At 69.0% G+C, this 55,510-nt stretch carries 58 protein-coding genes (2 of these 58 running past the window's edge); 25 read left to right on the top strand and 33 right to left on the bottom strand.

Features of this window, described 5'->3' with window-relative positions; all coding sequences use genetic code 11:
* The 10 genes from sucD to F572_RS0105010 form a co-directional block, all read right to left on the bottom strand.
* Window positions 1-139, bottom strand: the 5' portion of a protein-coding gene (gene sucD / locus F572_RS0105055; protein WP_017940412.1) for a succinate--CoA ligase subunit alpha. The gene continues 737 nt to the left of window position 1, outside the view; 139 of the gene's 876 nt are visible here — the first part of the coding sequence; the start codon lies at window positions 137-139; its stop codon lies beyond the left edge, outside the window.
* Complete coding sequence (sucC, locus tag F572_RS0105050) at window positions 136-1,296, bottom strand: ADP-forming succinate--CoA ligase subunit beta (RefSeq protein WP_017940411.1); 1,161 nt, start codon at window positions 1,294-1,296, stop codon at window positions 136-138. The genes sucD and sucC overlap by 4 nt, the downstream gene beginning before the upstream one ends.
* 70 nt (window positions 1,297-1,366) lie before the next feature.
* A complete protein-coding gene (gene panD / locus F572_RS0105045) occupies window positions 1,367-1,747 on the bottom strand; it encodes an aspartate 1-decarboxylase (protein WP_017940410.1) in 381 nt (126 codons plus the stop codon).
* A gap of 287 nt (window positions 1,748-2,034) precedes the next feature.
* Window positions 2,035-2,913, bottom strand: a complete 879-nt coding sequence (gene panC, locus F572_RS0105040) for a pantoate--beta-alanine ligase (protein ID WP_017940409.1) — start codon at window positions 2,911-2,913, stop codon at window positions 2,035-2,037.
* A gap of 30 nt (window positions 2,914-2,943) precedes the next feature.
* Window positions 2,944-3,738 (bottom strand): 3-methyl-2-oxobutanoate hydroxymethyltransferase, encoded by a 795-nt coding sequence (gene panB, locus F572_RS0105035; protein WP_017940408.1) that lies wholly within the window; start codon window positions 3,736-3,738, stop codon window positions 2,944-2,946.
* A gap of 35 nt (window positions 3,739-3,773) precedes the next feature.
* Window positions 3,774-4,424 carry a deoxynucleoside kinase gene (locus F572_RS0105030; protein WP_017940407.1) on the bottom strand — a complete coding sequence of 217 codons (651 nt, stop codon included), beginning with the start codon at window positions 4,422-4,424 and terminating at the stop codon, window positions 3,774-3,776.
* Entirely contained in the window at window positions 4,421-4,963 is a 543-nt protein-coding gene (gene folK, locus F572_RS0105025) for a 2-amino-4-hydroxy-6-hydroxymethyldihydropteridine diphosphokinase (protein WP_017940406.1), read from the bottom strand. The genes F572_RS0105030 and folK overlap by 4 nt, the downstream gene beginning before the upstream one ends.
* The gene (pcnB, locus tag F572_RS0105020) at window positions 4,960-6,393 is read right to left on the bottom strand and encodes a polynucleotide adenylyltransferase PcnB (protein WP_026142861.1); all 1,434 of its coding nucleotides are present in this window, start codon (window positions 6,391-6,393) and stop codon (window positions 4,960-4,962) included. The genes folK and pcnB overlap by 4 nt, the downstream gene beginning before the upstream one ends.
* A 52-nt stretch (window positions 6,394-6,445) precedes the next feature.
* Window positions 6,446-6,913: an NUDIX hydrolase gene (locus tag F572_RS0105015; protein WP_017940404.1), complete on the bottom strand. Its 468-nt coding sequence runs from the start codon at window positions 6,911-6,913 to the stop codon at window positions 6,446-6,448.
* On the bottom strand, window positions 6,910-7,350 hold the full coding sequence (locus F572_RS0105010; protein ID WP_017940403.1) for an RNA-binding S4 domain-containing protein: 441 nt from the start codon (window positions 7,348-7,350) through the stop codon (window positions 6,910-6,912). The genes F572_RS0105015 and F572_RS0105010 overlap by 4 nt, the downstream gene beginning before the upstream one ends.
* Before the next feature lie 115 nt (window positions 7,351-7,465).
* Between F572_RS0105010 and F572_RS0105005 the strand changes: the two genes are divergently transcribed.
* Window positions 7,466-8,155, top strand: coding sequence for a glutathione S-transferase family protein (locus tag F572_RS0105005; RefSeq protein WP_017940402.1), 690 nt, complete (start codon window positions 7,466-7,468; stop codon window positions 8,153-8,155).
* Between the two features lie 441 nt (window positions 8,156-8,596).
* A complete protein-coding gene (locus tag F572_RS15910) occupies window positions 8,597-8,782 on the top strand; it encodes a hypothetical protein (RefSeq protein WP_081611945.1) in 186 nt (61 codons plus the stop codon).
* Window positions 8,783-9,135: 353 nt separating this feature from the next.
* Here F572_RS15910 and fur read toward each other — a convergent pair whose 3' ends face one another.
* Window positions 9,136-9,561, bottom strand: a complete 426-nt coding sequence (fur, locus tag F572_RS0105000; RefSeq protein WP_017940353.1) for a ferric iron uptake transcriptional regulator — start codon at window positions 9,559-9,561, stop codon at window positions 9,136-9,138.
* Window positions 9,562-9,659: 98 nt separating this feature from the next.
* Between fur and F572_RS0104995 the strand changes: the two genes are divergently transcribed.
* Window positions 9,660-10,022, top strand: a complete 363-nt coding sequence (locus F572_RS0104995) for an outer membrane protein assembly factor BamE (RefSeq protein WP_017940352.1) — start codon at window positions 9,660-9,662, stop codon at window positions 10,020-10,022.
* 45 nt (window positions 10,023-10,067) lie between these two features.
* On the opposite strand, the gene F572_RS0104990 is transcribed toward F572_RS0104995, so the two are convergent.
* From F572_RS0104990 to F572_RS0104980, 3 genes are read right to left on the bottom strand one after another with little or no spacing between them, the layout of a single operon-like run.
* Complete coding sequence (locus F572_RS0104990) at window positions 10,068-10,421, bottom strand: RnfH family protein (protein ID WP_051045133.1); 354 nt, start codon at window positions 10,419-10,421, stop codon at window positions 10,068-10,070.
* Window positions 10,422-10,449: 28 nt separating this feature from the next.
* On the bottom strand, window positions 10,450-10,890 hold the full coding sequence (locus tag F572_RS0104985) for a type II toxin-antitoxin system RatA family toxin (protein WP_017940350.1): 441 nt from the start codon (window positions 10,888-10,890) through the stop codon (window positions 10,450-10,452).
* The gene (locus F572_RS0104980) at window positions 10,890-12,248 is read right to left on the bottom strand and encodes a sodium-dependent transporter (RefSeq protein ID WP_017940349.1); all 1,359 of its coding nucleotides are present in this window, start codon (window positions 12,246-12,248) and stop codon (window positions 10,890-10,892) included. Before F572_RS0104980 ends, F572_RS0104985 begins: the two co-directional genes overlap by 1 nt.
* Window positions 12,249-12,445: 197 nt before the next feature.
* On the opposite strand from F572_RS0104980, the gene smpB reads away from it, so the two are divergent.
* Window positions 12,446-12,925 carry an SsrA-binding protein SmpB gene (gene smpB, locus F572_RS0104975; protein ID WP_017940348.1) on the top strand — a complete coding sequence of 160 codons (480 nt, stop codon included), beginning with the start codon at window positions 12,446-12,448 and terminating at the stop codon, window positions 12,923-12,925.
* Window positions 12,926-13,892: 967 nt separating this feature from the next.
* Here smpB and dnaQ read toward each other — a convergent pair.
* From dnaQ to F572_RS0104955, 3 genes are read right to left on the bottom strand one after another with little or no spacing between them, the layout of a single operon-like run.
* The gene (gene dnaQ / locus F572_RS0104965; protein WP_017940581.1) at window positions 13,893-14,603 is read right to left on the bottom strand and encodes a DNA polymerase III subunit epsilon; all 711 of its coding nucleotides are present in this window, start codon (window positions 14,601-14,603) and stop codon (window positions 13,893-13,895) included.
* A gap of 11 nt (window positions 14,604-14,614) precedes the next feature.
* A complete protein-coding gene (gene rnhA, locus F572_RS0104960) occupies window positions 14,615-15,076 on the bottom strand; it encodes a ribonuclease HI (RefSeq protein WP_017940580.1) in 462 nt (153 codons plus the stop codon).
* A complete protein-coding gene (locus tag F572_RS0104955; protein WP_038034077.1) occupies window positions 15,069-15,830 on the bottom strand; it encodes a hypothetical protein in 762 nt (253 codons plus the stop codon). Before F572_RS0104955 ends, rnhA begins: the two co-directional genes overlap by 8 nt.
* Here F572_RS0104955 and F572_RS0104950 point away from each other — a divergent pair.
* The gene (locus F572_RS0104950) at window positions 15,829-17,409 is read left to right on the top strand and encodes a LysM peptidoglycan-binding domain-containing protein (RefSeq protein ID WP_026142878.1); all 1,581 of its coding nucleotides are present in this window, start codon (window positions 15,829-15,831) and stop codon (window positions 17,407-17,409) included. The genes F572_RS0104955 and F572_RS0104950 overlap by 2 nt on opposite strands.
* A 97-nt stretch (window positions 17,410-17,506) precedes the next feature.
* Here F572_RS0104950 and F572_RS0104945 read toward each other — a convergent pair whose 3' ends face one another.
* From F572_RS0104945 to F572_RS0104910, 8 genes are all read right to left on the bottom strand, one after another.
* Complete coding sequence (locus tag F572_RS0104945) at window positions 17,507-18,931, bottom strand: rhodanese-like domain-containing protein (protein ID WP_017940577.1); 1,425 nt, start codon at window positions 18,929-18,931, stop codon at window positions 17,507-17,509.
* A 371-nt stretch (window positions 18,932-19,302) separates the two neighbouring features.
* Window positions 19,303-20,634: a ribosome rescue GTPase HflX gene (gene hflX / locus F572_RS0104940; protein WP_017940576.1), complete on the bottom strand. Its 1,332-nt coding sequence runs from the start codon at window positions 20,632-20,634 to the stop codon at window positions 19,303-19,305.
* An 18-nt stretch (window positions 20,635-20,652) separates the two neighbouring features.
* Window positions 20,653-20,907, bottom strand: a complete 255-nt coding sequence (gene hfq / locus F572_RS0104935; protein WP_018141991.1) for an RNA chaperone Hfq — start codon at window positions 20,905-20,907, stop codon at window positions 20,653-20,655.
* A gap of 127 nt (window positions 20,908-21,034) precedes the next feature.
* Window positions 21,035-22,003, bottom strand: coding sequence for a tRNA (adenosine(37)-N6)-dimethylallyltransferase MiaA (gene miaA / locus F572_RS0104930; RefSeq protein WP_017940574.1), 969 nt, complete (start codon window positions 22,001-22,003; stop codon window positions 21,035-21,037).
* Window positions 22,003-23,886, bottom strand: coding sequence for a DNA mismatch repair endonuclease MutL (mutL, locus tag F572_RS0104925; RefSeq protein WP_017940573.1), 1,884 nt, complete (start codon window positions 23,884-23,886; stop codon window positions 22,003-22,005). The genes miaA and mutL overlap by 1 nt, the downstream gene beginning before the upstream one ends.
* A gap of 167 nt (window positions 23,887-24,053) precedes the next feature.
* On the bottom strand, window positions 24,054-25,358 hold the full coding sequence (locus F572_RS0104920; RefSeq protein WP_051045136.1) for an N-acetylmuramoyl-L-alanine amidase: 1,305 nt from the start codon (window positions 25,356-25,358) through the stop codon (window positions 24,054-24,056).
* A gap of 189 nt (window positions 25,359-25,547) precedes the next feature.
* Window positions 25,548-26,027 (bottom strand): tRNA (adenosine(37)-N6)-threonylcarbamoyltransferase complex ATPase subunit type 1 TsaE, encoded by a 480-nt coding sequence (tsaE, locus tag F572_RS0104915; RefSeq protein WP_017940571.1) that lies wholly within the window; start codon window positions 26,025-26,027, stop codon window positions 25,548-25,550.
* Complete coding sequence (locus tag F572_RS0104910) at window positions 26,024-27,508, bottom strand: bifunctional ADP-dependent NAD(P)H-hydrate dehydratase/NAD(P)H-hydrate epimerase (protein ID WP_017940570.1); 1,485 nt, start codon at window positions 27,506-27,508, stop codon at window positions 26,024-26,026. Before F572_RS0104910 ends, tsaE begins: the two co-directional genes overlap by 4 nt.
* Before the next feature lie 56 nt (window positions 27,509-27,564).
* On the opposite strand from F572_RS0104910, the gene queG reads away from it, so the two are divergent.
* The 3 genes from queG (at window position 27,565) to F572_RS0104895 (ending at window position 32,138) form a co-directional block, all read left to right on the top strand.
* Window positions 27,565-28,695 carry a tRNA epoxyqueuosine(34) reductase QueG gene (queG, locus tag F572_RS0104905; RefSeq protein WP_017940569.1) on the top strand — a complete coding sequence of 377 codons (1,131 nt, stop codon included), beginning with the start codon at window positions 27,565-27,567 and terminating at the stop codon, window positions 28,693-28,695.
* Window positions 28,696-28,795: 100 nt separating this feature from the next.
* Window positions 28,796-31,237: an EAL domain-containing protein gene (locus F572_RS0104900; protein ID WP_017940568.1), complete on the top strand. Its 2,442-nt coding sequence runs from the start codon at window positions 28,796-28,798 to the stop codon at window positions 31,235-31,237.
* A gap of 109 nt (window positions 31,238-31,346) precedes the next feature.
* Window positions 31,347-32,138, top strand: coding sequence for a ferredoxin--NADP reductase (locus tag F572_RS0104895; protein WP_017940567.1), 792 nt, complete (start codon window positions 31,347-31,349; stop codon window positions 32,136-32,138).
* Window positions 32,139-32,144: 6 nt separating this feature from the next.
* On the opposite strand, the gene F572_RS0104890 is transcribed toward F572_RS0104895, so the two are convergent.
* Together F572_RS0104890 and F572_RS14735 are read right to left on the bottom strand one after the other, a co-directional pair.
* Complete coding sequence (locus tag F572_RS0104890) at window positions 32,145-32,765, bottom strand: DNA-J related domain-containing protein (RefSeq protein WP_017940566.1); 621 nt, start codon at window positions 32,763-32,765, stop codon at window positions 32,145-32,147.
* Window positions 32,762-33,169, bottom strand: coding sequence for a YchJ family protein (locus F572_RS14735; RefSeq protein ID WP_017940565.1), 408 nt, complete (start codon window positions 33,167-33,169; stop codon window positions 32,762-32,764). Before F572_RS14735 ends, F572_RS0104890 begins: the two co-directional genes overlap by 4 nt.
* Before the next feature lie 128 nt (window positions 33,170-33,297).
* On the opposite strand from F572_RS14735, the gene F572_RS0104880 reads away from it, so the two are divergent.
* Window positions 33,298-34,143 (top strand): SDR family oxidoreductase, encoded by an 846-nt coding sequence (locus F572_RS0104880; RefSeq protein ID WP_017940564.1) that lies wholly within the window; start codon window positions 33,298-33,300, stop codon window positions 34,141-34,143.
* Between the two features lie 281 nt (window positions 34,144-34,424).
* Here the strand turns inward: F572_RS0104880 and F572_RS15905 are convergent, their stop codons facing one another.
* Window positions 34,425-34,646 carry a hypothetical protein gene (locus tag F572_RS15905; RefSeq protein ID WP_081601978.1) on the bottom strand — a complete coding sequence of 74 codons (222 nt, stop codon included), beginning with the start codon at window positions 34,644-34,646 and terminating at the stop codon, window positions 34,425-34,427.
* 491 nt (window positions 34,647-35,137) lie between these two features.
* Between F572_RS15905 and F572_RS0104875 the strand changes: the two genes are divergently transcribed.
* Window positions 35,138-37,915 carry a valine--tRNA ligase gene (locus F572_RS0104875; RefSeq protein ID WP_017940629.1) on the top strand — a complete coding sequence of 926 codons (2,778 nt, stop codon included), beginning with the start codon at window positions 35,138-35,140 and terminating at the stop codon, window positions 37,913-37,915.
* Between the two features lie 223 nt (window positions 37,916-38,138).
* Here F572_RS0104875 and F572_RS0104870 read toward each other — a convergent pair whose 3' ends face one another.
* Window positions 38,139-38,810, bottom strand: coding sequence for a YdcF family protein (locus F572_RS0104870; RefSeq protein ID WP_017940630.1), 672 nt, complete (start codon window positions 38,808-38,810; stop codon window positions 38,139-38,141).
* A gap of 10 nt (window positions 38,811-38,820) precedes the next feature.
* Window positions 38,821-40,134, bottom strand: a complete 1,314-nt coding sequence (locus F572_RS0104865; protein ID WP_018175835.1) for an NAD(P)/FAD-dependent oxidoreductase — start codon at window positions 40,132-40,134, stop codon at window positions 38,821-38,823.
* Window positions 40,135-40,353: 219 nt separating this feature from the next.
* Between F572_RS0104865 and F572_RS0104860 the strand changes: the two genes are divergently transcribed.
* The 13 genes from F572_RS0104860 (at window position 40,354) to F572_RS0104800 (ending at window position 51,463) form a co-directional block, all read left to right on the top strand.
* Window positions 40,354-40,626, top strand: coding sequence for a phosphopantetheine-binding protein (locus F572_RS0104860; RefSeq protein ID WP_017940632.1), 273 nt, complete (start codon window positions 40,354-40,356; stop codon window positions 40,624-40,626).
* Window positions 40,623-41,237 (top strand): hypothetical protein, encoded by a 615-nt coding sequence (locus F572_RS0104855; protein WP_017940633.1) that lies wholly within the window; start codon window positions 40,623-40,625, stop codon window positions 41,235-41,237. The genes F572_RS0104860 and F572_RS0104855 overlap by 4 nt, the downstream gene beginning before the upstream one ends.
* A complete protein-coding gene (locus F572_RS0104850; protein ID WP_017940634.1) occupies window positions 41,234-42,583 on the top strand; it encodes an AMP-binding protein in 1,350 nt (449 codons plus the stop codon). Before F572_RS0104855 ends, F572_RS0104850 begins: the two co-directional genes overlap by 4 nt.
* A 13-nt stretch (window positions 42,584-42,596) precedes the next feature.
* Window positions 42,597-42,932 carry a hypothetical protein gene (locus F572_RS0104845; protein WP_017940635.1) on the top strand — a complete coding sequence of 112 codons (336 nt, stop codon included), beginning with the start codon at window positions 42,597-42,599 and terminating at the stop codon, window positions 42,930-42,932.
* Complete coding sequence (locus F572_RS0104840; RefSeq protein WP_017940636.1) at window positions 42,929-43,828, top strand: lipid A biosynthesis acyltransferase; 900 nt, start codon at window positions 42,929-42,931, stop codon at window positions 43,826-43,828. Before F572_RS0104845 ends, F572_RS0104840 begins: the two co-directional genes overlap by 4 nt.
* Complete coding sequence (locus F572_RS0104835; protein WP_304412301.1) at window positions 43,815-44,447, top strand: LolA-related protein; 633 nt, start codon at window positions 43,815-43,817, stop codon at window positions 44,445-44,447. The genes F572_RS0104840 and F572_RS0104835 overlap by 14 nt, the downstream gene beginning before the upstream one ends.
* Window positions 44,448-44,631: 184 nt before the next feature.
* A complete protein-coding gene (locus tag F572_RS0104830) occupies window positions 44,632-47,022 on the top strand; it encodes an MMPL family transporter (protein WP_017940638.1) in 2,391 nt (796 codons plus the stop codon).
* Window positions 47,023-47,069: 47 nt separating this feature from the next.
* Entirely contained in the window at window positions 47,070-48,257 is a 1,188-nt protein-coding gene (locus F572_RS0104825; protein WP_017940639.1) for a beta-ketoacyl-[acyl-carrier-protein] synthase family protein, read from the top strand.
* Complete coding sequence (locus F572_RS0104820) at window positions 48,254-49,033, top strand: beta-ketoacyl synthase chain length factor (RefSeq protein WP_017940640.1); 780 nt, start codon at window positions 48,254-48,256, stop codon at window positions 49,031-49,033. The genes F572_RS0104825 and F572_RS0104820 overlap by 4 nt, the downstream gene beginning before the upstream one ends.
* Window positions 49,034-49,064: 31 nt before the next feature.
* Window positions 49,065-49,526: a hypothetical protein gene (locus F572_RS0104815; RefSeq protein WP_017940641.1), complete on the top strand. Its 462-nt coding sequence runs from the start codon at window positions 49,065-49,067 to the stop codon at window positions 49,524-49,526.
* Complete coding sequence (fabG, locus tag F572_RS0104810; protein ID WP_017940642.1) at window positions 49,523-50,245, top strand: 3-oxoacyl-ACP reductase FabG; 723 nt, start codon at window positions 49,523-49,525, stop codon at window positions 50,243-50,245. Before F572_RS0104815 ends, fabG begins: the two co-directional genes overlap by 4 nt.
* Window positions 50,246-50,251: 6 nt before the next feature.
* Entirely contained in the window at window positions 50,252-50,974 is a 723-nt protein-coding gene (locus tag F572_RS0104805; RefSeq protein WP_017940643.1) for a glycosyltransferase family 2 protein, read from the top strand.
* A 93-nt stretch (window positions 50,975-51,067) separates the two neighbouring features.
* Entirely contained in the window at window positions 51,068-51,463 is a 396-nt protein-coding gene (locus tag F572_RS0104800) for a hypothetical protein (RefSeq protein ID WP_017940644.1), read from the top strand.
* 197 nt (window positions 51,464-51,660) lie between these two features.
* On the opposite strand, the gene F572_RS0104795 is transcribed toward F572_RS0104800, so the two are convergent.
* Window positions 51,661-52,134, bottom strand: coding sequence for a YhcB family protein (locus F572_RS0104795; RefSeq protein ID WP_026142886.1), 474 nt, complete (start codon window positions 52,132-52,134; stop codon window positions 51,661-51,663).
* Between the two features lie 106 nt (window positions 52,135-52,240).
* On the opposite strand from F572_RS0104795, the gene F572_RS0104790 reads away from it, so the two are divergent.
* Both F572_RS0104790 and F572_RS0104785 read left to right on the top strand, forming a co-directional pair.
* Window positions 52,241-52,792, top strand: a complete 552-nt coding sequence (locus F572_RS0104790) for a hypothetical protein (RefSeq protein ID WP_017940646.1) — start codon at window positions 52,241-52,243, stop codon at window positions 52,790-52,792.
* Window positions 52,793-52,798: 6 nt separating this feature from the next.
* A complete protein-coding gene (locus F572_RS0104785; protein ID WP_017940647.1) occupies window positions 52,799-53,428 on the top strand; it encodes a hypothetical protein in 630 nt (209 codons plus the stop codon).
* A gap of 223 nt (window positions 53,429-53,651) precedes the next feature.
* On the opposite strand, the gene dacB is transcribed toward F572_RS0104785, so the two are convergent.
* Both dacB and epmA read right to left on the bottom strand, forming a co-directional pair.
* Window positions 53,652-55,052, bottom strand: a complete 1,401-nt coding sequence (dacB, locus tag F572_RS0104780) for a D-alanyl-D-alanine carboxypeptidase/D-alanyl-D-alanine-endopeptidase (protein ID WP_026142887.1) — start codon at window positions 55,050-55,052, stop codon at window positions 53,652-53,654.
* Between the two features lie 174 nt (window positions 55,053-55,226).
* Window positions 55,227-55,510, bottom strand: the 3' end of a protein-coding gene (gene epmA, locus F572_RS0104775; RefSeq protein WP_017940649.1) for an EF-P lysine aminoacylase EpmA. It continues 682 nt past the right edge of the window; 284 of the gene's 966 nt are visible here — the last part of the coding sequence; the start codon falls outside the window, past its right edge — the gene reads right to left on this strand; the stop codon is at window positions 55,227-55,229.

The following is a 55,510-nucleotide window of genomic DNA, read 5'->3' as shown; positions in this document are numbered from 1 at the left end:
TCTGCCCGCCCTTGCCCGGGGTCACGCCCCCGACCAGGCGGGTGCCATAGGCGATGGCCTGTTCCGAGTGAAAGCTGCCCTGCTTGCCGGTGAAGCCCTGGCAGATCACCTTGGTGTCGCGGTCGACGAGGATACTCATGCCACGGACTCCACCACGGCGCGCGCCGCCGCGTCGAGATCGGCGGCCGGGATCACATCCAGGCCGGAGTTGGCCAGCGCATTGCGGCCCTGTTCGGCGTTGGTGCCCTCCAGGCGCACCACCACCGGCACCTGGACCTGGATCTCGCGGATCGCGGCGATAATGCCCTCGGCGATCAGGTCGCAGCGCACGATGCCGCCAAAGATATTCACCAGCACCGCCTTCACCGATGGGTCCGACAGGATCAGCTTGAACGCCGCGGTGACCCGCTCCACCGTGGTACCGCCGCCGACATCGAGGAAGTTGGCCGGCGAGCCGCCGTGGTGCTGGATCAGATCCATGGTCGCCATTGCCAGCCCGGCGCCGTTGACCATGCAGCCGATGGAGCCGTCCAGGCGGATGTAGTTGAGGTCATGCTCGTGCGCCTGCTCCTCGGCCGGGTCGCGCTGACGCGCGTCGCGCTCCGCGAACAGTGCCTTCTGGCGGTAGGCCGCGGAGTCGTCAATCGTCAGCTTGGCGTCGATCGCCAGCAGCCGGTCATCCCCGGTCAGCACCAGCGGGTTGATCTCGAGCAGCTGGGCATCGAGCTGCTGGAACAGGGCGTGGGCATTGGTCACCAGTTGCGCCATGGCCTTGGCCGCGTCGCCGGAGAGGCCCAGGGTCGAGGCGACCCGGCGGCCATGAAACGGCATCACGCCCGTGGCCGGGTGGATCGGCAGGGTCACCACGGCCTCGGGGCGCTCCGCCGCCAGGGTCTCGATGTCCATGCCGCCCTCGGCCGAGACCACCAGCGCCAGGCGCTCGCGCGAGCGGTCCACCAGCATGGCGAAGTAGAACTCGCGGGCGATATCGGCCGCCGGCTCCAGCAGCAGCTGGTCCACCGGCAGGCCCTCGGGGCCACTCTGACCCGTCACCAGGCGCGATCCCAGCAGCTTGTCCACCGCCTCGCGCGCGGCATCGAAGGAGTCTGCCATCACCACGCCACCAGCCTTGCCGCGGCCACCCGAGTGGACCTGGGCCTTGACCAGCACGCGCTCGGCGTCCAGGGCCTGCCAGGCGGCCGCGAGCTCATCCGGCGACGTGATCACCTGGCCATCGGGGACCGGGATGCCCGCGTCGCGAAAACGCGCCTTGGCCTGAAATTCGTGGAGATTCATGGGCGTCGAGGATAGCGGCGCACCCCCGGCCCGACAACTGCGGGCGGGGCGTGCGCGGAGGAGAGGGAAATCAGGCGGCCTGGACCGGGATGCCGTGGCCGGTGCGGATGATCCGGTTGTCCGCGTCGAGATAGACCAGATCGGGGGTGAATTCGCGGGCCTCGGCGGCCTCCATCTGGCCGTAGGCGCAGATGATCACGCGATGCCCCACCGCCGCCTTGTGCGCGGCCGCGCCGTTGACCGAGATGATGCCGGAACCGGCCTCGCCCTCGATCGCATAGGTGGTGAAGCGCTCGCCATTGTCGACGTTGTAGATCTGGATCTGCTCGAACGGAAGGATGCCGGCCGCCTCCAGCAGGCGGGTATCGATCGCGCAGGAGCCTTCATACTCCAGCTCGCAATGCGTGACCCGGCCCTGATGCAGTTTGCCTTTCAGCATAGTGACGACCATACGGCGTATTCCCAGCTTGTACCTCGGAAGGGCGGGAAATTATCCGCGATCCCGGCGACCACGGCAAACCCGCCTGTTCGGATCGATGGTTTTTTCACCACAAAGCGAACGAAGACACGAAGGTAAAGAGCGTTTACAGGAAGACGCGAAGATCGGAAGGGGCCGGATGGACCCCGATCGTCAACGCACTGCCAATCGAGAGTTCCTTCCTGTCTTCCAGCCTTCCTGTGAATGGCCCTTGAACTTCTTCGTGTCTTCGTGCGCTTCGTGGCCACAAAAAAACGGGGTCAGTCCGTGCGGGTGCGGACGTTGTCGATCAGGCGGACGTCTTCCAGCCAGGCGGCGGACAGGACCACGAGGTCCTGCTCGGCCAGCGGCGCGCCGGTTTGCGGTTCCATCAGGTCCTCGGCGCGGCGGATCGACAGGTATTCCGGGTCGAACCCGGCCTCGCGCAGCCGGTCGCAGGCACGCCCCTCCACCTCGGGGATGCGGTCGGCATCGAACACGGTGGCCGTGCGGCAAACGGTCGCCACCTCGTCCAGCACCCGCTTGAGTTCGGGGGCGGTGGCGCGCGCCTCTTCGGACAGCTGCTGGTTGCGCGAACTGAAGGCCAGCCCGTCCGGCTCGCGCACCGTGGGGATGGCCTCCACCCGGGTCGGGATGTCCAGCCCCTGCACCATGCGCTCGATCAGCTTGAACTGCTGGAAGTCCTTCTCGCCGAACAGGGCCAGGTCCGGGCGCACCAGGTTGAACAGCTTGGTCACCACGGTCGCCACGCCGTCAAAATGCCCGGGGCGGTAGTCGCCCTCCAGGATCTCCGACAGCACCGGGACGACCACGCGCACCGGGGGCACCCCGTCGTCGGGATACATGTCCTCGTTGCTGGGACAGAACAGTGCATCCACGCCGGCATCGGTCGCCAGACGGGCATCCTCCTCCAGGCTGCGCGGATACCGTTCCAGATCCTCGGCACGGTCGAACTGCAGAGGATTCACGAAGATCGACACCACCACCCGCTGGGCGCGCGCCCGCGCATGCCGGATCAGCGTCAGGTGGCCTTCGTGCAGGTTGCCCATGGTGGGCACCAGGGCCACGGTACCGCGCCCCTTGCGCGACCACTCTCGATGCATGGCCACCAGTTGCGGCCGATCACGCAGGATTCTCATGGGTCAGGGTCCGTCCTTCGGGAAACGCAGTTAACTGAAGGTATGCACGCCGGATTCGGGGAAGGCCCGGGTCCGCACGGCTTCGCAGTAGGCGCGCACCGCGCCCTCCAGGGAGCCCCCCTCGGCGAGGAAGTCGCGCGCGAAACGCGGCGGCTCGGGCGTCAGGCCAAGCACGTCCGACAGCACCAGCACCTGGCCGTCACAATGCGGGCTCGCCCCGATGCCGATCACCGGCACACCGGCGCTGCGCACGATGGCGTCCGCGAGACTCTCGGGGATGCCTTCCAGCAGCAGGGCCTGCGCCCCGGCGCTCTCCAGGCGTGCGGCCAGGCATTCCATCTCCGCCGCGGCCTTCGGGTCGCGGCCCTGCACCCGGTGACCGCCGAAGCGGTGGACCGCCTGCGGGGTCAGGCCCAGGTGGGCGCAGACCGGGATACCGGCGGCCACCAGGCGCTCGACCACCGGGACCTCGTACGCACCGCACTCGACCTTGACCATGTGGGCCCCGGCGCGCAGCAGTGCACCGGACTGGGCCAGCGCGGTGGAGGCGTCGACATCGCCGAGAAACGGGATATCCGCCATGATCAGGGCGTTCTCGCTGCCACGCGCGACGCAGGCGACGTGATAGACCATGTCGTCGAGGGTCACCGGCAGGGTAGTCGAATGACCCTGCACCACCATGCCGAGCGAATCGCCGACCAGGATCACGTCGACGCCGCAGCGGTCCAGCAGCCCGGCGAAGGCCGCGTCATAGGCGGTGAGACAGGCGATCGGCTCGCCGGCCTGCTTGCGCCGGGCCAGGGTATTCACGGTAATCGGCCGCATGCTCATGCCTCCCGGACAGTCCGGATTGCCACCCTCTAGAGCGAGATCGGCAACGGGTTGAAGTAGTGTCGCCCGCCCTGGATCGGTTCCAGAAACTGCACCAGCTGGTCAAAGTCGGCCGGGTTGTTCACCCAGTCGATCTCGGTGGCGTTCACAATCACGAGCGCCGGTCCTTCGAAATGATAGAAGAATTCCGCGTAGGCGGCGTTCAATCGTTCCAGGTAACCGGCCTCGATGTGACGTTCGTACGGTCGCGCCCGACGGCGGATGCGTTCCTGCAGCACATCCACGGGCGCCTGCAGGTAAACCACCAGGTCCGGGCGCGGCAGGCCCCCGCGCAGGTGCCGGAACATCTCGCGATAGATCTCCAGCTCGTCCGGGTGCAGGTTCAGCTCGGCGAACAGCGGATCCTTGTCCATCAGGTAGTCGGAGACATGGCGCTGCTCGAACAGCCCCTTCTGGGCCACCGGCGTCAGCTGGCGCACGCGCTGCACCAGAAAATGCAGCTGGGTCGCCAGGGCGTGCTTGTCCGGCTCCTGATAGAACCGGTCGAGGAACGGGTTCTCGTCCGGGGCCTCGAAGATGCCCTCGGCCTGCAGGTGCTCGGCCAGGCGTTTCGCCAGGCTGGACTTGCCGACCCCGATCGGTCCCTCTACCGCGATGAAATCGAAATCGGCAAGGCTCATCCGCGCCCCTCCGCCGCCGCGACGCTCGCCTCCGGTTCCGTGATCGGGGTCAGGCTCGCGCCGTCGAAGCGCTGCGCCAGCCGCTCCAGCGGACCCAGACCGGGGATCTGCAGCCCCGGGGCCAGCTCCAGCAGCGGCAGGATCACGAAGTCGCGTTCGGCGATGCCGGCGTGCGGCACCTTCAGCCCCGGCAGATCCAGCGACTGCTCGCCGAACAGCAACAGATCCAGATCCAGCAGGCGCGGCCCCCAGCGGGCACCGTCCCGCTCGCGCCCGCAGGCGCACTCGATCGCCTGCAGCCCCGCCAGCAGATCCAGCGGCTCCAGCCGGGTGTGCAATCGGGCCACCGCGTTCACGTAGTCGGGTTGATCCTGGGGGCCCATCGGCGGGTTACGGAACAGCCGCGAGCGGCCGGTCAGGCGCGTTTGCGGCAGCCCCTGTGCCAGGCGGACGAAGGACTCGCGCACCTGGGCCTCGGGATCGCCCAGATTGGCGCCGATCCCGATGAAGGCCTGCACGCCGTGGTCAGCCGCGCTCATTCGCCACCTCCGGAATCCGGGTTAGCGGCCGATCCGGTGTTCTCGCCACCCCCGCCCTTGCGCCCCCGGCGCCGACGCCGGCCACCGCGCCGGGACTTGCCCTTGGCGCCGGACTTGCCGTCGCCCTTGGGTCCCTTGCCCTGGGTACCCGCCATGGCCTTTTGCCCGTCCTCGTCCTGTTCCTGGATCTCGGTCCACCAGCGGCACAACTCGGGGTCGGCATCGCCGGCGCGGGCCCGCAGGCAGAGGAAATCATAGCCGGCGCGAAAACGCGGATGCGTCAGCAGACGCAGCGCACGCCCCCCACGATGGCGCTCCAGGCGCGCCTGCAACTCCCAGATCTCGCGCACGATCAGGCTGAAGCGCTTGGGGATGGATACCGTCTTCACCTGGCGATCCAGCACCTCGGCCATGGCCTGCTGCCAGGCGGGGATCTCCTGCTCGCCATCGTCGATGCGCTCGGCGGCGACCACTTGCACCGGGGCCCAGAGGACCGCGGCATAGAGAAAGGCCGGGTTCACCCCCAGCCCCTCGTTGATGCGCTTGTCGGTGTTCAGCAGTGACTCGACCAGGAACTGACGACGCTCGGCGCCAAGGTCCGGATCGGCAAAGCAGTCCGCCGCCTCGGGGAACATCGCCTCGAACAGGCCAAAGCGCTCGAGTTCATCCAGACAGGTCACCGCCGCGCCGCTGTGGAACAGCTTGATCACCTCGTCGAACAGCCGCGCGGGCGCCACCGTCTGCATCAGCGAGGCCAGATCGTGGATGCCGGCCTCGACCTCCGGCGCGATGGTCAGCCCCAGCTTGGCGGAGAAGCGCACCGCCCGCAGCATGCGCACCGGGTCCTCGCGCAACCGGGTATCGACATCGTCGCCGATCAGGCGCAACACGCCCGCGCGCAGGTCCTCGACCCCGCCGGTGTAATCCAGCACCGAGAAATCCTCGATGTCGTAGTACAGGGCGTTGACGCTGAAGTCGCGACGGATCGCGTCCTGCTCGATGGTGCCGTAGCGATTGTCGCGCAGGATACGGCCTTCTTCGCTGAGCGCGACCTGGCCTTCGTCCTCGGCCTCGTCGTCATGCGGCGCGCGGAAGGTCGCCACCTCGATCATCTCGCGCCCGAACAGCACATGCGCCAGGCGAAAGCGGCGCCCGATCAGGCGGCAGTTGCGGAACAGGCCACGCACCTGCTCGGGGGTGGCGTCCGTGGCGACATCGAAGTCCTTGGGTTCGCGCCCCAGCAGCAGGTCGCGCACGCCGCCGCCGACCAGGCAGGCCCGGTAGCCGGCTTCGCGCAGGCGATAAAGCACCTTCAGCGCGTTGTCGTCGATCGCCGCGCGCGAGATGCCATGCTCCGCGCGCTCGTACACACGGGGTTCCGGAACCTCGCGGTCGGGTCGGGTCGGGGTTGCGGAGTCAGCCTTTGTCACGCGATACCGTAGCGGTGGTCGAAAGCGCCGTATGGTAACAGCTTGGCCGCATTCATCCCGCTTTTCGTACCGGGCGCGGCGCGGCGGTTTCGCCGGTCAGGCGCCAGCGCCGGTAGTCGTCGAGGATGCGCCGGTGATCGAACACCAGGACAGGATCCGGATCCTCCGGGTCCAGCCAGGCGCAGTCGGTGGCATCGTCGGCGGCCTTCGCCTCGCCCCGGCCACGGGCGATATAGACCGCGCTGACGGTATGCCCGCGCGGATCGCGCTCCGGGTCGGAATAAACGCCCAGCAACACCTCCAGCTCGACCTCCAGCCCGGTCTCCTCGCGCGCCTCGCGCACCGCGGCATGCTCGGCGGACTCGCCAACGTCGACGAAGCCCCCGGGGAGCGCCCAGCCATGCGGGGGGTTGCGCCGCTCGATCACTAGCACCCGACCGGGCTGGGCCGGATGACGGATCACCAGATCCACCGCCACACGCGGGGTCACCGGAGGGCCACTGCCTTCGAGGGATGTCACTCGGATTCGCTCCTGTCGCTGTCATCCTGGCGAATAAAACGGCGAATCTTGCGCCGCTCGCGCTTGTCCGGCCGGCGGCTGGGCGCACTGTCCGCCACCGCGCGCTCGGCCCGGCGGCGCTCGCTTTCCGCCTCGCGCCGGGCCTGGCTCTCCGGGGTCTCCTCGTACAGAGCCTGCGCCTCGCGGGCCGGCCGGCGCTGCTCGTTCAGCCCCACCACGTCCAGCTCCCAGACCTGCGGACCCCGATGGATGGTCAGACGATCGCCGGGATGCACGCGCCGCGCCGGCTTGCAGCGCTCGCCGTTCACGTGGACCTTGCCGCCGCCAACCGCCTCGCTGGCCAGCCCGCGCGTCTTGTAAAAACGCGCGGCCCACAGCCACTTGTCGATCCGCAGCCCGGCGCTGGGCGCCTCGTGATGGCCGCTACCCCTGGCCAAGGCTTCCCCGGGCCTGCGCGAGGGGGGACAATGCGCAACCTTTCCAGGCCAAGCACCGACGTTCCGCGGTCATCCGGACCGTGACCTGCCCCGACCCAGGACGCCGAGGACCCTCATGAATCTGCCGCATCTGCACCTGATCAGTTTCGCCATCTGTCCGTTTGTCCAGCGTAGCGTGATCACGCTGAAATACAAGCAGGCCCCGTTCGAACTGAGCCTGATCGATCTGGCCAACCCGCCGGAGTGGTTCCGCGCGCGCTCGCCGCTCGGGAAGGTGCCGGTGCTGATCGTCGACGACGACACCGTGCTGTTCGAGTCGGCGGTGATCGACGAGTATATCGATGCCATCACCCCGCCCGCCCTGATGCCGGCGGACCCGCTGGAACAGGCCCGCACCCGGGCGTGGATCGAGTACCTCTCGGAACAGACCTTTGCCCAGTATCACTGGATGACGGCCGCCACCGAGGACGCCTTCGAGCTCGCGCGGCATACGGCCGCGCGCGGGCTGGAGCGCCTGGAACAGCAGATGACGCGGGATGATCGCCTGGCCACCTCGGATTTCTCGCTGATCGACGCGACCCTGGCACCGATCCTGATGCGCTATGCGCTGCTTGCGGACCCGGACAGCCCCTGGGAGGCGGAGGCGTTTCCACGGCTGGCGCAGCGCTGGGAACGGCTGCGCGAGGTGCCGGCCGTGCGGGACTCGGTCCCGGCCGACTTTGCGGCGCAGCTGGCCGACTATCTGCGCAAGCAGGAAGGCTACGCGCCGGCGCATTTCGCGGCGCAGCTCGACGCCTCCGCCTGACCCGGGCTTTTCCCGACCACCCACCCCTTGGGTTGCGCCCGGTTCGGCATCGGGTGTTTGCACTGCCTCCGGCCCGCTTCCTGCCTGGTGGTGGCTGGGCCTGGTTCGGCATCCGGTGTTTACGGTGGCTCCGGTCCACATACTGCCTTGCGCTGACTCGCCAGCGCGCCCCGAGTGACTTCTTTGCTCGTACAAAGAAGTCACCAAGAAACACGCCCGACTGCCGCGACCCCGGCCCGCTGCGCGGGCCGGGGTTTCCCTCGCTCCGAGGCTTTTCGCGGGCGGCGCTGAACTCGCTGCGCCTGCGGCTCCGCTCAGACATCCAGCGCCTCTAATCCCGCGAAAACCCTCTCCGCTCGGCGCGACGACAACGGGGGTTCAAGGTCAAGACAACAGCCGTCCCGACGGTCGTGCCAGTGGAGGGTGGCTAGGTCTTCGGACATGTTGGGCACGCTCGGCCTTCGGCCGTTGCGTGCCGCGCCCGCGGCGCGGGCGCCGGGGGCTTTCGGACGGCGTTGCCTATGGTTAGGCGCAAACGTGGGGACACGTTCGGTTTTGACCTTCCCCTCCCGTATGGAGCCCCTCGCGGAGGGCGTGGTGGGCCGGAAGAAGGCGCTGGATGTCTGAGCGGAGCCGAAGGCGCAGCGAGTTCAGCGCCGCCGGCCCAGCGCGTCCGGAGCGAGGTTCCCGGGCGGAATCCGGGTGCCCTTCTTTGGGTCCTTTCTTGGGCAAGCAAGAAAGGACCTCGCGGCGCGCTGGCGAGTCAGCGCCGGGCAGTGTGCGGACCGAAGGCACGTAAACACCGGATGCAGAACCAGGACCAGCCACCACAGGGCAGGCGGCCGGACGAAGGCACCTTAAACTCCGGAGGCCGAACCAGGGCCAGCCACAAAAAGGCAAGCAGCCGAATCGGAAGCTACTGCACACCCGCGGCGGAACCGGTGCCAGCCGGTCCGCGGTGAGTAAAACCCCGATAGCGGTCAGGCCGGGCGGTGGGGACAGGCGTGGTCGTTACAGTCGCCGTACAGGACCAGGGCATGATCCTTGATGGAAAAACCGTGGTGCTGGGCCACCTCGCGCTGGCGCCGCTCGATCGTCTCGTCGAAAAACTCCTCGACCCGCCCGCACTGGTTGCAGACGATATGGTCATGGTGGCCACCACGCTCCAGCTCGAACACCGCCTGATTGCCCTCCAGGTGCAGACGACAGACCAGCCCGGCCGCCTCGAACTGGGTCAGCACGCGATACACCGTGGCCAGGCCGATCTCCTCGCCGGATTCGAGCAGCTCCCGATAGATCGCCTCGGCCGTCAGATGCCGGGTCTCCGAGGTCTCGAGGATCTCGAGGATCTTCATCCGCGGCAGCGTGACCTTGAGTCCCGCCTTCTTGAGATTACTGGTTTCCATTGCCTGTTTTCCCGGTCCGATCCGCTTGAGAGCGGCGGGACGCTTTGGTGTACCATGCGCGTTCACGGCCCACCAGACGCCGAGGACCGCCCGCTCAGATGATCAAGATTCTCATTTCTATCGCCGTGGCCGCAAGCCTGCTGAGCGCCTGCGGCGGCCTCAACCAGTTCCGTCTGGATGTACAACAGGGCAACGTGATCGACCCCGTCCAGGTGGCGCAAATCCAGCCCGGCATGACGCCGCAGCAGGTCCGCTTCCTGATGGGGTCGCCCCAGCTGGAGCCCGCCTTCCGCGCCGATGAGCGCTGGGACTACGTCTACTACCGCCGCCCGGGCTTCGGGGCGACCGAGCGCCAGCGGGTCACAGTGCATTTTGCGAACGGCGTGGTCAGCCACGTGGATGCCGACATCCCGCAGCCGGTCGCGCTGGACGAGCACCCGGTGGACATGGACAACGACTGACGCTCGCCCGCATCCCCGAAGTGCCGCGGGCTCACAGGGCTCTCGCTATTCCTCCGCGTTCTCCGGCCCTGCGTCCTTCTTCGATTCGCCCCCGGCTTCCGCATCGCCCTTGCCCGGCTTCTTCTTGCGCCCCTTTCCGGCGCGCTGGCGGCGCACCTCCTTCGGGTCCGCGATCAGCGGACGGTAGATCTCGATGCGGTCACGCGGCCGCAGCACGGTGTCGCGCCGGGTGATCTTGCCGAAGATCCCGACCTTCACATTCTCCAGATCAATCTCCGGAAACTGCAGCTCGATCTCGGACTGACGCAGCGCGGTATCCACAGTGGTGCCCTCGGGCACCACCAGCGGCAGGATCACCTGGCGGTCGGGCCGCGCATAGGCCACCTCCACGCGGATCATGCCGTCCGCGGCGGCCGGGGCCACGGGACTATCCGGCACCGTGGACCTCGCGCGCGCGCTGGACAAAGGCATCGACCAGCGAATTGGCAATCTGGTTGAACACCGGCCCGATCGCGAAGGCCATGATGCGGTTGGCGAACTCGAATTCCAGCTCCAGGGCGATACGGGTCTTGCCGCCCTCCACCTGGCTGAAGGTCCAGGTCCCGTGCAGTCGCCGGAATGGTCCGGAGACCAGGCGCATGTCGATGCTCTCCGGGCGTTTCAGGGTATTGCGGGTAGTAAACGACTTGTGCAACGCGCCCTTGGCCAGTTCGATCGTGCCTTCCACCTCGTGCTCGCCGCGCGGGCGCGCCGACGCACTGCGACAACCCGGCAGGAATTCCGGATAGGCATCGACGTCGTTCACGAGATTGAACATCTGCTCCTGGGTGTAGGGCACATCCGCGTAGCGGCGAATCTTCGAGGCCATCAAATCAACTCCACCGCACGCAGGAAGACAAACAGGATCGCGACCGGAGCAACGAAGCGCACCAGGAAGTACCAGACCTGATACAGCGCCGGGTGCTTCATACGCAGCTCGGACTGCACCGAGCGCTCGGTCATCCGCCAGCCCACGAAGATCGCGATCAGGAAGCCGCCCAGCGGCAGCAGGATGTTGGCCGTCACGTAGTCCAGCAGGTCCAGGATGCCCATGTCGAACAGGGTGTAGTCGGACCAGACGTTCAGCGACAGCAGCGCGCCAATCCCCAGGAACCAGGCCCCGATGGCGATCATCGCGGTCGCCATCACCCGGGTCAGACCCATGTTCTCGACCAGGAAGGCGACCGCCGGCTCGATGATGGAGATCGCCGAGGTCCAGGCCGCAAACACCAGCAGCACGAAGAACATGGTGCCGAAGTACAGGCCACCCGGCATGTCGGCGAACGCCAGCGGCAGAGTCACGAAGATCAGCCCCGGCCCCTGCTCCGCCGACAGTCCGGCCCCGAGCACGATGGGGAAGATCGCCAGCCCGGCCATGATCGCCACCAGGGTATCCGCCCCGACCACCGCCGCCGAGGTGCGCGCGATGGACGCCTCACTCTGCAGGTAGCTGCCGTAGATCATGATCGCGCCCATCCCGAGACTGAGCGTGAAGAAGGCCTGGCCCATCGCCAGCAGCACCGCGTTCGCCGACAGCGCGGAGAAATCGGGATACAGCAGGAACTGCAGACCGGCGAAGAACTGCCCCTCGACCATTGCATAGCCGACCATCACCACCAGCATCACGAACAGCAGTGGCATCAGGATCGTCACCGCCTTCTCCAGGCCCGACTGCACCCCGCGCGCGACCACCATCGCCGTCATCACCATGAAGATGGTGTGCCAGGCCAGCAGCGCCTCCGGGTCCGCCAGCATGTTGCCGAACATCGATTCGGAACCGTCCGCGTCCAGCCCGAGGAAGCCGCCCGTGCCCGATTTGAAGACGTACGACAGCGACCAGCCGGCCACCACGCTGTAGAAGGACAGGATCAGGAACCCGGCGAGGACCCCGATCCAGCCGATCATCCCCCAGGCGCGCGTGAGCCCCTCCTCGCGCGCCAGGGCGGACATCGTGTTGATCGGGCTCTGGCGCCCGCGCCGCCCCAGCAGGATCTCCGCCATCATCACCGGCAGGCCGATCAGCAGGATGCAGCCCAGATACACCAGCACGAAGGCCCCGCCGCCGTTCTCGCCGGCGATATAGGGGAAGCGCCAGATATTGCCGAGGCCGACGGCCGAACCGGTGGCCGCCAGGATGAAGGCCAGGCGGGTCGTCCATTGCCCGTGGATCGAGGTCGTGGCAGGCATCAGTGGCTCCTTTGTGAGCGGAGACGGAACGCGCGTGCGCGGCCATCGCGCCCGGCATCACCCGGGCCGGGTCGCAGCAACACGCCGCCGAGTCCGCCGGAATTGTGGGGCAGCGGGTCCTCAGGCTCAACTTTCACCACGGGCGAAAGCCCATCCGCACTGCTTCGACGGGCCGGCTGCAGTACACTGCGCGGGTTATGGGAAAGAAGAAGAAACAAGGCGGCGACAACTCCAGCACCATCGCGCTCAACCGCAAGGCGCGCCACGATTTCTTTATCGAGGACCGTCTGGAGGCGGGGCTGGAACTGGAAGGCTGGGAGGTCAAGTCCATGCGTGCCGGGCGCGCGCAGCTGAGCGAGGCCTACGTCCTGCTGCGCAACGGCGAGGCCTTCCTGTTCGGCGCGCACATCACCCCACTGCCGACCGCCTCCACCCATATCAACCCGGACCCGAGCCGCACCCGCAAGCTGCTGCTCCATCGCTCCGAGATCAACCGCCTGGTCGGCGCGGTGGAACGCAAGGGCTACACCCTCGTTCCGCTGGCCCTGTACTGGAAGCGCGGACGCGCCAAGCTCGAGATCGGGCTAGCCAAGGGCAAGAAGGAATACGACAAGCGCGCCGACAAGAAGGACAAGGACTGGGAACGCGAGCGGGCGCGGATCATGAAGCACAACTAACGCCGCAGCGCCCCGCCCACCATCCCCATTCCGGCTTGCGCCGGACGTCTCTGCCTCGTCTCTCGTCGTTTACGGTGGCCTCGTCCGGCCACCTGCCTGGTGGTGGCTGGCCCTGGTTCGGCATCCGGTGTTTACGTGCCTTCGGTCCGGCGCCTGCCATGTGGTGGCTGGTCCTGGTTCGCCGCTCGGTGTTTACGGTGGCTTCGGTCCACATACTGCCTGGCGCTGACTCGCCAGCGCGCCGCGAGGTACTTCTTTGCTCGTGCAAAGAAGTACCCAAGAAACACGCCCGACTGCCGCGACCCCGGCCCGCTGTGCGGGCCGGGGTTTCCCTCGCTCCGAGGCTTTTCGCGGGCGGCGCTGAACTCGCTGCGCCTACGGCTCCGCTCAGACATCCAGCGCCTTTTTCCCCGCGAAAACCCTCTCCGCTCGGCGCGACGACAACGGGGGGATCAAGGTCAAGACAACGACCATCCCGACGTTTTTGCCAGTGGAGGATGGCTAGGTCTTCGGACATCTGGGCACGCTCGGCCTTGGGCCGTTGCGTGCCGCGCCCGCAGCGCGGGCGCCGGGGGCTTTCGGACAGCCATACGCAAGCTTAGGCAGGGATGTTGGGATGCCTCCTGTTTTGACCTTCCTCCCCCGTATGGAGCCCCTCGCGGAGGGCGTGATGGGCCGGGAGAAGGCGCTGGATGTCTGAGCGAAGCCGAAGGCGTAGCGAGTTCAGCGCCGCCGGCCCAGCGCGTCCGGAGCGAGGTTCCCGGGCGGAATCCGGGTGCCCTTCTTTGGGCACTTTCTTGGGCAAGCAAGAAAGTGCCTCGGGGCGCGCTGGCGAGTCAGCGCCGGGCAGGCGGCGGACCGAAGGCACCGTAAACACCAGGCGATGAACCAGGGCCAGCCAAAGCAAGGCAGACGGCCGGACGAAGGCACTTGAGCGCCGAAGCGACGCCGGCGCCGGAAGACGACCTCAGGCGCTGGTGCGCCAGCGGCAGGCGCCGCCGGCTGCGTCGTCGAGGGTCTGCAGGAGCGCCTCGTGCGCCGCCTGCTCCTCTGGCGTCGGCTCGATCACCGGAAGCGGCTTGCCCGAACGCCGCGCCTGGACGGGCCCGGCCGCGGCGTCGCCGTCACCCACGGCATCCAGCGTCAGCGCCACCTGCCCGCCGGTCATCGCCAGGTAGACATCCGCCAGCAACTCGGCGTCGAGGAGGGCCCCGTGCAGGGTACGACCGGAGCCGTCCACCTCGTAGCGCTTGCACAGCGCATCCAGCGAGTTGCGCGCCCCGGGGTGCATGCGTCGCGCCATCACCAGCGAATCCAGCACGGCGCAGACCTCGGCGACCTCGGTCGCCGGGGCCGCATCACCCAGCAGGCGCAGCTCATGGTTGATGAAGCCGACATCGAACGGCGCGTTGTGGATGATCAGCTCCGCACCCCGGATGAAATCGACGAACTCACCGGCCACGTCGGCAAAGCGCCGCTTGTCGGCGAGAAATTCGTTGGTGATCCCGTGCACCTCGATCGCACCGGCGTCGATCTCGCGATCCGGCTGCAAGTATTCGTGCAGCTTGCGCCCGGTGGGCCGGCGGTTGTCCAGCTCCAGGCAGCCGATCTCGATGATTCGATGGCCGTCGGCGGGCTCCAGGCCCGTGGTCTCGGTATCCAGGACAATCTGGCGCATCGCGTTGCCTCTCAGTTCTCGATCGGTTCGCCGGCCAGCAGGGCGTCGATGCCCGCATTGGCCAGCTCGTCGGCGCGTTCGTTTTCCGGATGGCCGCTGTGGCCGCGCACCCAGTACCACTCGATATCGTGGCGCTGGGCCTGCGCATCCAGGGCTTCCCACAGGTCGCGGTTCTTGACCGGGGAACCGCTGGCGGACTTCCAGTTGCGCCGCTTCCAGCCTGGCATCCACTCGGTCACGCCCTGCTTGACGTACTTGGAGTCGGTGACCAGTTCCACCTTGCAGGAACGCTTCAGGGTCTCCAGCGCGCGGATGGCGGCGGTCAGTTCCATGCGGTTGTTGGTGGTCTCGGCCTCGGCGCCGTAGAGCTCGCGCTCGCGCCCGCCGAAGCGCAGGATCGCGCCCCAGCCGCCGGGTCCGGGATTGCCACGGCAGGCCCCGTCGGTATAGATGTACACACGTTCGTCAGCCATGCGTTCGGCGGGCTCCGGAATGATCGGTGCGCGAGGATACCAGCCCCGGGCGCATCGCGGGATTGGGCATCGAAAAGCGGAACCGCTGTGCCGGGCGCAGCGGCATATCCACCCGTTTGTGCGCCACAGTCAGGATCATGCTGGCCAGCGGCGGCAGGCCGCGCAGGGTCCAGGCATCCATGGTCGCCAGACGCTTTTGCCAGGCGGCCGGCAAACCCGGCGGGAGCAGGCTGAGGCTCCACTGATCGAGGACCTCCAGATCCGCGGCCTCCAGCAGTTCGCGGTACTGGCGCCGGCGCAGGCCCTCGGGGAGCGGCGAGGGCCGCACGCCGTTGCGCCCGGCGTGCTGCAGGCGATTGCCCTCCAGCAGGAACACGCGCCCCTCGGGCTCCAGCACCCGGGCCGCCTCGGCCACCACCGCGTCCAGCCGGGCGCTCTGGGCACCGGGGTGAGCGAGCACGATGCGCCGGGCGCATTCGGATTCCAGCGGCCAGGACGCCGGATCCATGCGCAGGACCGGATGCGGGGAAGCAATGCGAATCAGGGGTGCCTGGAGGGCGTCGCTCTCCTCCAGGATCGGAACCGGGGCCAGCTCCACTGCCAGGTCCCCGGGGCCCGGGTCGCCGTAGCGTCGAATGCGTTCCAGAAAGCGCTCGCGGACCCGGCGGCCCTGCGGCTGGGCGTACCAGTGCGCCAACCAGTTCAGGAACGGGTCTTGGTGATCCCCCATCTCTGGTTTATCCTCCAGCGCCATGAAACCACGCCTCCACTCGCGGCTGACCACCGCCATGACCCTGGGCCTGACGGCGATCTTCGCCTCTGCCTGTAGCCTACACGACTCCGGGCGCACGCTGGATACCTCGGCGGCGGATCAGCCCATCGTGGAACCGCGCACCACCGAGGACGTGCAGGCCGCGATGGAACGCCAGCAGCGCGACGCCGCGCAACGTGCCGCCGAGACCGACGACCTGTGGGAACGTGCGCGCCTGGGCTTCGGCTTCAACGATGCGCTGGACCACGAACGCGTGGAGCGCTACATCCAGCACTACCGCGACCACCCGCGCATTATCGAACACAGCACTCGGCGGGCGGAGCCCTTCGCCTACTTCATCCTGTCGGAGATCGAGGCGCGCGACATGCCTGCCGAGCTCCTGCTGTTACCGATCGTCGAGAGCGGCTTCGTCGCTCAGGCGACCTCGCGCAGCCGCGCGGCCGGGATCTGGCAGTTCATGCCGGCCACCGGCGACTACTTCGACCTCGCGCGCGACCACTGGTACGACGGGCGCCGCGATGTCTACAAGTCCACGCTGGCCGCGCTGGACTACCTCCAGGCCCTGCACCGCCGGTTCGACGACTGGTACCTGGCGCTGGCCGCCTACAACTACGGCCAGGGCAACATCCAGCGCGCGATCGACCGCAACGCCGCACGCGGCGAGCCCACCGACTACTGGAGCCTGGACCTGCCCGCCGAGCCCACCGCCTACATCCCGCGGCTGCTGGCCCTGCGCCACCTGTTCCTGGACCCGGACAGCCACGACATCGCCATCACGCCCATTGCCAACGAGCCGGCCCTGGAGATGATCGAACCCGGTCGCCAGGCGGACTTCTCGCTGATCGCGGAACTCGCCGACCTGGACACCGAGACCCTGAAGCAGCTCAACCCGGGCTATCACCGGCACGCCACCCACCCCGGCGGCGCGCAGCACCTGTTCGTCCCGCGCGAGGCCCTTCCGGTCCTCGAGACGGCGCTGGAGACACGCGATGACGAACCCCTGATCCGCTTCCGGGAGTACACCGTGCGGGCCGGCGACAACCTGGGCCGGATTGCCGAACGCACCGGCACCCGGGTGGCGGTGCTGCGCGACATGAACAACCTGAACGGCGACCTGATCCGCGCCGGGCAGACGCTGCGCCTGCCAGCCGGCGCCTCCAGCGAGGACACCCCCGTACAAGTCGCCGGCGACAACGGCCAGCCCGCCGAGGATTACGAAGTCCAGCCGGGTGACAGCCTGTGGCACATCAGCCAGCGCACCGGCATGTCCATCGGGGCCCTGCGCTCCGCCAACGACCTGGAGCCGGATGCCATCCTGCGACCCGGCGATACCCTGAAGGTGGTCCGCGCCGATCCCGATCGCGGCCCGGATGGCCAGCGCATCGAGTACGAGGTCCGTCCCGGCGACTCCCTGTCGACCATCGCGCGCCGCCACCAGGTCAGCATCGGCGACCTGCGCCGCTGGAACGGGCTGAACGGCGACGGCATCCGCGCCGGCGAGACCCTGACGCTGTACCTGGCCAGCGCCGAACGGGAGACGATCGCCCACGGCGACGCCTGACGCACGGCCCGCCTTCTCACGAAAAAGGCCCCGGTTCCACCCGGGGCCTTTTTCGTGAGAAGGCGGGCGGCTCATGCCACCCGCCCGTCGGCGCGGATCAGGCGGCGCGCCGACCCCCCTCGCCCGTGTCGATCACACGGTTCCAGGCCTGCATGCCGCCCACCACGTTGTACACCTCGTGGTAGCCCAGGCGCTGGAGGATGGATCCCGCTACGGTGGAGCGGTAGCCACTCCCGCAGACCACGGCGACCGGTTCGGCCTTGTCGATCCCGGGGATACCCGTGCGGGTGTCGGCCACCGGCCGGCGGACCGCGGCCTCGGCATGGCCGGCCTCGAACTCGGAGAAGGCCCGCACATCCACCAGACGCAGCCGCCCGTCCGCGACCGCGGTCTGCGCCGCCGGGGCATCCAGCTGCGCCAGAGTGGCCAGCGGCAGGCCGGCACCGGCATAGGCAGCCATGCCGCCGCGGACATACCCCTCGATATAGTCACGACCCGTGCGTACCAGGTGGCGGACCGCCTGCTCGATCACCGCCGGGTCGCCGCTGCGATCGACCAGGATGATCGGGGTGTCATCCGGCGTCACCCAGCCGGCCCAGGTGGCGAAGCCACCGTCGATACCGATCCCCAGCGACCCGGGGATATGGCCGCCGCCGAAGGCCAGCGGGTCGCGCAGGTCGATCACCGTGACCTCGCCGGCCGCCGCCCGCCGGGAAACCTCGGCCGGATCCATAGCCGTCATGCCGGGCAGTGGAATCACCGCCTTTGGCCCCTCGGAATTGATCCGCTTGTTACGCGGATAGAAGTCGGGGATCGGCGGCAGTCCGTGCAGCAACTGGTGCACGAAGGCATCCTCGTCCAGCGACGGGTCGAGGTACGGGTTGGTCCGGCGCTCGTAGCCGAGCGTGGAGACTGGCCGGCCGGCCATGCCGGCGCCACAGGCCGAGCCGGCCCCGTGACCCGGATGCACCTCGACCCCGTCGGGCAGGTCCGCCAACTTCTCGCGCACGCTGTGGAACATCTGCCGCGCCAGGGCCTGCTTGGCCTCCTCGCCGAGCAGGTCGGGACGGCCCAGCGAGCCCACGAACAGGAAATCCCCGGTGATGATCGCGATCGGATCCTCGCCGGAACGGGCCCCGTCATACACCACGAACATCAGGTGTTCCGGGGTATGCCCCGGTACGTGGCGTGTCTCGATGCGCACGTTGCCCAGCTGGACCCGGTCCCCCTCGAACAGATCCTCGTGCGGGAACTGCACCTGGAAATGCTCGCCGGCATCGTGCCCGGACAGCAGCAACCGGGCGCCGGTCTTGTCCGCGAGTTCGCGGGCACCGGAGGCGAAATCGGCGTGGATGTGGGTATCCATCACGCGGGTGATGCGATAGCCGTTGCGCTCGGCGTAATCCAGATACACATCGACGTCGCGCTGCGGATCGATCACGGCGATCTCGCCGCTGCCCTGGCAGCCGACCACGAAGGAATGCTGGGACAGGCCGGGATCGACAAAACGCTCAAATATCATGCGGACCTCCTCGCGTTGGCTTTTGCATGAATGTCTGACTGATTTGGTCAGGTATTAGCGCAAAAGTTCCTGGCCACGCGAGTCTGCGCAACGGGTGCCTCGTCCACCCGCCGGCCGAATCCACCACGAAGCCACGAAATAGGGCAAGGTCAAAGGCGCTTCACAGGAAGACAGGAAGGTCCGAAGGAATCAATGCAGCCCAAAAAACACTGAGGGCGGACCGTAGCCAGGGAGGGTCCAGCCAATCCCATCAACAGCCTTCTAACCTTCCACCCTTCCTGTCGATTGCTTTTGCCCTTGGTTTTTTCGTGTCTTGGTGGTGACTCTTGTCGGACGGCAGGAGACGATCGGCGCGGAGGGCCGCGACTCGGTTACGCGGGTGTATCGGACTCCCAGGGTTCCAGGCGGGTCGTCTCCGGGTCCAGGCCCGCGGCGCGGAAGAGCTGCTCGAAGCGGCGTTGCGGCAGGTGCAGGCGGAGCTGGATCGATCCGTCCGGCGTGGTCTGTTCGGCCTCCACGGCCTTTTCCTCGTAGAGCTGGGCTCGCAGCCGACCGGCCGCGGCCGGCAACTCGAACCAGCCCTGGATCATGGACTCGGTGAAGGTCTCGGCCAGGCGCTGTTCCAGGCGTGCCACGCCCTCGCCGGTACGGGCCGACAGCCAGAAGGCGTCATCCGCCAGGCCGAAGCGCTCGTCCGGATCCTCGGCCGGGTTCTCCAGCTGGTCGATCTTGTTGTAGACCCGCCAGCAGGGCACGTCCTCGGCGCCGATCTCCTCGAGCACCTCCTCGACCTGGCGGATGCGCGCATCGCGCTCCGGGTCGGCGGCGTCGATCACGTGCAGCAGCAGGGCCGCCTCGCGGGTCTCGGTCAGGGTCGCCTTGAATGCGGCCACCAGCTCGTGCGGCAGGTCGCGCACGAAGCCCACGGTATCGGCCAGGATCAGCGACTGGTGCGGGGCCAGGTCCAGGCGCCGCAGGGTCGGGTCCAGGGTCGCGAACAGCTGATCCGCCTGATAGACATCGGAATGGGTCAGACGATTGAACAGGGTGGACTTGCCGGCGTTGGTGTAGCCCACCAGCGAGACCGTGGGGATCTCGTTGCGCAGGCGCGCCTGGCGGCCCTGTTCGCGGGTGCGCTCGACCTTCTCGAGGCGCCGCTCGATATGCTTGATGCGACCGGCCAGCAGGCGGCGGTCGGTCTCCAGCTGGGTCTCCCCCGGGCCACGCAGGCCGATCCCGCCCTTTTGCCGCTCCAGGTGAGTCCAGCCGCGCACCAGGCGCGTGGACATGTGGCGCAGCTGCGCCAGCTCCACCTGGAGCTTGCCCTCGTGGGAACGGGCGCGCTGGGCGAAGATGTCGAGAATCAGCCCCGAGCGGTCCAGCACCCGGCACTTCAGGTGAGCCTCGAGGTTGCGTTCCTGGCTGGGCGACAGGGCGTGGTTGAAGATCACCACGTCGGCGCCGGCCGCCTCCACTGCCTCGCGGATCTCGTCGGCCTTGCCAGCCCCGACAAACAGTTTCGGGTGCGGCCGATCGCGGGAACCCCGCACCACCGCCTGGATCTCGGCCCCGGCGGAACGCACGAGCTCGTCGAACTCCTGGACCTGGGCCTCGATGTCGGGGTTGTCCCCGATGTTCAGCGCGACCAGGACGGCCGCGTTGCCAACGGCGGCCTCGCCGCCGCTCTCCGGACGCTCAAACAAGCCGGGGACCCGTCGTCATCAGGACTCGGCCTCCGCGGAGGCGGCCGCCTCGCCCTCGAGATTCATGTTCACCTGCCGGGCCGGGACGATCGTGGAGATGGCGTGCTTGTACACCATCTGCGAGACCGTACTGCGCAGCAACACCACGAACTGGTCGAAGGATTCGATCTGCCCCTGCAGCTTGATCCCGTTCACCAGGTAGATGGAGACCGGGATCCGGTCCCGGCGCAGCGCATTCAGGAAGGGTTCCTGCAACATTTGCCCTTTGGCCATCGGTGCGTTCCTTGATCGTTATTATTGGTTCGCGAGCCGCGCGAACGACTCTTTGCCGGCCCGCCGGTCGGCTTACCTGAAGCGTAGCATACCGGCTGCGGGCCGCCGTTCAACGCCCGGTCCGGCGTTATCCGGACGTCACCGCCGTGGCCGGCGCAGTACGAGCCGCGTCGATCGCCTCCAGGGCCTGCGACAGATCCGCGTGCTCCGCGTTCAGCCGCGCATGCAGCGGGAAGCGCCGCAAGCCGGTGAGCTGGCGCTTGGCCAGTTGCCGGGTCGCGGCGATGGCGCGTTCGCGAAAGGTCGCAAAGTCGTACTCCCCCGCCAGCCACTGCCAGCCCTGGCGATAGCCCACGGCCCGCTGCGACGGGTGCTCTGCGGTCAGTCCGGGCCGCCGGGTCAGGGCCATCAGTTCGTCGACGAATCCCGCCTCCAGCATCGCGTCGAAGCGCTGGGCGATCCGCGCCCGCAGGCGCTCCCGGTCCTCCGGCCACAGCGCCAGCGAAACCCAGCCGGACGGGACCTGCGCCGCCGCCCCCTGCTGGAAGCTCGACAGCGCACGCCCGGTCGCCGCGTAGACCTCCAGCGCGCGCAGGATGCGTTGCGGATCGTTCGGGTGGATGCGTGCGGCCGCGGCCGGGTCCACATGGGCCAGTTCGGCATGCAGGGCCGCGGCGCCCTCGTGCGCCAGGCGGGCACGCACGGACGCGCGCACCGTGTCCGGCACCGGCGGGATCGGGTCGAAGCCGTCCAGCAACGCGCGCAGGTAGAGCAGCGTCCCGCCCGCCAGCAGGGCGATCCGGCCGCGCGCATGGATCGCGTCGATTGCGGCGCGGGCATCGCGCGCAAAGTCGGAAGCACTGTAGGTGTCCTCCGGGTCGCGGATGTCCAGCAGGTGATGCGGGACCCGGGCCCGCTCGGCCGCGTCCGGCTTGGCGGTGCCGATATCCATGCCGCGGTAGACCAGCGCGGAATCCACACTGACGATCTCCGCGTCCAGGGCCTCGGCCAGCGACAGCGACAGCGCGGTCTTGCCACTCGCGGTGGGGCCGGCCAGCAGCACGACCGGCGGCCGGTCCCCATCCAGTCCGGCCATCAGCGCCCTCGCAGGAACAACCGGTCCAGCGCCGAGTGGTCCAGCTCCACCCAGGTCGGGCGGCCATGGTTGCACTGGCCGGAGCGCTCGGTGGCCTCCATGTCGCGCAGCAGCTGGTTCATCTCGGGCAGGGTCAGGCGCCGGCCCGAGCGCACGGAACCGTGGCAGGCGATGGTGCCCAACACCGCGTTCATCGCGCCCTCGGCCCGATGGCTGTAGCCGACGGCGGCCAGATCGGCCAGCACGTCGCGCACCAGCTGGGCGGTGTCCTGCCCGCGCAGCAGGGCGGGTGCCGCACGCAGGGTCAGGGCCTCCGGGCCGGCCCGGTCCAGTTCGAAGCCCAGCCCGGCCAGGACCTCGGCGCGTTCCTCGGCCAGTTGCGCCTCGGCCGGGGTGACCTCCAGGGTCTCCGGCACCAGCAGCGGCTGCGAGGTGACCCGCGCTCCCTCCCACTCGCGTTTGAGACGCTCGTAGGTGATGCGTTCGTGGGCGGCGTGCATGTCCACCACGATCAGGCCACGGGCGTTCTCGGCCAGGATAAAGGTCTCGGCCACCTGTCCCAGCGCGAACCCGAGCGGTGGCATGGAGTCCGCATCCGGATCCGTCGCGGATGCCGTCGTCGCGGCGACCGCCGGCTGATCGTAGGCGGCCGGTCGGGCCTCGGCCACCGCCGACGCCCCGCGGAATTCGGCCCAGGCGGCACCAAAGCCCGGGTCACGCCCGGCCGGCTCCGGTCGTGGTTCGCGGTGCGGCGCGTACCCGCCGCCGGCGCCGGGCACGCCGAGCCCGGAAAGCGGGCGATCGGCCTGTGGCGGGCGGGGCATCGCGTCGCCCGCGAAGGCTGGCGCGTCCCGCGGCTCGGGCACCGCGGCGGCATGCCCGGCGTCACCCGGGCGCAGGGCCGCCAGCGCCTTGTGCAGGCTATGGAAGATGAAGTCGTGAACCATGCGCGACTCGCGAAAGCGCACCTCCTGCTTGGTGGGATGCGCGTTCACGTCCACCTGGGTCGGGTCCAGTTCCAGGTCCAGCACGAACATCGGGTGGCGCCCGTGATAGAGCACATCCTGGTAGGCCTTGCGCACGGCCGCGGCCAGCACGCGATCGCGGATCGCGCGGCCGTTGACGAAGAAGAACTGCTGGTCGGGCTGGGCCCGGGACTGGGTCGGCGAACCGAGCCAGCCGGACAGCGCCAGCCCGGCGCGCTGCTCGTCCACCGGCGTCGCATGTTCGAGAAAGGCATCGCCCAGCAGGGCGCGCACCCGTTCGGCGGGCTCTTCGGTGGCCGGCAGGTCCAGGGTCACGCGATCATTGTGGCGCAGACTGAAGGCCACCTCGGGGCAGGCGACCGCCTGGGTCCGGATCACGTTCTCGCAGTGGTTGTATTCGGTGCGCTCGGTGCGCACGAACTTGCGCCGCGCGGGGACGTTGAAGAACAGATCGCGCACCTCGACCGTCGTGCCCACCGGGTGCGACGCCGGGGCGGCCTCGCGGAAGACATCGGAGCCGTCCCCGGTCAGGCGCCAGCCGTTGCGCTCGCCGTCGACCATGGAGGTCATCGAGAGCCGCGAGACGGAGGCGATGGACGGCAGGGCCTCGCCACGAAAGCCCAGGGTGTGCAGGGCCTCGAGGTCGTCCATGGAGGCGATCTTGCTGGTGGCGTGGCGCGACAGGGCGAGCGGCATCTCGTCGCGATAGATCCCGCTGCCGTTGTCGCTGATCTGGATCAGCCGCACCCCGCCCTGCTCCAGGCGCACGTCGACCCGCGTGGCACCGGCATCCAGGGCGTTCTCCAGCAGTTCCTTGACCACCGAGGCCGGGCGCTCGATCACCTCGCCGGCGGCGATCTGATTAATCAGTTGTTCGGAGAGCTTTGCGATCGCCACGGGCGACACCTGGGGACACGAAACCGGGTGCCTAGCGTAACCGGGGCGGCGCCGGAGTGCCTAGCCACTCATCAGGGCATCGCCACAAGACGTGACGGGGTGCCCGGGACGGCCGAGAGACAAAACGGGTGCAAGTACCAGCGCTGCTGCTTCGCTCGCTCAGGAACTCACGAGTCGCGCGGGATCTGCAGGATCTGGCCGGCGTAGATGCGGTCGTCGCGCACGTTGTTGGCCGAGCGCAGGTCCGCCAGCGACAGGCTGTAGCGGTCGGCAATGCCCGAGAGCGTCTCGCCCGGGCGGATGATGTGCTGGTCCGGCTGCCCATCGGCGATCAGGGTGCCGGGACGGGCATGGGTCGAGAAGTACGACCGCAACCCGGTCAGCAGGGCATCCGCCAGCGAGTTCTGGAAACTGGCAGTGCGCAGCTTGCGCTCCTCGGAGGGGTTGGAGATGAACGCGGCCTCGACCAGGATCGACGGCACATCCGGCGAACGCAGCACCGCGAAGTTGGCCCGCTCCACCTGCGGCTTGCGCACCTTGCCCACCCGGTGCAGCTCCGAGATCATCCGCTCGGCCAGGGTGTTGCTCGCCTCCAGGCTGCCGCTCTGGGCCAGATCCAGCAGTACATTGGCCAGGGAATCGTCCTTGCCGTTGATAGGCACTCCGCCCAGACTCAGGTCCGCCTGGTTCTCGCGCTGGGCGAGGAAACGCGCCGCCTCGCTGGAGGCCCCGCGCTCGGACAGCATGTACACCGACGACCCCTGCACGCTGCGGTTGGCGATCGCATCGGCATGGATGGACACGAAGACGTCGGCATCCGCCTTGCGCGCGCGCTCGATGCGCTCGCGCAGGGGCAGGAAGTAATCGCCACTGCGGATCATCACCGCCTGCATGCCGCGCTCGTTGTTCACGCGTTCCGCCAGGCGCTTCGAGATCTGCAGCACCACGTCCTTCTCGCGGGTGCCGGCCGGACCGATCGCACCCGGATCGTGCCCGCCGTGGCCGGCATCGATCGCCACCACCACGTCGCGCAGGTTCTCCTGCGAGCGCCCGCGCCGGGATCCGTTGTTCTCCGCCGCGCGCGGGGCCGCGGGCGCCTCGCCGGCCGTCAGGTCCAGCACCAGGCGGTGCGGGGCGCCCTGCGCCGGCATCAGCACAAAGCTGCGCGGCTCCACCGCCTGGCGCAGGTCAAAGACCACGCGCAGGTCCGAGCCGTTACGGGCGGCATGGCGCACCGCCTTGATCGCCGAGCGCGGGTGATCGCTAACCGAAAGGTCTTCCAGGGCTCGTGCGTTCTCCAGATCCACCACCAGGCGTTCCGGGGACTGCAGGCGGAACATGGAGTAGTCGGCCTCGCCGTCCATGTCGAAGACCAGGCGCGTGGTGTCGCCGTCTACCGACATGCGCACCCGCTGGACAGCGGTCCGGGCCAGGGCCGGCAACGGCAACCCGACCAGCCCCAGGGCAGTCATGGCGCGCAGCAGCTGGCGGCGGCGCAGATCCGGCGATGTTGGTTGGCCCACGGCGATTCCCTTTGTAATCAGGGGTTCTGACTACATTGTGGACGCTTTTTCTGGAAAAGCAATAGCGGTTTTCGTTCTTTATGAGCGAGATATCGCGCATTGTGCGCGTGACAGACCAACTCCCGGGGCCGCAGCCGGCTATTGTTCGAGTCCCTCGCGGTCACGCAAGACCTGACGATAGGCCGCCGCCAGCGGCCCCTCCAGCCGGAGTTCGCGTCCGTCTTCACCATCCGCCCGGTGCGCCAGGCGCACGACCAGATCCGGTGCCGGGAGCCAGCCGGCGCCGCGTTCCGGCCATTCGACCAGCCACAGCGCATTGCCCCCGAAGGCCTCGCGCACCCCGAGATATTCGAGCTCCTCCGGATCGCCCAGGCGGTAGAGGTCGAAGTGCAGGACCTCACGATCCGCCAGCGCGTAGGGCTCCACCAGGGTATAGGTCGGGCTGCGCACCGCCCCCTCGTGTCCGAGGCGGTGCAGCAGGCCGCGAACCCAGGTGGTCTTGCCCGCACCGAGGTCGCCCTCGAGAAACACGATATGAGGTGTACCCAGCGCCGCCAGGGCCGCTCCGGCCGCCTCGGTTCTTTCCTGGTTCGCGAGTACCAGCGCCGCCTCCGTCATGCATCACCCCCGGCCGCGGCCGGCAGGGCATCGGCCAGGTCGCCGGCCAGCATCCCGCGCGCCCCGCCCAGGCGATCACGCGCCACGCAGGCCGCGGCGCAGTGCCAGGCGGCCCCGGCCTCGGCGGCCGTACGCGCATCCGCGCCCTGCCCCCGCAGCGCCGCAATAATGCCGGTCAGCACATCACCACTGCCGGCGGTGGCCATGCCGGGGTGACCGCCGGTCACGCAGGTCAGCAATCCCGCCTCCGGCCCGGCAACCAGGGTCCCGGCCCCCTTCAGCAGCACCACCCCGCCGAGGCGGCCGGCCAGGTCGCGCACCTGCCCGGGGCGGTCGGCCTCGATGGCCCCCGCGTCCGTGCCCTGCAGCCGGGCGGCCTCGCCGGGATGCGGCGTCAGGATCCAGCCCTCGCCCCGACGCGGGGCCTCGGCGAGGAGATTCAGGGCATCGGCATCCACAACCCGCGCCAATTCGGCGTCGGCCACGGCCAGCCACATCCCGCGCCCCCACGCGTCCTGCCCCAGCCCCGGTCCCACCACGACGACATCGACCCACCGCATCAGCGCCTGCAATTCGCCGGTATCCCGGATGCCCTGCACCATCAGCTCGGGACGTTCCAGATTGGCCCAGGCGGCATGATCGGGGTGGGTGGCCAGGGTCACGCGACCGGCCCCGGCCCGCAGGGCCGCCGTGGCCGCCAGTCGCGCCGCGCCGGAGTAGCCCGGTGCACCACCCACAACCAGCACGTGCCCGCAATCACCCTTGTGCACCCCTGGCCTGCGCGCGGGCAGGTACTCGCGCCAGTTCGCCGGCCCAAGGTGGCGCGCGACGGGCGCGATGCCCTCGGCCACCGTGCCGGGCAGATCCAGCCGGGCCACCTCGACCTCCCCGGCACAGTCCACGGCGGCGCCGGTGTGCAGCCCCAGCTTGTCCGCGATCATGGTCAGGGTGCGCTCGGCGCGCACGGCCTGCCCGAGCACCCGCCCGGTGTCGATGTCCACGCCCGACGGGACGTCGGCCGCCAGCACCGGAGCGCCACTCGCGTTCAGCTGTTCGATCAGCGCGCCATAGGCATCGGTCAGCGGCCGCTCCAGACCGATGCCGAACAGGCAGTCCACCCACAGGTCCGCGGCGGCCGGATCGAAGTCCTCCAGGGCGTGGACCTCGCCACCGCCCTCCCGCCAGCGGGCATGGGCACGGCGGCCGTCGGACTCCGGGCGCGCCCGCGAGGGCCCGCCGTGGACCCGGACCTCCAGCCCTGCCTCGGCCGCCAGCCGCGCGAGCACGTAGCCATCCCCGCCGTTGTTGCCGGGTCCGCAGAGGATGCCGATGCGCCGGGCCTGCGGCCACTCGCGGCGCACCACCGCCAGCAGGGCCTGCCCGGCCCGCTCCATCAGCTCGCCCGGCGCCATCCCGGGCAGGGCCAGGCCGGCGGCATCCAGGGCGCGCATGCCCGCATTGTCGAACAGTGCGCTGGTCAATCCTTGTGGGTCGGGTTCATGATTCACGCCATTACCTCCGTCGCGGAAGCCAAATCGTGCCTCAGCGCCTCGATCCACGCCAATGCAGCGAGCTTGCCGATCGCATCCGCGACTGGGGACGCGAGCTCGGCTTCCAGGCTGTGCGCATTGCTCCCGCCGAGGTGCCCGAGGCGGACCGCCGGCACCTGGACGACTGGCTCGCACAGGGCTCGCATGGCGAGATGGGCTGGATGGCCGAGCGCGCAGCCCTGCGCCATGACCCGGACGCGCTGGTGCCCGGGGTGCAGCGCATCATCAGCGTGCGCATGGATTACTTCCCGCCGGCCACCCGACGCCCGGCCATCCAGTTAAGCGAGGGTGGCCGTGCCTATGTCTCGCGCTACGCCCTGGGCCGCGACTATCACAAGCTGCTGCGCAAGCGCCTGACCACCCTCGCGCACCGGATCGAGGCCGAGGCCGGGCCGTTCGGCTACCGCGCCTTTACCGACAGCGCCCCCATCCTGGAAAAGGCCCTGGCCGCCCGCGCGGGGCTCGGCTGGATCGGCAAGAACACCAACCTGCTGGCGCGCGAGAGCGGCTCCTGGTTCTTTCTCGGGGAACTGTTTACCGATCTGCCGCTGCCGGTCGACGAGCCGGCGGGCGAGCACTGCGGCCAGTGCACCGCCTGCCTGGAGGTCTGCCCCACGCAGGCCTTCCGCGGCCCGTATGACCTGGACGCCCGACGCTGCATCTCCTACCTGACCATCGAGCTGAAAGGCTCCATCCCCGAGGACCTGCGCCCGCTGATCGGCAACCGCATCTACGGCTGCGACGACTGCCAGCTGGTGTGCCCGTGGAACCGCTTCGCCGAGGTCTCGGCCGAACCCGACTTCATCGCCCGCCACGGGCTGGATGCGGCGAGTCTGGTCGAACTGTTCGCCTGGGACGAGGCGACCTTCCTCGCGCGTACCGAGGGCATGGCGATCCGCCGCATCGGGCACACACAGTGGCTGCGCAACATTGCCGTGGCACTGGGTAACGGCCCGACGACACCGGAGGCAGAGGCCGCGCTCGCCGCGCGCGCCGATCACCCGTCGGAACAAGTGCGCGAACACGTCGCCTGGGCCCGGGCACGGCTGCGCAACCGCAACCACGAGGCACCCTCGTCCGCGGAGACTCTTTCCCGGCTCACCCAGGCGCCCGCATAGGACGGCCGGCGCAGGTTGCCAGCACCGGCACGACCGGCGACACTCGAGGGCCAGGACACGCCCGACGGCCCCGCCCGAAGAAAGGATCCACCCCGCCGCCATGCCCGACCACCCGGACAGCACGCGTTACCAGCGGATCTTTGAACAGGCGCCCGAGGCCCACCTGGTCCTGGACCGCCAGGGCGGGATCGTCGCGGCCAACCACGCCGCCTGCGACCTGCTGGGCTATTCCCGGGCCGAGCTGACCGGCGGCGTGCACATCACCGACCTGGACCTGGGGGCCACCCAGGAGGACGTGGATCAGGCCCATTCGGACCCCAACCGCCTCCCCGCTCATTTCGAGAGCCGCTACCGCCGGCGCGACGGCAGCGCGTTTCCGGCCGAAGTCCACATCAACGCGATCCACACCGACGGCGAGATCGAGGTCTTCTCGACGGTGCGCGACATCACCCGCGAACGCCAGTCGGAACAGGCCCTCAAGCGCCTCGAGACCCAGCTGGGCGCGACCATCCGCCATGCCCCGCTGATCCTGTTCGCACTGGACGCCGACGGCCGCTTCACGCTTTCCGAAGGCGCCGGCCTCCGGGTTCTGGGACTCGAGCCGGGCGAGGTCCTCGACCGCGACGCCCGGGAAGTCTACGCCGACCAGCCCGCCGTTCTCGCCGCCGTGGAGCGCGCACTGCGGGGCGAGACCTTCGACGACGAGGTCCGTATCGGTGACATCCACCTGCGCGTCTCCTGGATGCCGTTGCCCGACGAGGAATCCAGGCGCCCCGGCGTCCTCGGCGTCGCCTGGGACATCACCTCGCTGCGGGCCGCCGAGGCGGCCACCGGGGCCGAACGCGACCGCCTGCTGACCACCCTGCAATCCATCAGCGACGCCGTCATCACCGCGGACACCCACGGCCGCCTGACCTACCTCAACCCCGCGGCCCAGACCCTGCTGGGGACGGACGCCACCCACGCCCAGGGCCTGCGGGTGGATGAACTCCTGGAACTGGAAGACACCCGCACCGGAACCAGCGTGGCCCACCCGCTGGAACAGTGCCTGAAGCTCGGGGCCACCACGGAGTCGCCCGAGCGCATCCTGCATCGCGCCGACGGCGGGGTGCGCGTGGTGCGCATGCTTGCCTCGCCGCTGCAGCGCCCGGACCAGGCGGCCCAGGGCGCAGTCATCGTGCTGCACGACCATACCGAACTGTGGCAGATGACCCAGCAACTCAATCACCAGGCCAGCCACGATGACCTGACCGGACTGTGCAACCGCCGCGAATTCGAACGGCGCCTGCAGGAGGCCCTGCATACTCTGGAGGAGGGCGAGACACCCCACACCGTGTTCTACATGGACCTCGACCAGTTCAAGATCATCAACGACACCTGCGGCCACCAGGCCGGCGACGAACTCCTGCGCGAGCTCTCCGAACGCCTGCTGCACCTGATCCGCCAGAACGACACCCTCGCGCGGCTGGGCGGGGACGAATTCGGCGTGCTGCTTTGCCACTGCCCGCTGGAGCGCGCGGAGGCGATCGCGCAGCGGATGCTGGAGACCGTCCAGTCCCTGCGTTTCGCCTGGGAAGGCCGGCGTTTCGACGTCGGCGTCAGCATCGGGCTGGTGCCGGTCACGGGCCCGGAGCAGACCCTCCCGGATATCCTCAGCCAGGCCGACTCCGCCTGTTATGCCGCCAAGGAGGAGGGGCGCAACCGGATCTACGTCTGGCAGCCCACCGACCAGGGCCTGCGCCGCCGGCGCGGGGAGATGGAATGGGTCGGGCGCATCCGTTCAGCCCTGGACGAAGGGCGCTTCTCGCTGTTCGGGCAGGCCGTCCACCCGCTGGGCCCGACCGACCCGGACCTGGCCCATATCGAGGTCCTGATGCGCCTGCGCGACGAGGACGACCGGCTGATCCCGCCGGGCAACTTCATCCCGGCCGCGGAGCGCTACCACCTGATGCCGGACATCGACCGCCACATCATTGACAGCGCCTTCGCGCTGCTGGCGCAGCATCGCGCGGCGCGCGAGGCCACGAGCCGATGCGAACCGACGCTCGCGATCAACCTCTCCGGCCAGTCGCTGGCCCAGGAGAGCATGCTCGAGTTCGTGACCGAACGCCTGCAGCACTATGCGATCCCGCCACGCTGCATCATCTTCGAGATCACCGAGACCGCGGCCATCAGCCACCACGAACGCGCCCAGAGCCTGATCCGCACCCTGCGCTACATGGGCTGCCGCTTCTCGCTGGACGACTTCGGCAGCGGGCTGTCGTCGTTCGGCTACCTGAAGACCCTGCCGGTGGACTTCATCAAGATCGACGGCAGCTTCGTGCGCGACATCGCCCACAACGCGGTGGACTCGGCCATGGTCACGGCCATCCACCGCGTGGGTCACGTGCTTGGCCTGCGCACCATCGCCGAGTGCGTGGAGTCCGAAGCCACCATGGAGCGCCTGCGCGAGATCGGGCTGGACTTCGTGCAGGGCTTCTACCTCTCGGAACCCGCCCCGCTGGAACAACACCTGGAACCCGCCGGCGACACCGCCCGCTGAAACGGCCCTGCATTTCTGAGTGTTTTCCTTGGTTTTTGCCGGCGCTTTCGCGACTGGAACCGCGACTTGCTAGCGTGATGGCAAACCAGAAACGGAAAACCACGCACCCATGCCGTATTCGGAAGAACGCATCACCTCCACCCGGCGCTGGTCGGACAAGACCTTCAGCTTCACCACCACGCGGCCGGAGGGGCTGGAATTCAAGAACGGGCAGTTCGTGACTCTGGGGCTGCGCCCCGAGGGCAAGCTGATCCCGCGCGCCTACTCGATCGTCTCCGAACCCGAGGCCGAGGAACTGGAGTTCCTGAGCATCCACGTGCCGGACGGCGCGCTGACCAGCCGCCTGGCCCAGGCCGGGCCGGGTGATTCGATCTGGATCAATAGTAAGGTCACCGGCTCGCTCACCTTCGACTACGTGCAGCCGGGCCGCACGCTGTACATGCTGGCCACGGGCACCGGCCTGGCCCCGTTCATCTCGCTGATCCGCAGCCCCGAGCTGTTCGAACACTTCGACAACGCAGTGCTGGTGCACAGCGTGCGTACGGTGGAAGAACTGGCCTACCGCCAGGAGATCGAGTCGTTGATCAGCGACCGCCTGCGCTACGTGCCCACCGTGACCCGCGAGAACCACGACTTCGCCTGCCCGATCGCCCAGCAGCCGTACGACAACAACCAGCGCGGCGCCGACATGTTCCGCTCCGGCGAACTGAGTCGTATCCTCGACCTGCCCCCGGCGGACCCGGAACAGGATCGCGTGATGCTGTGCGGCAACCCGGCGATGAACCGCGAGATGAGCGAGTGGCTCACCGAGCACGGCTGGACCCAGACCAACTACAAGGGGGTCGGGACCTTCACCGTCGAGCAGGCCTTCGTGACCACGATGTCCGACTCGGACGACTGACTCCGGTCAGGCCCCGCCCAGCAGGATCCAGCGGGCGGCATTGATCCGCTGCAAGGTTGCGGTGTCGCCGCCCCGGTCGGGGTGGTGGCGCTGCGCCATGCGGCGGTACTGCCGCTGGATGGCAGCGGCATCCACCGGGTCCGCCAGCTCCAGCACTGCCAGGGCCTGCTCGCGCTTCTGGTCGCGCCCCAGACGCATCCAGAATTCACCCAGCAGCGTCTCCACCGCCGCGGCGTCCATGCTGTCCAAACGATCCAGATCCAGGTAATAGGCCCGCAGCGGATCCTGCAAGGCCGGCATAGCGCCGCCCCAGGCCCCACTGGACCCGGGCGTGTGCGGCATCGACTCGATGCCGATATCCAGGCAGTGAATGCGCAACCACTCGCCCTCGCCGGCCAGGCGGTCGCGCAGCCGGTACAGGCAGTGGAACAAAAGGAAGTGCGTCTGGAACAGGCTCAGAGGCTCCTGCAGACGCGCCCCGGCGAAGGGCTCGATCCCCGCCTCCCGCAACTGCGCGATCAGCGTGTGCTCGGTCATCCCCGACGACCGTGCTCGCAGATACTCCAGCACCCGCTCCAGCAGCGCCGCATCTACCGGCGACCCGGCCGTGCCGCCGGCCTCGCTCATGTCCCGGGAAATGCCCCGTCGACATAGACCCAGCACCCTGCCTCGCGGCGAAAGCGGCTACGCTCGTGCAGGCGCACACCCTGTCCTCGCACTCGGGATCGCGCCACGAATTCCACATACCCCTCGGCATCATCCGCCCCGCCCGCCTCCGTCGCGCGGATCGAAAGCCCCAGCCAGCGCTGATCGGGGTCCAGCGCCAGCGACGCCGGCCGCGTCTCCGGCGCCCAGGTCGCCAGCAAGTAGTCCTCGCGCCCTTCGACAAAGGCCGTGTAGCGCGAGCGCATCAGGGCCTCCGCCGTCGGGGCCGGGGTCGTGCCATCGAGGTACAGGCCGCAGCAGGCCGCCCGTGCCTGGCCGGACCTGCAGGCGCACGCATCACGCTTTTTCTGGCTGGACTTGCCCAAACTGAACCTTCCGTCTTCTGGGGACCAACCAGAATGCCCGACCCGCTGGCCCGGGTGAACCCTTGTTTCCGGGCTGGTCTTTCCACCGCGAAGCCGGTAGCGTGCGAAGCACGATCCCGGAGGGAACAATGGCCAACATCCTCATCATGGGCTGCGGCGATCTTGGCTGCGCGGTCGGAGACCGCCTCGCCGCCGACGGCCACGACGTCTGGGGCCTGCGCCGGCGGCCGGAGCAAATCCCCGAACCCATCCAGCCCCTGGCCGGCAACTTCTCGGTGGCGGATGGCCTGCCAGAACTGCCGCCGGCGCTCGACACCGTCTACTTCATCGCCACCCCGGGCGAGTTCACCGAGGCCGCGTACCGCCGCGCCTATATCGACGGCCTGCGCAACACCCTGGCCGCCCTGGTGCGCGCGCAGCAACAGCCGCGGCGCATCGTGTTCGTCTCCAGCACCTCGGTCTTCGGGGCCGACGACGGGCGCTGGGTCGACGAGGACAGCCCCACGGAGCCGACCCGCTTCTCCGGGCGCTGCCTGCGCGAGGCCGAACAGCTGCTGGCCGACAGCCCCTTCCCCGGCGTGGTGGTGCGCTTTGGCGGGATCTACGGCCCGGGGCGCGAATACCATCTGCGCAAGGTACGCGAGGGCATTCGCGGCCAGCACGAGGCGCCGGTCTGGACCAACCGCATCCACCGCGATGACTGCGTGGGCCTGCTGACCCATCTGTTCCAGCTGGACGATCCCGAGCCGCTTTATCTGGGTGTGGATGACGAACCCGCCCTGCGCCACGATCTGCTGGCCTGGCTGGCGCAGGCGATGGAGATCGATCCGCCGGGGGCGCCGCCGATGCCGGAGGGCGCGGTCTCCGGCAAGCGCTGTCGCAACGCGCGCCTGCATGCGAGTGGCTATCGCCTGCAGTATCCCGACTACCGCGTCGGCTACCGCGCCCTGCTCGACCAGCTCGCCATCACCTGAGCCGCCTCCTCGCCACGCAATGGCTCGGGCGTATTCATCCTCTCGTGTTTACGTTGCCTTCGGGACGCCGCCTGCCTTGTTCGGGCTGGCCCCGGTTCGTCGTCCGGTGTTTACGGTGCCTCCGGTCCGCCGCCTGCCATGCGCTGACTCGCCAGCGCGCCGCGAGATACTTTCTTGCTTGCCCAAGAAAGTACCCAAAGAAGGGCACCCGGATTCCGCCCGGGAACCTTGCTCCAGGGCCCTCGGGCCGGCGGCGCTGAACTCGCTACGCTGCGCTCCGCTCAGACATCCAGCGCCCCGAATTTGTATAAAACGGGCCGGCCCGAGAACCCTTCCGCAAGGGGCTCCATACGGGAGGCGAAGGTCAAAACAGCAGGTATTCCGGCCCCGTGGCATAACAATAGGCACAGCAGCCCGAACGCCCTCGGCGCCCGCTGCGCGGGCGCGGCACGCCATGGCCGCAGGCCGAGCGTGCCGAAGATGCCGGAACAGCCTGCCTCCAGCCAATGGCGCAGACCTCCTGATCGCCGTTGTCTTGACCTGCCTCCCCGTTGTCGTCGCGCCGAGTGGAGAGGGTTTTCGCGGGAGACAAGGCGCTGGATGTCTGAGCGGAGCGCAGCGTAGCGAGTTCAGCGCCGCCCGCGAAAAGTCTCGGAGCGAGGGAAACCCCGGCCCGCACAGCGGGCCGGGGTCGCGGCAGTCGGGCGTGTTTCTTGGGTACTTCTTTGCACGAGCAAAGAAGTACCTCGCGGCGCGCTCGCGAGTGAGCGCCTGGCAGGCGGCGGACCGGAGCCACCGTAAACACCCTGCGACGAACCAGGCCCAGTCACAGCGAGGCAGGCGGTGCCCCGACAGCAGCGCAACCACCAGAGGACCAGCCGGGGCCCGCATACGCGGGAGGCCACGACCAACGGCGGATGCCCCGGGCGGCGCGCGCGCCGCGCCGTTATAATGCGCGGCTTTCCCCCATTCCGACCCGAGCGCGCCCGCGATCATGGACAAGAGCTTCGACCCCAAGAGCATCGAGCAGACCCAGTACGAACGCTGGGAGGCCGCGAACATCTTCGCGCCGCCGGCCACGGGCGAGGCCAACTACTGCATCCTGCTGCCGCCGCCAAACGTCACCGGCACGCTGCACATGGGGCATGCCTTCCAGCACACCCTGATGGATACCCTGATCCGCTACCGCCGCATGCACGGCGACCGCACCCTGTGGCAGGGCGGCACCGACCACGCCGGGATCGCCACCCAGATGGTGGTCGAGCGCCAGCTGGGCGCCGACGGCAAGAGCCGCCACGACCTCGGGCGCGAGCAGTTCCTCGAGGCGGTCTGGGACTGGAAGGGCCAGTCCGGCGGCACCATTACCCGCCAGATGCGCCGGTTGGGCGATTCGGTGGACTGGTCGCGCGAGCGCTTCACCATGGACGATGGCCTGTCCCACGCGGTGCGCGAGGTCTTCGTACGCCTGCATGACGAGGGCCTGATCTATCGCGGCAAGCGCCTGGTCAACTGGGACCCGGTGCTGCACACCGCGCTGTCCGATCTCGAGGTGCTGTCGGAGGAAGAGGCCGGCCACCTGTGGCACTTCCGCTATCCGCTGGCCGACGGCTCCGGCCACCTGACCGTGGCCACTACACGCCCGGAAACCATGCTGGGCGACACCGCCGTCGCAGTGCATCCGGAGGACGAGCGCTACCAGCACCTGATCGGCAAGACGATCCGGCTGCCGCTGGTCGGGCGCGAGATCCCGATCATCGCCGACGACTATGTCGAGGCCGAGTTCGGCTCCGGCTGTGTGAAGATCACCCCGGCGCACGACTTTAACGACTACGCGATGGGGCAGCGCCACGACCTGCCGGTGATCAACATCCTGACCATCGACGCCTGTCTGAACGAGAACGTCCCCGAGGCCTACCAGGGCCTGGATCGCTATGAGGCGCGCAAGCGCGTGGTCGCGGATCTCGAGGCCGAGGGCCTGCTGGAGAAGATCAACGACCACAAGCTGATGGTCCCGCGCGGCGACCGCTCCGGCACCGTGGTCGAGCCCTACCTGACCGACCAGTGGTACGTGAAGGCCGGCCCGCTGGCCGAACCGGCGATCAAGGCGGTGGAGGACGGCCGCATCCGCTTCGTGCCGGAGAACTGGTCGAAGACCTACTTCGAGTGGATGCGCAACATCGAGGACTGGTGCATCTCGCGCCAGATCTGGTGGGGCCACCGCATCCCGGCCTGGTACGACAATGATGGCAACGTGTACGTCGGGCGCTCCGAGACCGAGGTGCGCGAAAAGCACGGCCTGGGCGCCGAGGTGGCGCTGGAACAGGACGAGGACGTGCTGGACACCTGGTTCAGCTCGGCGCTATGGCCGTTCTCCACGCTCGGCTGGCCGGAGCAGACGCAGGAGCTGAAGGACTTCTACCCGACCAGCGTGCTGGTCACCGGCTTCGACATCATCTTCTTCTGGGTCGCCCGCATGATCATGATGGGCGAACACTTCATGGGGGATGTGCCCTTCCGCGAGGTCTACGTCACCGGCCTGATCCGCGACTCGGAAGGCCAGAAGATGTCCAAGTCCAAGGGCAACGTGATCGACCCGATCGACCTCATCGACGGCATCAGCGCCGACGATCTGGTGGCCAAGCGCACCCGCGGCCTGATGCAGCCGCAGATGGCGAAGAAGATCGAGAAGACCACACGCAAGGCCTTCCCCGACGGCTTCCCCGCCTTCGGCACCGATGCCCTGCGCTTCACCCTGGCGGCACTCGCCACCACCGGGCGCGACATCAAGTTCGACCTCGGCCGCATCGAGGGCTACCGCAATTTCTGCAACAAGCTGTGGAACGCCTCGCGCTTCGTGCTGATGAACGTCGAGGGCCACGACTGCTCGGCCGCGGCCGATACCGCGGAGCACCGCACGCTGGCCGACCGCTGGATCCTTGACCGTCTGGCCGCCACCGCCGCGACCGCCACGCAGCAACTGGATGCGTACCGTTTCGACCTCGCCGCGCAGACGCTCTACGAGTTCACCTGGCACGACTACTGCGACTGGTACCTGGAGCTGACCAAGCCGGTCCTGAACGACGAGGCCACGCCGGAGGCGGTCAAGCGCGCCACGCGCAACACGCTGGTGACCGTGCTCGAGGCCCTGCTGCGCCTGCTGCACCCGGTGATGCCGTTCATCACCGAGGCGATCTGGACCAATGTGAAGCCGCACGCCGGCATTGGCGACGACACCGAGTTCCTGGTGCAGCGCCCCTGGCCGGCGCGCGACGGCTTCCCGCGTGACGCGACCGCCACGGCCGAGCTCGACTGGGTGAAGGACTTCATCACCGGGCTGCGCCGCATCCGCGCGGAGATGGACATCGCCCCGGGCAAACCGCTGCCGGTGCTGGTGAAGAACTGGAACGACGCCGACCAGGAGCGCTATGCGCGCCACCGCGGCCTGCTGGAGTTCCTCGCCAAGCCCGAGAGCGTCACCTGGCTGAACGCCGCCGACGAGGCGCCGGAATCCGCGATGGCCTTGGTCGACGACATGCAGCTGCTGATCCCGCTGGCCGGCCTGATCGACAAGGATGCCGAGCTGGCACGCCTGGACAAGGAGATCGCCAAGCTCGACAAGAACCTCGAGCAGAGCGAGAAGCGGCTTTCCAACGCGAGCTTCGTCGACCGGGCCCCGGCCGAGGTGGTGCAGAAGGAGCGCGACCGCGTCGCCGAGATGCACGCCACCCGCGACCAGCTCGCCGCCCAGCGCGAACGCATCCGCGCGATGTAAGGGCCTGTCACCACAGGGCGCGCGGAAAAGACCCAAAAAGCATTTACAGGAAGATGGGAAGACAGGAAGGGTTGGGTGTCGAGTCTGACTGAGCGCCGGGCTATGCCCAAGGCGGTTTCCTCCGGTCAGCGCCCATCAATCCCTGTTTATCTTCCGATCTTCGCGTCTTCCTGTTGATCGCCTTTGACCTTCGGCGCCACTTCAGGTGCTTTGAGGTGAGCAATCAGCTGATGCGTTCGAGCATGCCGCGGTGGCGGATCAGGCGGGCGAAGCCCCGGCCCACGTGATACCAGTGGAGCATCCAGGCCTCCCGCGCCAGCCGGGCCGCCGATACCCGCGAGCCCAGCTCGGCCGGACAGGGGCAGACGTGCAACCCCATGCCACGTGCCATCGCCGCCGACCGGGCGAGATGGAAACGGCTGGTAATCAGCACCAGCGGCTCGTCGTCATGCGGCTCCCGTGCCAGCAGGTCGCGCGCGTTGCGCAGGTTCTCCAGGGTGTGCCGGGAGGCATCCTCCGTCTGGATGCGCTCGGAGGCAATGCCGCGGCGGCGCAGAAATGCAGCACCTGCGGCGGCCTCGGTCGGACCCTCCGGGGACGTCTGCCCGCCCAGCACGAGGATCCGGGCCTCGGGGTTGCGCCGCGCCAGACGCGCCGCGCGCAACAGACGCAGGCGGTACCCCGGACCCGGCACCCCGGCCTCCAGTTGCTGCCCCAGCACGAGGATGCAGCGGCCCCTTCCGGGGCAGCGAAGCCGTCGCGACCAGCGCAGGGCATGGGTCCACAGCAGCAGCCAGGACAGGCCGCCGGTCGCCAGGATCAGCAGATTGGAAAGCGCGAAGGTGGCCAGGCCATCCGGGCCGATGCGCCGAAGTCCTACCCGCGTCGTTCCCATGGCGGCCGAGTCAGGCCTCGTCTTCGGGCGTCGTGCCGCCGGTGAAATGCAGCCGCGCGTTGCGCCGGCGCCGCGCCCAGAAGCCCAGGGCGCGCGGCAGGTTCAGTGCCATCTGGGTGTAGTAGACCGCCTTGAAGGCGCGCAGTGACCACTGTACCCGGGTGTTGCGATAGACATCGCCGGCGAGCAGGGAGATCACCGCCTGCTCCATGCCCAGGGTGTTGCGCGGCCCCATGAACAGCTTGCGCATCACCGGGCTGTTGAAGCGGTAGATCAGCCAGGAGAAGCGGCGCACGCCACGGCGCACATCGCGCTCGAAGGCGCGCAGGTAGCGACCGGCACGCGCCGGGTGCTCCAGGCAGCGGTCCACGGCGTCGGCGGCGCGGAAGCCCCCCGACATGGCGATATACACCCCACTGGAAAACACCGGATCGACAAAGGTGAAGGCATCGCCCACCAGCAGGTAGCCCGGACCGTGGGCGCGGCTGGAGCGGTAGGAGAAATTGCCGGTGGCATTGACCGGGCCCGCCAGCTCCGCCCCCTGCATCCGCTCGAAGGCGGGTGGGCAGAGCTTCAGCGTCTCCCACAGGAAGGCCTCGGGCTTGGTCCGGCGGGTCTTCAGGTATTCCGGGAAGCAGACCGCCCCGACGCTCATCGCCCCGTCGCGCAGCGGGATCATCCAGATCCAGCCATGCTGGAACCAGTAGATGCTGATGTTGCCGGCATCGCGTCCGGGGCGGCGTGGCACGTGATTGAAGTGTCCGAAGATCGCGGCGCTGTTGTGTTCGGGATTGCGCGCCTTGAGATCCAGGCGGCGGGCCAGGAAGGTATCACGGCCGGAGGCGTCCACCACGAAATCGGCTTCGAACGCCAGGGTGTTGCCGGCCGCGTCGCGGGCGGTGACCTGCTGGGTCCCGCCCCTGGCCGGGTCGGCGAGGGCAACGTCGGAGACCGTCACCTCTTCCAGAACCCGGACGCCCAGACGCGCACTGTTCTCCAGCAGCAGGTGATCGAATTCCGAGCGCCGCACCTCATAGGCGGAGGCGGGTGTGTCGTCGTTCAGGGCGCGTTCGAAGTAGTAGGTGCGTGGCGTGTCGGGGGCCTCGGGAATGGTGAACTCGGCCCCGTGCTTGGGGATGCCGATGGTCTGCACCGCCTCGGCAATACCGAGCTCCTCGAACAGCGGCATGTTCATCGGCAGCAGGGACTCGCCGATGTGGAAACGCGGGTGCCGGGCCTTCTCCAGCAGCACCACGTCACGGCCCTTCTGCGCCAGCCGGGCCGCCACGGTGGAACCGGCAGGCCCGCCTCCAATCACCAACACCTGGCAGCGGCCGTCGGTTGCGGCTTCCTGTCCCGGTTGTCTCAAGTCACGTCTCCACTTACCCGACCGCGGCCCCAGAACGACGCCCCGGGCTGGTCGCGAGGGTACCACGGGCCCCGTGGTGTCGGTATCATCGGCGCCGGGCAGGAAGACCGCAGTGCAAATCGAAAGTTCGCACGCCGTCACAAAACACCACTCATTTTTCCACAGGGGGAACACGTGGCATCGCAAACAGCGTTCGAACAGGAAGTCGGCCAACTGATCGTGGACAGTCTTAACCTGGAAGATGTCGCGCCGGAGGACATCGAACCCGAGGATGCACTGTTCCGGGAAGGCCTGGGGCTCGACTCCATCGATGCCCTGGAGCTGGCGCTCGCGATCTCGCGTGCCTACGGCGTTCAAATCCGCTCGGACGACGAGAACAACCGCCAGATCTTCGCCTCCCTGCGCGCCCTGAGCTCCCACATCGAGGCGAACCGGGCCGCGTCGTGAACACCCCGCTCGCCGCCAGCGTGGCCCTGAGCTACCCGGTCGCGGTCATCCTCGGCGTCATGCTCGAGATCCCCCTGTTGCCGCTGGTCATCCTGGCGACCCTGATCCTGGTGACGGTCTGGGGCTCGCTGGCCATCACCGGTCGCGGCGTACTGGCTGTCATCCTGGCCCTGGGCATTGCGGTGCTGCTACTCGGCGGGGTGGCCAACTGGGTGCTCTATGCCCTCCCGGTACTGATCATGGGGCTGCTGTCGCTCCTGTTCGCCCGCTCGCTGCGCGCCCGTTCCACTCCGTTGATCACGCGTTACGCCCTGGCCATGGGGGCCTCCGACACCCCCGCGGTGCATCGCTACACCCGCAACCTGACCGTCACCTGGGCCGTACTTTGCGGCGCCCTGGCGATCGTCTCCGCGTGGCTTGCGCTGTTCGCACCCGCGACCATCTGGGCGCTGTTCGCCAACGGGATCAACTATCTGCTGCTCGCCGGGTTGTTCCTGCTGGAGTACCCATTGCGCCGCTGGCTGCTGCGCGACGAGCCCCGTAACGGCTTCCTGGCCTACCTCGTGGAACTGGCGCGGGTCGACCACCACCGGATGCTGAGGCACCCGTGACGGACACCCGACCGAACCTGCGACCCCTGATCGCCGACACCCCCGCACCGCTGGCGCGCATCGGCGAACGGTGGATCCCGCGCGCGGCCTTTCTCGCCGATGTGCAGGCACTGGCCGAGCGGATGCCATCGGCCCGGGCGGCCTTCAACCTGTGCCAGGACCGCTACCATTTCGCGGTGGCCTTCGCCGCGATCCTGCTGCGCGGCCAGATGAACCTGCTGCCCCCGAATCGCGGGCGCACCACCCTGGCCGAGATCGCCAGTCAGTACCCGGACGCCGTCGCGCTGGTGGACGGTCCGGACGCCGAGATTGCGATCCCGATCCTGCGGGTGTCCGCCTGCGGCGAGGCCGGCGAGGCCACGGGTCCGATCCCGGAGATCCCCGGCACCCAGACCGCCGTGCTGGCCTTTTCCTCCGGCAGCACCGGCGCCCCCACGGCGCATGCACGCAGCTGGGAGGCCCTGCATGCGGTCAGCTCCCAGGCGCTGAAGGCGTTTGCGTTGACGGGCGCCCCGGCGCCCACTCTGGTTGGCACGGTCCCGCCGCAGCATATGTACGGTCTGGAGTCGACCGTCCTGTATGCCCTGCTGGGCCCCACCGCCCTGCTGGCCGGACGTCCGTTCTACCCCGGCGACGTACGCGCGGCACTGACCGATTGTGCCCCGGCCGTTCTGGTCACCACACCCTTTCACCTGAAGGCCTGCCTGCGCGCCGGCCTCGAATGGCCGTCACCGGCGCGCATCCTGTGTGCCACCGCGCCACTGGACCCGGAAACCGCCGGCCAGGCCGAGCGCGTGTTCGGCTGTCGTCTGGACGAGATCTACGGCTGCACCGAGGCGGGGGCCATCGCCACTCGCCGGACCACGCGCGAGGCCGACTGGACCACCTATACCGGGGTGCGCATCCATGCCGGGGACGACGGGCGCGCCCGGGTTCAAGGTCCGCAACACCCCGAACCGGTGCCGCTGCCGGACCATATCGAGGTCCGGGATGCGGGCCATTTCCGCATGGAGGGGCGCCTGGCCGATCAACTCAACCTTGCCGGCAAGCGCGCCTCGCTGGCCGACCTGAACCGGCGACTGAACGCGATCCCCGGGGTACTCGACGGCGTGTTCATCCCGCCGGATCCCGAAGCCGAGACCCGGGGCGTGACCCGCCTGGCGGCGCTGGTTGTCGCGCCGGAGCGCAGCGAGGCCGAGATCCAGGCGGCCCTGTCGGAATGCATGGACCCGCTGTTCCTGCCGCGCCCGCTGGTGCGGGTCGAGCATCTGCCACGCTCGGCCACCGGCAAGCTGCCACGCCAGGTGCTGCTGGACCTGCTCGCCCACCACGGCCAGTGCGCCTGAACCGCCGGCCGTCATGCAGCCGCCTGCCGTCCAGTCCGCCGTCCGCCGCATTGGCGCCGAGCACCCGTCCCTGCCCGGACACTTCCCCGGGCACCCGGTCGTGCCCGGCGTGGTGATTCTCGACCAGGTCGCCGCGGTGGCCCGTGCCCACGGCCTCGGGCCGGTCGAGGCCCTGCCCCAGGTCAAGTTCCTCGCCCCCCTGGGGCCCGAGACGGCATTCCGCATCGAGATCGACCCACCCGGGCGCGGCGGCCGCCAGGCCTTCCGTGTCGTCGCGGCCGAAGGCGAATCGCCGGTCACCTTCTGTTCCGGCCAGCTGGTCACGATCCACGACACCCCATCCCCATGAGCCGCGCCTGGTTCCAGCAGGCGGAACGGGGCTCGCCTCTGGCCCTGCGCATCATCCTGTGGGTGGCCCTGAATATGGGCCGTCGCGCCAGCCGCGCCCTGCTGTATCCAATCACCGCCTATTTCCTGCTGTTCGCCCCGCAATCGCGCCGCCACAGCCGCAATTACCTGCGCCGCGTCCTCGAACGCGAGCCGCGCCTGGCCGACCTGGCGCGACACCTGCACAGCTTCGCCGCGGTGATCCTGGACCGGGTCTTCCTGCTCGCCGGCCAGGACGCCTGCCTGGATATCCGGGTACACAACCGCGAGGCCTTCCTGGAACACGTGGACAGCGGCCGTGGCGCGATCCTGCTCGGCGCCCATCTGGGCAGCTTCGAGGCCCTGCGCGCGCTGGCGGTCGGCAAATACGACTTTCCCGTGCGGGTCCTGATGTACAACGACCACAACCAGAGCATCACCCAGTTCCTGGAGGCCCTGAACCCCGAGGTCGCCGCGTCGGTGATCCCCCTGGGGCGTACCGAGACCCTGATCCAGGCCCGCGAGTGCCTCGATCGCGGCGAGCTGATTGCCACCCTGGGCGACCGCGTGGCCGAGAGCGACAAGATGGTCGCCTGCAACTTCCTCGGCGACACGGCTCTGTTCCCGCAGGGACCCCTGTTGCTGGCTGCCGTGCTCAAGGTGCCGGTGATCCTCTGCTTCGGGCTCTATCGCGGCGGCAACCGCTACGATATCTTCTTCGAGCCCTTTGCCGAGACCATCGACGCCCCCCGCGGACAACGCGACGAGGTCCTGGCGCAGTGGGTACAGCGCTATGCCGACCGCCTGGAAGCCCGGGTGCGAGAAGCCCCGTACAACTGGTTCAACTTTTATGATTTCTGGGACGATGCATCCCCATAGGCAGAGTCCGCGGCACGTCCCGCGATCCGGCCCGCGCCTCCGCCGGGCCGCCGCGGCGGTGATCCTGTTGGCCGGCCTGCTCGCGCCGCTGGCGGCGACCCCGGCGGAAGACACCCTCGGGCCCCTCCTCGACGCCCTGGCGACCGACCGTACCGCTACCCTCGCGTTCGAGGAACGCCGCGACGATCCGATGCTGGAATTCCCGGAGATTCGTTCGGGCTCGCTGGCCTTCGACCCGCCCGACACCCTGGTCCGCCAGGTCGAGGGGCCGCGCGGCGAGACCGTGCACATCGAGGGCGACACCCTGACCCTGGAGCGCCGCGGTGCGAGCCGCGAGATCAACCTGAACGAACAGCCCGCCCTTGCCACCCTCGCCGGGCTGTTCCGCGCCCTGCTGAACGGTGACCGCGAGACACTGGAGGCCGACTTCGAGATCGAAGTCACGGGCGACATGGAGGCCTGGACCCTGGAACTCGTCCCACGGGACCGCGCCTTGCGCCGTATGGTCCCCGAACTGACCCTGAAGGGCGCCGACGGCGAGCTGCGCGAACTGGTCACCGTCGAGGCCGGCGGACACCACAGCCGCATGCGCTTCGAACCCCCGCAGTACGCGGACTAGGGAAACACTGATCAATGTGCACGCTCGCGTTGGCAGACCAACCCTTCGGGCGTTCCTGTGGCGCTCCGCTGCGGCGTTGCGGCGCTTGCCAAGGGCTACGGCCATTGCCTGCGCACCGCGCCTTGCAGCGAAACGCCACAGGAGCGCTGAACCCGCAATGACCCCATTGAAGGACCACTAGCCCTTGCTGCGCCGGTACCTCTCCCGCGTTGCCCTGACACTCTGGCTGGCCGCCCTGCTCCTGGCCACGCTCACGCTGGCCCTGCGCGGGGAACTGGTCACCGATCTGCAAGGCTTTGCCCCGGACCCGGTCAGCGCCGACGGCGTCGCGCTGGACCCCGGGGCCGGCCCGGCCGGGCGCATCCTGCTGCTGGCCATCGAAGGCGGCGGGGCGCGCGAACGGGCCGCCGCCAGCGACGCCCTGGTCGCCGCACTGCAGGAGGCCCCGGAGATCGCGGACATCCAGAACGGCCGTCTGGACCCCGACGATCCGGCGCTGGATTTCCTGATCGAGCATCGCTACCTGCTAAGCCCCCGGGTCGAGCCCGAGCGCTTCAGCCCGGAGCGCCTGCGCGAACACCTCCAGGCGCGTCGGGACGACCTCGCCAGCGCCGTGCCCGAACTGCCGCGGGAACTGATCCCGCGCGACCCCACCGCCGAGACACGGGCCGTCCTGGAACAGCTGGCTGCCACCGGCGGCCGGGCCACGACCGGGCCCGAAGGCGTCTGGGTCTCCCCCGACCGGGAACGGGCCTTGCTGGTACTGCGCAGCGCCGCCGACGGGATGGACCTGGATGCCCAACAGGCCCTGATCGAACGCGCCCACATGGCCTTCACCGAGCGCGCTGCGCCCGGCCTGGAGCTGCAGATCGCCGGGCCAGCGGTGATCGCGGTGGAGTCGCGCGCCACCATCCGTGGCGAGGTTACCTGGATCACCACCGGCGCCAGTGTCGCGCTCGCGGTCCTGCTGCTGGCCGTGTTCCGGCACCCGCACCCGGTCTGGCTGGCGGCCGTACCGCTGGCCAGCGGCATCCTGATCGCGGCGGCGGTGGTCACGCTGGTCTTCGGGCACCTGCACGGGATCGCGCTTGCCTTCGGTATCACCGTTCTCGGCATTGCCCTGGACTACCCCCTGCATCTGTTCGCCCACGCTCAGCGAGACCCCGATCAAGACGCCGGGGAAGAACGCCTCCTCCAGACCGCACGCGAACTTTGGCCGGCCATCGCGCTGGGGGCCGGCAGCACGGTACTGGTGTACGCCCTGATGGCGATGACCGGCTTCTCCGGCATGGCGCAGCTGGGACTGTTTGTGCTGACTGGCGTAGCTGTGGCCGCCATCACCACCCGCTGGGTCCTGCCACTGCTGGTCCCCGCCCGGCTGCGACGCGAAGGTCTGCCGCCTCTGCGTCTGCCCGTGCCGGCGGCAGTGGCCCAACCCCCGGTCATGGCGCGCTGGGGAATTGCGCTGCTGGCCCTGGCCGCCGTGATCGTGGTGGCCAGTGCCGACCCCTTCCCCTGGGAGGACCGGTTGTCGGCCCTGCACCCGGTGCCCGAGGAGCAGGTCGCGCTGGACCAGGAACTGCGGGGCGCGCTGGGACTGCCGGACGTCCGCCATGCCCTGCTGGTCACCGGCGACACCCCGGAGCACGCCCTGCGCGCCAGCGAGGCCCTGGTGCCGGGGCTGGAAGCTCTGCGCGAGGCGGGGGCTCTGGAAGGCTTCGCACACGCCGCCGACGTGCTGCCAAGCCAGGCCCTGCAGCGCAAGCGGCAGGCCGCTCTGCCGGAGCCCGGCGTACTGCGCGAGCGCCTGGAGGTCGCGCAGACGGGCCTCGGGTTCCGCGACGAGGCCTTCGCACCGTTCGTGGAGGACATCGCGACGGCCCGCCAGCAGGCCCTTCTGGCACCGGGGACCCTGCCCGACGGACCGCTGCGCCACGCCCTGGACCCCCTGCTCCAGTCGCATGACGGAGACACCGGCTGGGTCGCCTGGGTCCGCCTGCAGGGCGTCCATGACGCCGCGGCCCTGGCCGCCTGGGCCGCGGATGACCGCCTGACCGACACACCGGAGCTCGACGGAGTCGGCGTGCGCCATATCGACTTCTTCCGCGCCTCCGAAGAGCTGGTGATCGGCTTTCGCGACGAGGCCCTGCAGCGTCTGGCACTGGGGCTGGTCGCGGTCGCGCTCCTGCTGCTGGCCGTGACCCGGGCGCCCGGGCGCAGCCTGCGCATCCTCACGGCCGTCGGCACCGGGTTGCTGCTGACCCTCGCCACCCTGATCCTCCTGGGCATCCAGCTGTCGCTGTTCCACCTGATCGCGCTGCTGCTGATCACCGGGCTGTGCCTGGACTACGCGGTGTTTTTCAGCCGCCCGCTGCGGGATGCCGCCGCGCGCCTGCGCAACCTGCGCTCGGTCAGCGTCTGCGCACTGTCGACCCTGGTCGTATTCGGCTTGTTAGCCCTTTCCAGCCTTCCGGTCTTGCAGGCCATGGGTCTCACCGTGGTGCTGGGCGTGGTATTTTCCTTCCTCGCGGCGGCCCTGCTGGCCCCCGCGGTCATACACCGAGATACCGCCTGATGCCAACTCACCCGGGGAACCCTCCGGCCACAACCCGCAGCGCGTCCATGGACCCCCTGGTCATTACCGCCCATACCCTGACGAGTGCCGCCGGCACCGGGATCACCGCCAACGCCGAGGCCCTGCGCAGCGGGACCAGCGGCCTGCGCCCCTGCGACCTCGAGAGCGTCACCCTGGACACCCATATCGGCCGCGTGCCCGGGGTCGAGGCGATCACCCTGGAGGGCGCCCTCGCCCCGTTCCAGTGCCGCAACAACCAGCTCGCGGAGCTGGGCCTGCGCCAGGACGGTTTCACCGACGCGGTCGCGGCCGCAGCGCGACGCCACGGGCCCGACCGCGTCGCCGTGCTGCTGGGCACCAGCACCTCCGGCATCGCCGCCACCGAGGCCGCCTACCACCGGCGCGATCCGCAGACCGGGGCCCTGCCCCCGGACTACGACTACCAGCACACCCAGAATATGTTCTCGCTGGCCGACTTCGTGGCCACTCGCTTCGGCCTGTCCGGCCCGGCGATGGTCGTCTCCACCGCCTGCTCGTCCAGCGCCAAGGTCTTCGCCGACGCCCGGCGCTACATCGCGGCGGGGCTTTGCGACGCGGCCGTGGTCGGCGGCGTCGACAGCCTGTGCGGCATGACACTGTACGGCTTCAACGCGCTGCAACTGGTCGCCGCGCGGCCCTGCACCCCCCTGGATCGCGACCGCGCCGGCATCTCCATCGGCGAGGCCGCCGGCTTCTTCCTGCTGGAGCGGCCCTCGGTCGAGGCCACGGGCCCGCTGCTGACCGGCCATGGCGAATCCAGCGACGCCCACCACATGTCCGCCCCGCACCCCGAGGGTCTGGGGGCCGCGACTGCCCTGCAAGAAGCCCTGGCCCGTGCCGGACGGCGGGGAGACGAGATCGACTACGTGCTGATGCATGCCACCGCGACCCCGGCCAACGACAGCGCCGAGGCGCGCGCCCTGGGGCGCAGCCTGGGTCCGAACCCACGCGCGGTCGGAACCAAGGGCCTGACCGGCCACACCCTGGGGGCCGCCGGCGCGGTCGGCGTGGCACAGGCCATCGCCAGCCTGGACGGCGGCTTCGTGCCGCCGACCGCCGGCCTGAACGTGCTGGATCCGGAACTGGACCTGGATGCCCGCGCCGAGGCGGAACCCCGCGCGGTGCAGCGAGTACTGGTGAATGCCTTCGGCTTTGGCGGCAACAATTGCAGCCTGCTGCTGGAGGCCGCGCCATGAACGCCATCGGACTGCATGCGGTGGGCCTGCTGGGCCCGGGGCTGGACGACTTCGACGGGGCCCGGCCAATCCTGGCCGGCGACGTGCCGCCGACGAGCCGCGAGGTGCAGGTCCCGCCGCCCGCCCTGCTCCCGGCCAACGAGCGCCGGCGCACCACCGCCACCATTCGCCTGGCGCTTAAGGTCGCAGAGGAGGCGACCCGCGACGCCGACCGCGGCCAGCTGCGCAGCGTGTTCGCCTCGTCCTCCGGCGACATGGACATCATCGACCGCATCTGCGAGGCCCTCACCTGGCCGGAGCCCGTGGTCTCGCCGGTGCAATTCCACAACTCGGTGCACAACGCCCCGGCCGGCAACTGGTCGATCGCGACCCGCAACCCGGCCCCGGCGACCGCACTGTCGGGCTACAACGCCAGCCTGGCCGCGGGGCTTCTGGAGGCCGCGACACTGCAGCTGGCCGAGGGTGGCGAGGTGCTGCTGGCCTGCTACGACGTACCGTCCATGGAGAGCTTCATCCACGTGCGGCCCATCCACCATCCCTTTGCCGTGGCCCTGCGCCTGGGACCGGTGGAGCGCGCGCCCTGGCGGCTGCAGCTCGACCTCGGGGGTACAACCACGGCGGACCGCTGCATCAGCGACGAGCTGGAGGCCCTGCGCGGGAGCAACCCGGCCGCCCGCGCCCTGCCCCTGCTGGAACAGCTGGTCCGGGGCGCGCCCGGAAATGTTACGCTGGCGGCTCCGCTGGGCCGGTCCCTGAACATCCGGATCGAGCCCTGAATCATCCGCCCGGATCAGGAAGATCCCGCGCATGTCATCCCGAACCGAGACCCTGGATCACGACGCCATCTGCCGGCTGCTGCCGCATGCCGGCGCAATGTGCCTGCTGGATACGGTGGCGGCCTGGTCCGACACCGCCATCCACTGCCGCGCCCGAAACCACCGGGATCCGGCCAATCCGCTGCGCGGCGAGGCCGGCCTGCACGCCCTGGCCGCGCTGGAGTACGGCGCCCAGGGCATGGCGGTGCACGGGGCCCTGCTGGCCGGCGCCGGACCGGCGCGCGCCGGCTACCTGGCCGCGGTGCGGGATCTGCAACTGCAGACCCGTCGCCTCGACGCCCTCGAGGCGACGCTGGAGATCCACGCCGAACGCATCCTCTCGGACAGCAACAGCTCCATCTACGACCTGCGCGTAAGCGCCGGCGACCAGCCAGTGCTGAGCGTCCGGGCGACGGTAATCCTGCAACCGGCCGACGAGGAGGAGACCCCTTGACCACACGCGCCCTGATCACCGGCGGCTCCGGCGCCATCGGCGCCGCGATCGCCCACGCGCTGGCCGCGGCCGGCCACGAGGTCATCCTGCACGCCCACCGCAATGCCGACGCGGCCGAGACGACCGCCGAGGCCATCCGTGCCGATGGCGGCCAGGCCCAGGTGCGGGTGTTCGACATCACCGACGAGGCGGCCTGCCGCGCCACGCTGGAACCCCTCGCAGCCGAACAGCCGGTGCAGATCCTGGTACACAACGCGGGCATCCACGATGACGCCCCGCTGGCCGGGATGCGCCGCGAACAGTGGGACCGGCCGATCGACGTCGGGCTCAACGGGTTCTACAACGTGACCCAGCCCCTGCTGCTGCCGATGATCACCACCCGCTGGGGCCGGGTGATCGCGATCTCCTCGGTGGCGGGGCAGATCGGCAACCGCGGGCAGACCAATTACGCCGCCGCCAAGGCCGGTCTGCACGGGGCCATCCGCTCGCTGGCCCATGAGGTCGCCTCGCGCGGCATCACCGCCAATGCCGTCGCCCCGGGCATCATCGAGACCCCGATGAGCGACGACAGCTTCGATGCCGAGACCGTTCGCAACATGGTCCCGATGCGCCGCGCCGGGCGGCCCGAGGAGGTCGCCGGCCTGGTCGGCTTCCTCGCCAGCGAGGCCGCCAGCTATGTCTCCGCGCAGGTGATCGGCGTCAACGGCGCCCTCGCCTGACCCCCCATGAGTACTGTCGTCGCCCTGATCCCCGCCCACAACGAGGCGGCCACCATCGAGGCGGTGGTGGCCGGCGCCCGGGCACACGTGGACCGGGTGATCGTGGTGGATGACGGTTCCGAGGATGCCACCGCGCGCCTGGTCGAGGACCAGGCCGAGGTCCTGCGCCAGCGCACGAACGGCGGCAAGGCGGCGGCCCTGTGGGCCGGGATGCAGCATGCCCTGACCACCGGCGCCGACGCCGTGGTGACGCTGGATGCCGACGGGCAGCACGACACCTCGGAGATCCCCGCGCTGATCGCCGCCTGGCGCGAGACCCCGGACCGGCTGATCCTCGGTGCCCGACTCAAGGGTCGCGAGCACACCCCGCCGCTGCGGCTGTTCGGCAACCGCATGGCGGACTTCTGGATCGCCTGGGCCTCCGGCCAGCCGCTGCAGGACTCGCAGTCGGGATTCCGGCTGTACCCCGCGGCGCTGCTGCGGCACATGGACCTGCCGCACCACCGGGCGCGCGGCTTCGTGTTCGAGAGCGAGGCCCTGATCGTCGCCGAACGCCTGGGCTTCCCGACCCGGGTGGTCCCGGTTCGCTGCATCTACCCGGAAAACCACCGCCCCAGCCACTACCGCCCCACCGCGGACACCCTGCGCATCATCGCGATGGTTGCCGGCCACCTGCTGCGCCGCGGGATGCGCCCGGTCGGGCTCCTGCGTTCGCTGGGGAGGCGCTGATTAAGCGGTAGAAACCGGGCCGTCCGGACACCCTTGGAAACGCCGGGCCCGCGTGTCTACACTCCCGGCGGATCCACCAAGGGAGAAAACGCCATGAATACCCGGACGTTGCTGGTCATCCTCTTCGCCACCCTGATCGCGCTGACCGGCTGCCGCGGCACGGTCCCCGTGCAGGACATCAGCGATACCACGGTCACGAATGTCGATGGCGAGCGGCCCAGCGCCGAACAGATGGAACGCGCCATCCGCACCGCCGGCGCCTCGCTGGGCTGGCGCATGGAAGAGGCCGAGCCCGGGCGGCTGGAAGGCCGGCTCCACCTGCGCGACCACGTCGCCGTGGTCGAGATCCCGTTTGCTGCCGGGGAATACAGCATCCGCTACAAGGACAGCGCGAACCTGAACTACGCGGACGGCAACATCCACCCGAACTACAACAACTGGATCCAGAACCTGGACAACCAGATCCGGGCCCAGATCTCCTCCCTCTGAGCCCACCCCGCAAAGAGCATCTACAGGAAGATGGGAAGATCGGAAGGAATGCATTAGGTAGGGCGCAATGCGGATGGCTTGCCCAGTGCTACAAGCCATCTTCCAGCCTTCGCGTCTTCCTGTTAACGCTTTTCAGGTGTTCTGCGGACCTGCATGGGGTTCGTGGTTAAGACAGACGCAACCCACACGGCGGCAGGTCAGTCGGGGCGCGGGCGGTCGTCCGGCTTGCGGGCCTCGTCCCCGGCGCCCTTGCTGGAAGGCTCGTCGTCCTGGGCGTCCGACTCGTTGGCGCCGCCGGCCGCTTCGCCGGGACCGTTGCCATAGTCGCGACGGGTCATGTGCGACAGCAGCTGCCCGGCGCGGTCCTCGAGGCGATCGCGGGTCGGCTTGTCGGCCAGTTCCTCCGCGCTCTGGGCCAAGTGGTGGTAGAGGTCGCGGTAGGAACCCGCCATGGTCGCGAACAGCGTGGCCGTGCGATCGAAATGGTCGTTGACCTGGCTGCGGTAGCGCGTCAACTCCTGCATGCGCCGGTCCAGCTCCTCTTCCAGCTCGCGGATCAGCTTGCGCTCGTCACTGGTCACACGCCCCACCCAGAAGCCCACCAGGGCGGCGATCACGATGGCCAGGATCCCGAGGGCCACCCACAGCCCCACTGCTGTCTGTTCTTCCACCACGAAATCCTCTGCAAATGGAGCCGCCATTGTGCCGCAGGCCCTCGCCGAACGCACTTCCGGGCATGCTACCCTCGCCACACAGCCAGACACCCGGAAGACCCGCATGATCGACCCACAACACGCCCAACAGATCCGCCAGGCCCAGGCCGGCCTGATCAACCTCGTGGTCCAGGCCACCCAGAACCCGGAGACCCGCCGCGAACTGGAGCCGGTGTTGAACCAGGCACACGAGGCCGGCTGGGGCGAGCTGATCCAGCGCATCCGCCGCGTACTCGAGGGCGAACGCGACACGACTCTGCTGCAGGGCCTGGACGACGAGGACACGGTGATCCTGACGGCAATCCTCTCCGGGCTGCAGGACCCCTCCACCCTGCCCGACCCGGAGCAAAGCGGCGACCCGGCCCAGGCCGCCCCGGGGCTGGCACAGATGATCCACGGGGCCGCGCATGGTGATGCCCAGTCGCTGCACTGGCTGTCCCAGATGGCCGAGCAGATGAGTCGCGCCGGGGGCGACATGGCGCGGCTCGGCGGCATCACCAAGCGTCTGGTGGACGGCGAGCGCGATCCCGACGTGCTCTGCCGGGGCATGGGTTCACAGGGTGAATCGCTGGTCCTGTCCATCCTGTCGGAACTGGGCAAGCTCGAACGCCACTGACCCGACATGCGCCGTCGCAGCGACAACGCGGCCCCGCTACGGCGCCGCTTCCGTCTTCCGCCCTGGCTCCTTGCGGTACTCAGTCTGTGGCTGCTGCAGGGCTGCGCGGCCGTGACGCTGCAACCACCGGACGACCCGGAAGGCCCGGTTACCGTGGCCCTGCTGGACCATGGACGACACTCCAGCCTGATCCTGCCAGCCGGGAAACCGGGGGCCTGGCTGCGCTACTCCTACGGCGACTGGGTCTTCTATGTCGAACGCCGGACCGGACCGCTCCAGGGGATCTCCGGGTTGCTCGTACCGACCCGCGCCGCGCTCGGACGCCAGGTACTGACCGGCCACGAGCTCGGGCCATCCACGGTGGGGCAACTTCGGGTACCACTGGCGGACTTTTACCTGCTGACGGTTCCGGGGGCACGAGTCGAGGTCCTGCGCGACGAGCTGGAAGGCATCTGGCAAGCGGGATACGACGAACGCAAGACCTCGCCGGAATGGGACATGGCCTTCGTCGAGCATCCGGAGGCCTACACCCTGCGCAACAACTCCAATCGCATGGTCGCGCGCTGGCTGACGGCGCTGGACGTCGAAGTCTCCCGCGCGCCGATCCTGTCCAACTGGCAGACCGAGTCCCCCTGAGTTCGCAAGGCACTTTTCACCACGAAGCACACGAAGGCACGAAGAAACCCGCAAGAGCATTTACAGGAAGATGCGAAGGTCAGCAGGGGGCGAGAGGGTGCGCAATCCTTGTGGCTTGCGCACCCTTTCAGGAATCTTCCGATCTTCGCGTCTTCCTGTTGGCGCTTTCTGGATTTTCTTCGTGTCTTCGTGTGCTTCGTGGTGAACAAACGGGGTGCACCCGTCAGAGGTCGTGGGCCCACTCGAGGACGGCGTCCTGCAGGTTGCGCCCCATGCCGCGGTGGGCGCGTGGATCGTTGACCAGCACGACCACCGCCAGATCATCGCCACCCCGCGTCCGCACATAGCCGGCCACCGCGGAGACCTCGTTCAGATGCCCGGTCTTCAGGTGCATCTGCCCGCGCAGGTCGCGCTGGCTGCCATTGCGGAAGCGGTTGCGCAAGGTCCCGTCCAGGCCGGCCAGAGCCAGGGAGGACTGGAACTCCGGGCGGTGCGGGTGCTGCCAGCCCGCCTCCAGGATGCCGCCGAGCTGCCGCGCGGTCATCCGGGTATCGCGGCTGAGTCCGGAACCGTTGTCGACCACCATGCCACCGACTTCGACCCCCAACCCACGCAGGGATTCCAGCAGGGCCTGCTGCCCCTTCTCCAGCGTGGCCGGCGGCGTGAAATGCCGCGCCCCCAGGGTCAGCAGCAGATGGCGGGTCATCACATTGGAGCTCCACTTGTTGGAGACCCGAATCAGATCCGCCAGCGGCCGCGAGGTGTGGCGCAGGATCGGTTCGTCATACAGCACCGGTAGCACGCCCGGGCGGATATCGCCGGTTAACTCGCCGCCCCACTGCGACCAGTGCAGACGGAACATCTCGGCGTGATTGGCCTCCGGCGCCAGGACCGAGCGCAGCAGTTCGTAGTCGCCACAGTTGACCGGGTACTCGCCAGCCAGGGTTACGCGCTGCGCCTCCGGGTCGGCGTCAAAGCGGATCCCGCGCTGCCAGGCCCCGCAGCTTCCGCGCGTCGGCTGCAGGCGATTCACGAGTTCCAGCCCCGGCAGCGGCGGGTCCACGGTCACGTCGATCCCGCTTCCATGCCGTTCCGGGCGCACACGAAAGCGCTGCGCGCTGGCATTCACGTGCAGGGCATAGGGCAGCTGGTTGTAGGCCCGCAGCGGCTGGTCGTTGAAGCCAGACGGATCACCGGGCGGCAGCTCGAAATGCGAGGCGTCGAGGATCACGTTCCCGTCGATGCGCTGCAGCCCGGTCTGGCGCAACTGGCCCAGCATGCGCCAGTGCTCCTCGCTGACCATCCCGGGATCGCCGGTGCCCCGGATGACCAGGTCCCCCCGCAGCACGCCGTCGCGCACCGGGCGCGTCGCCCAGACCTCGGTGGTCCAGGTGTAGTCCGGTCCCAGCTCGTGGAGGGCCGCCAGCGAGGTCGCCAGCTTGATGGTCGAGGCCGGGTTGTACGGCTGGTCCACGTTGAGTCGCGCGAGCACCGCGCCATCGGACATCCGCTGGACCCACAACCCGACGTTCTCCGGCGGCAGGCGCTGGCTCTCGATCGCACGCTGCAACGGCTGCGGGAGGTGTTCGAACTGCGCCTGTGTCGCCAGCGGCGCAAGCCACAGCGACAGTATCAGACACAGGGCAATGGCCCATCCGGAACCAACCGGAACAGGGCCAGGGCGGCGCGGAAAAAGACGAGGGGGCATAGGGGTCGAACCATCCTGCAAACGTGCGGGGCAACAGCCCCTATAGTGTGCCGGCACCCCTGCCGGGACAAGCCCTCCGGACGGACGGCGTCACGCTCTGGACCAGGGAAAATCGACCACCTGGTCGATTCTGGAGACGCCCAGCAACTGCATCAGCAATCGGTCCACGCCCAGGGCCACGCCCGCGCAGTCCGGCAGTCCGGACTCCAGTGCCGCCTCCAGATAGCGATCCACAGGTGGAAGCGGCTGGCCCCGGGCACGGCGCAGGGCGATGTCCCGGGCGCGGCGCTGACGGAAGACCTCCGGGTCGGTCAGTTCGTGGTAGCCGTTGGCCAGCTCCAGATCCCCCCAGTAGAGCTCGAAACGGGCGGCAT

Source organism: Thioalkalivibrio sp. ALE14, assembly GCF_000376845.1.
Lineage (GTDB): Bacteria > Pseudomonadota > Gammaproteobacteria > Ectothiorhodospirales > Ectothiorhodospiraceae > Thioalkalivibrio.
This window is presented reverse-complemented; position numbering and strand designations above follow the sequence as displayed.

What these genes read in the sequence shown, in the direction of transcription:
- sucC (WP_017940411.1), bottom strand. Translation starts at nt 1,296, where the DNA reads ATGAATCTCCACGAATTTCAGGCCAAGGCGCGTTTTCGCGACGCGGGC.
- panD (WP_017940410.1), bottom strand. Translation starts at nt 1,747, where the DNA reads ATGGTCGTCACTATGCTGAAAGGCAAACTGCATCAGGGCCGGGTCACG.
- panC (WP_017940409.1), bottom strand. Translation starts at nt 2,913, where the DNA reads ATGAGAATCCTGCGTGATCGGCCGCAACTGGTGGCCATGCATCGAGAG.
- panB (WP_017940408.1), bottom strand. Translation starts at nt 3,738, where the DNA reads ATGCGGCCGATTACCGTGAATACCCTGGCCCGGCGCAAGCAGGCCGGC.
- F572_RS0105030 (WP_017940407.1), bottom strand. Translation starts at nt 4,424, where the DNA reads ATGAGCCTTGCCGATTTCGATTTCATCGCGGTAGAGGGACCGATCGGG.
- folK (WP_017940406.1), bottom strand. Translation starts at nt 4,963, where the DNA reads ATGAGCGCGGCTGACCACGGCGTGCAGGCCTTCATCGGGATCGGCGCC.
- F572_RS0105005 (WP_017940402.1), top strand. Translation starts at nt 7,466, where the DNA reads ATGAATCTGCCGCATCTGCACCTGATCAGTTTCGCCATCTGTCCGTTT.
- F572_RS15910 (WP_081611945.1), top strand. Translation starts at nt 8,597, where the DNA reads ATGTTGGGCACGCTCGGCCTTCGGCCGTTGCGTGCCGCGCCCGCGGCG.
- fur (WP_017940353.1), bottom strand. Translation starts at nt 9,561, where the DNA reads ATGGAAACCAGTAATCTCAAGAAGGCGGGACTCAAGGTCACGCTGCCG.
- F572_RS0104995 (WP_017940352.1), top strand. Translation starts at nt 9,660, where the DNA reads ATGATCAAGATTCTCATTTCTATCGCCGTGGCCGCAAGCCTGCTGAGC.
- F572_RS0104990 (WP_051045133.1), bottom strand. Translation starts at nt 10,421, where the DNA reads ATGATCCGCGTGGAGGTGGCCTATGCGCGGCCCGACCGCCAGGTGATC.
- F572_RS0104985 (WP_017940350.1), bottom strand. Translation starts at nt 10,890, where the DNA reads ATGGCCTCGAAGATTCGCCGCTACGCGGATGTGCCCTACACCCAGGAG.
- F572_RS0104980 (WP_017940349.1), bottom strand. Translation starts at nt 12,248, where the DNA reads ATGCCTGCCACGACCTCGATCCACGGGCAATGGACGACCCGCCTGGCC.
- smpB (WP_017940348.1), top strand. Translation starts at nt 12,446, where the DNA reads ATGGGAAAGAAGAAGAAACAAGGCGGCGACAACTCCAGCACCATCGCG.
- dnaQ (WP_017940581.1), bottom strand. Translation starts at nt 14,603, where the DNA reads ATGCGCCAGATTGTCCTGGATACCGAGACCACGGGCCTGGAGCCCGCC.
- rnhA (WP_017940580.1), bottom strand. Translation starts at nt 15,076, where the DNA reads ATGGCTGACGAACGTGTGTACATCTATACCGACGGGGCCTGCCGTGGC.
- F572_RS0104950 (WP_026142878.1), top strand. Translation starts at nt 15,829, where the DNA reads ATGAAACCACGCCTCCACTCGCGGCTGACCACCGCCATGACCCTGGGC.
- F572_RS0104955 (WP_038034077.1), bottom strand. Translation starts at nt 15,830, where the DNA reads ATGGCGCTGGAGGATAAACCAGAGATGGGGGATCACCAAGACCCGTTC.
- F572_RS0104945 (WP_017940577.1), bottom strand. Translation starts at nt 18,931, where the DNA reads ATGATATTTGAGCGTTTTGTCGATCCCGGCCTGTCCCAGCATTCCTTC.
- hfq (WP_018141991.1), bottom strand. Translation starts at nt 20,907, where the DNA reads ATGGCCAAAGGGCAAATGTTGCAGGAACCCTTCCTGAATGCGCTGCGC.
- miaA (WP_017940574.1), bottom strand. Translation starts at nt 22,003, where the DNA reads ATGGCCGGACTGGATGGGGACCGGCCGCCGGTCGTGCTGCTGGCCGGC.
- F572_RS0104920 (WP_051045136.1), bottom strand. Translation starts at nt 25,358, where the DNA reads ATGACTGCCCTGGGGCTGGTCGGGTTGCCGTTGCCGGCCCTGGCCCGG.
- tsaE (WP_017940571.1), bottom strand. Translation starts at nt 26,027, where the DNA reads ATGACGGAGGCGGCGCTGGTACTCGCGAACCAGGAAAGAACCGAGGCG.
- F572_RS0104900 (WP_017940568.1), top strand. Translation starts at nt 28,796, where the DNA reads ATGCCCGACCACCCGGACAGCACGCGTTACCAGCGGATCTTTGAACAG.
- F572_RS0104895 (WP_017940567.1), top strand. Translation starts at nt 31,347, where the DNA reads ATGCCGTATTCGGAAGAACGCATCACCTCCACCCGGCGCTGGTCGGAC.
- F572_RS0104890 (WP_017940566.1), bottom strand. Translation starts at nt 32,765, where the DNA reads ATGAGCGAGGCCGGCGGCACGGCCGGGTCGCCGGTAGATGCGGCGCTG.
- F572_RS0104880 (WP_017940564.1), top strand. Translation starts at nt 33,298, where the DNA reads ATGGCCAACATCCTCATCATGGGCTGCGGCGATCTTGGCTGCGCGGTC.
- F572_RS0104875 (WP_017940629.1), top strand. Translation starts at nt 35,138, where the DNA reads ATGGACAAGAGCTTCGACCCCAAGAGCATCGAGCAGACCCAGTACGAA.
- F572_RS0104870 (WP_017940630.1), bottom strand. Translation starts at nt 38,810, where the DNA reads ATGGGAACGACGCGGGTAGGACTTCGGCGCATCGGCCCGGATGGCCTG.
- F572_RS0104845 (WP_017940635.1), top strand. Translation starts at nt 42,597, where the DNA reads ATGCAGCCGCCTGCCGTCCAGTCCGCCGTCCGCCGCATTGGCGCCGAG.
- F572_RS0104840 (WP_017940636.1), top strand. Translation starts at nt 42,929, where the DNA reads ATGAGCCGCGCCTGGTTCCAGCAGGCGGAACGGGGCTCGCCTCTGGCC.
- F572_RS0104835 (WP_304412301.1), top strand. Translation starts at nt 43,815, where the DNA reads ATGCATCCCCATAGGCAGAGTCCGCGGCACGTCCCGCGATCCGGCCCG.
- F572_RS0104825 (WP_017940639.1), top strand. Translation starts at nt 47,070, where the DNA reads ATGGACCCCCTGGTCATTACCGCCCATACCCTGACGAGTGCCGCCGGC.
- F572_RS0104820 (WP_017940640.1), top strand. Translation starts at nt 48,254, where the DNA reads ATGAACGCCATCGGACTGCATGCGGTGGGCCTGCTGGGCCCGGGGCTG.
- F572_RS0104815 (WP_017940641.1), top strand. Translation starts at nt 49,065, where the DNA reads ATGTCATCCCGAACCGAGACCCTGGATCACGACGCCATCTGCCGGCTG.
- F572_RS0104805 (WP_017940643.1), top strand. Translation starts at nt 50,252, where the DNA reads ATGAGTACTGTCGTCGCCCTGATCCCCGCCCACAACGAGGCGGCCACC.
- F572_RS0104800 (WP_017940644.1), top strand. Translation starts at nt 51,068, where the DNA reads ATGAATACCCGGACGTTGCTGGTCATCCTCTTCGCCACCCTGATCGCG.
- F572_RS0104790 (WP_017940646.1), top strand. Translation starts at nt 52,241, where the DNA reads ATGATCGACCCACAACACGCCCAACAGATCCGCCAGGCCCAGGCCGGC.
- F572_RS0104785 (WP_017940647.1), top strand. Translation starts at nt 52,799, where the DNA reads ATGCGCCGTCGCAGCGACAACGCGGCCCCGCTACGGCGCCGCTTCCGT.